At 71.9% G+C, this 56275-nt stretch carries 54 protein-coding genes, 1 pseudogene and 1 riboswitch (2 of these 56 only partly in view); of the genes and pseudogenes, 25 read left to right on the top strand and 30 right to left on the bottom strand.

The window, feature by feature from the left end; genetic code table 11:
- Together ACZ4N5_RS34880 and serB are read left to right on the top strand one after the other, a co-directional pair.
- Positions 1-925: the 3' portion of a streptophobe family protein gene (locus tag ACZ4N5_RS34880; RefSeq protein ID WP_467761037.1), read on the top strand. The gene continues 839 nt to the left of window position 1, outside the view; 925 of the gene's 1764 nt are visible here — the last part of the coding sequence; the start codon falls outside the window, past its left edge; its stop codon occupies positions 923-925.
- A 354-nt stretch (positions 926-1279) separates the two neighbouring features.
- Positions 1280-2497, top strand: coding sequence for a phosphoserine phosphatase SerB (gene serB, locus ACZ4N5_RS34875; RefSeq protein WP_356782493.1), 1218 nt, complete (start codon positions 1280-1282; stop codon positions 2495-2497).
- Between the two features lie 72 nt (positions 2498-2569).
- Here the strand turns inward: serB and ACZ4N5_RS34870 are convergent, their stop codons facing one another.
- The 4 genes from ACZ4N5_RS34870 to ACZ4N5_RS34855 form a co-directional block, all read right to left on the bottom strand.
- Positions 2570-3088 (bottom strand): SixA phosphatase family protein, encoded by a 519-nt coding sequence (locus tag ACZ4N5_RS34870; RefSeq protein WP_467761036.1) that lies wholly within the window; start codon positions 3086-3088, stop codon positions 2570-2572.
- Between the two features lie 429 nt (positions 3089-3517).
- A complete protein-coding gene (locus ACZ4N5_RS34865; protein ID WP_467761035.1) occupies positions 3518-3733 on the bottom strand; it encodes a hypothetical protein in 216 nt (71 codons plus the stop codon).
- Positions 3734-3999: 266 nt separating this feature from the next.
- Positions 4000-4116 (bottom strand): SGM_5486 family transporter-associated protein, encoded by a 117-nt coding sequence (locus ACZ4N5_RS34860; RefSeq protein ID WP_467761034.1) that lies wholly within the window; start codon positions 4114-4116, stop codon positions 4000-4002.
- A gap of 62 nt (positions 4117-4178) precedes the next feature.
- Entirely contained in the window at positions 4179-5588 is a 1410-nt protein-coding gene (locus ACZ4N5_RS34855; protein WP_467761033.1) for a CynX/NimT family MFS transporter, read from the bottom strand.
- A 112-nt stretch (positions 5589-5700) separates the two neighbouring features.
- Between ACZ4N5_RS34855 and ACZ4N5_RS34850 the strand changes: the two genes are divergently transcribed.
- Positions 5701-6432, top strand: a complete 732-nt coding sequence (locus ACZ4N5_RS34850) for a FadR/GntR family transcriptional regulator (RefSeq protein WP_467761032.1) — start codon at positions 5701-5703, stop codon at positions 6430-6432.
- A gap of 223 nt (positions 6433-6655) precedes the next feature.
- Here the strand turns inward: ACZ4N5_RS34850 and ACZ4N5_RS34845 are convergent, their stop codons facing one another.
- From ACZ4N5_RS34845 to fabG, 3 genes are all read right to left on the bottom strand, one after another.
- Positions 6656-7015, bottom strand: coding sequence for a hypothetical protein (locus ACZ4N5_RS34845; RefSeq protein ID WP_467761031.1), 360 nt, complete (start codon positions 7013-7015; stop codon positions 6656-6658).
- A gap of 155 nt (positions 7016-7170) precedes the next feature.
- Entirely contained in the window at positions 7171-7938 is a 768-nt protein-coding gene (gene fabI / locus ACZ4N5_RS34840) for an enoyl-ACP reductase FabI (RefSeq protein WP_467761030.1), read from the bottom strand.
- A 5-nt stretch (positions 7939-7943) separates the two neighbouring features.
- Complete coding sequence (gene fabG, locus ACZ4N5_RS34835; RefSeq protein WP_467761029.1) at positions 7944-8648, bottom strand: 3-oxoacyl-[acyl-carrier-protein] reductase; 705 nt, start codon at positions 8646-8648, stop codon at positions 7944-7946.
- A 269-nt stretch (positions 8649-8917) separates the two neighbouring features.
- On the opposite strand from fabG, the gene ACZ4N5_RS34830 reads away from it, so the two are divergent.
- From ACZ4N5_RS34830 to tyrS, 3 genes are read left to right on the top strand one after another with little or no spacing between them, the layout of a single operon-like run.
- The gene (locus tag ACZ4N5_RS34830) at positions 8918-10441 is read left to right on the top strand and encodes a TldD/PmbA family protein (protein ID WP_467761028.1); all 1524 of its coding nucleotides are present in this window, start codon (positions 8918-8920) and stop codon (positions 10439-10441) included.
- Positions 10438-11832 (top strand): metallopeptidase TldD-related protein, encoded by a 1395-nt coding sequence (locus ACZ4N5_RS34825; protein WP_467761027.1) that lies wholly within the window; start codon positions 10438-10440, stop codon positions 11830-11832. The genes ACZ4N5_RS34830 and ACZ4N5_RS34825 overlap by 4 nt, the downstream gene beginning before the upstream one ends.
- A gap of 44 nt (positions 11833-11876) precedes the next feature.
- Entirely contained in the window at positions 11877-13145 is a 1269-nt protein-coding gene (tyrS, locus tag ACZ4N5_RS34820; RefSeq protein ID WP_467761026.1) for a tyrosine--tRNA ligase, read from the top strand.
- 107 nt (positions 13146-13252) lie between these two features.
- Here the strand turns inward: tyrS and ACZ4N5_RS34815 are convergent, their stop codons facing one another.
- The gene (locus ACZ4N5_RS34815) at positions 13253-13528 is read right to left on the bottom strand and encodes a GlsB/YeaQ/YmgE family stress response membrane protein (protein ID WP_467761025.1); all 276 of its coding nucleotides are present in this window, start codon (positions 13526-13528) and stop codon (positions 13253-13255) included.
- 243 nt (positions 13529-13771) lie between these two features.
- Here ACZ4N5_RS34815 and ACZ4N5_RS34810 point away from each other — a divergent pair, with 243 nt between their 5' ends.
- Positions 13772-14158 (top strand): DUF3099 domain-containing protein, encoded by a 387-nt coding sequence (locus ACZ4N5_RS34810; protein WP_467761062.1) that lies wholly within the window; start codon positions 13772-13774, stop codon positions 14156-14158.
- 337 nt (positions 14159-14495) lie between these two features.
- Positions 14496-14750 carry a hypothetical protein gene (locus ACZ4N5_RS34805; protein WP_467761024.1) on the top strand — a complete coding sequence of 85 codons (255 nt, stop codon included), beginning with the start codon at positions 14496-14498 and terminating at the stop codon, positions 14748-14750.
- Positions 14751-14763: 13 nt separating this feature from the next.
- Here ACZ4N5_RS34805 and moaA read toward each other — a convergent pair whose 3' ends face one another.
- The 3 genes from moaA to ACZ4N5_RS34790 form a co-directional block, all read right to left on the bottom strand.
- Entirely contained in the window at positions 14764-15753 is a 990-nt protein-coding gene (moaA, locus tag ACZ4N5_RS34800; RefSeq protein WP_467761023.1) for a GTP 3',8-cyclase MoaA, read from the bottom strand.
- A 171-nt stretch (positions 15754-15924) separates the two neighbouring features.
- On the bottom strand, positions 15925-17562 hold the full coding sequence (locus tag ACZ4N5_RS34795) for a solute symporter family protein (protein ID WP_467761022.1): 1638 nt from the start codon (positions 17560-17562) through the stop codon (positions 15925-15927).
- A complete protein-coding gene (locus tag ACZ4N5_RS34790; protein WP_467761021.1) occupies positions 17559-17915 on the bottom strand; it encodes a DUF485 domain-containing protein in 357 nt (118 codons plus the stop codon). Before ACZ4N5_RS34790 ends, ACZ4N5_RS34795 begins: the two co-directional genes overlap by 4 nt.
- A gap of 375 nt (positions 17916-18290) precedes the next feature.
- On the opposite strand from ACZ4N5_RS34790, the gene ACZ4N5_RS34785 reads away from it, so the two are divergent.
- The 3 genes from ACZ4N5_RS34785 (at position 18291) to ACZ4N5_RS34775 (ending at position 22457) form a co-directional block, all read left to right on the top strand.
- Positions 18291-19817, top strand: a complete 1527-nt coding sequence (locus ACZ4N5_RS34785) for a S8 family serine peptidase (protein ID WP_467761020.1) — start codon at positions 18291-18293, stop codon at positions 19815-19817.
- Positions 19818-19924: 107 nt separating this feature from the next.
- Positions 19925-21346, top strand: coding sequence for a CoA transferase (locus tag ACZ4N5_RS34780; RefSeq protein WP_467761019.1), 1422 nt, complete (start codon positions 19925-19927; stop codon positions 21344-21346).
- Between the two features lie 79 nt (positions 21347-21425).
- Positions 21426-22457, top strand: coding sequence for a CopD family protein (locus ACZ4N5_RS34775; protein ID WP_467761018.1), 1032 nt, complete (start codon positions 21426-21428; stop codon positions 22455-22457).
- A gap of 52 nt (positions 22458-22509) precedes the next feature.
- On the opposite strand, the gene ACZ4N5_RS34770 is transcribed toward ACZ4N5_RS34775, so the two are convergent.
- The 8 genes and pseudogenes from ACZ4N5_RS34770 to ACZ4N5_RS34735 form a co-directional block, all read right to left on the bottom strand.
- On the bottom strand, positions 22510-23553 hold the full coding sequence (locus ACZ4N5_RS34770) for a zinc-dependent alcohol dehydrogenase family protein (RefSeq protein ID WP_467761017.1): 1044 nt from the start codon (positions 23551-23553) through the stop codon (positions 22510-22512).
- A 40-nt stretch (positions 23554-23593) separates the two neighbouring features.
- Positions 23594-24265 (bottom strand): lysoplasmalogenase, encoded by a 672-nt coding sequence (locus tag ACZ4N5_RS34765; protein ID WP_467761016.1) that lies wholly within the window; start codon positions 24263-24265, stop codon positions 23594-23596.
- The gene (locus tag ACZ4N5_RS34760) at positions 24262-25194 is read right to left on the bottom strand and encodes a sterol desaturase family protein (protein ID WP_467761015.1); all 933 of its coding nucleotides are present in this window, start codon (positions 25192-25194) and stop codon (positions 24262-24264) included. The genes ACZ4N5_RS34765 and ACZ4N5_RS34760 overlap by 4 nt, the downstream gene beginning before the upstream one ends.
- 122 nt (positions 25195-25316) lie before the next feature.
- Complete coding sequence (locus tag ACZ4N5_RS34755; RefSeq protein ID WP_467761061.1) at positions 25317-26027, bottom strand: VIT1/CCC1 transporter family protein; 711 nt, start codon at positions 26025-26027, stop codon at positions 25317-25319.
- A 131-nt stretch (positions 26028-26158) separates the two neighbouring features.
- On the bottom strand, positions 26159-27391 hold the full coding sequence (locus ACZ4N5_RS34750) for an amidohydrolase family protein (RefSeq protein WP_467761014.1): 1233 nt from the start codon (positions 27389-27391) through the stop codon (positions 26159-26161).
- Positions 27388-28671 carry an amidohydrolase family protein gene (locus ACZ4N5_RS34745; RefSeq protein ID WP_467761060.1) on the bottom strand — a complete coding sequence of 428 codons (1284 nt, stop codon included), beginning with the start codon at positions 28669-28671 and terminating at the stop codon, positions 27388-27390. Before ACZ4N5_RS34745 ends, ACZ4N5_RS34750 begins: the two co-directional genes overlap by 4 nt.
- Positions 28672-28683: 12 nt before the next feature.
- Positions 28684-29565 (bottom strand): annotated as a pseudogene (locus ACZ4N5_RS34740) (SDR family NAD(P)-dependent oxidoreductase); the annotation flags it as partial.
- Positions 29565-30362: an acetoacetate decarboxylase family protein gene (locus ACZ4N5_RS34735; protein ID WP_467761013.1), complete on the bottom strand. Its 798-nt coding sequence runs from the start codon at positions 30360-30362 to the stop codon at positions 29565-29567. The pseudogene ACZ4N5_RS34740 and the gene ACZ4N5_RS34735, both read right to left, overlap by 1 nt.
- Positions 30363-30659: 297 nt before the next feature.
- On the opposite strand from ACZ4N5_RS34735, the gene ACZ4N5_RS34730 reads away from it, so the two are divergent.
- The 6 genes from ACZ4N5_RS34730 to ACZ4N5_RS34705 all read left to right on the top strand — a co-directional run bounded on the left by ACZ4N5_RS34730 (position 30660) and on the right by ACZ4N5_RS34705 (position 38258).
- Complete coding sequence (locus tag ACZ4N5_RS34730) at positions 30660-33239, top strand: MXAN_6230/SCO0854 family RING domain-containing protein (RefSeq protein ID WP_467761012.1); 2580 nt, start codon at positions 30660-30662, stop codon at positions 33237-33239.
- Between the two features lie 134 nt (positions 33240-33373).
- Positions 33374-34372 (top strand): DEDDh family exonuclease, encoded by a 999-nt coding sequence (locus ACZ4N5_RS34725; RefSeq protein WP_467761011.1) that lies wholly within the window; start codon positions 33374-33376, stop codon positions 34370-34372.
- 78 nt (positions 34373-34450) lie between these two features.
- Complete coding sequence (locus ACZ4N5_RS34720) at positions 34451-34684, top strand: hypothetical protein (RefSeq protein WP_467761010.1); 234 nt, start codon at positions 34451-34453, stop codon at positions 34682-34684.
- An 84-nt stretch (positions 34685-34768) separates the two neighbouring features.
- Entirely contained in the window at positions 34769-35560 is a 792-nt protein-coding gene (locus ACZ4N5_RS34715; RefSeq protein ID WP_467761059.1) for an SURF1 family cytochrome oxidase biogenesis protein, read from the top strand.
- Positions 35561-35673: 113 nt separating this feature from the next.
- Positions 35674-37488 (top strand): glycoside hydrolase family 15 protein, encoded by a 1815-nt coding sequence (locus tag ACZ4N5_RS34710; RefSeq protein ID WP_467761009.1) that lies wholly within the window; start codon positions 35674-35676, stop codon positions 37486-37488.
- A gap of 14 nt (positions 37489-37502) precedes the next feature.
- The gene (locus ACZ4N5_RS34705) at positions 37503-38258 is read left to right on the top strand and encodes an SDR family oxidoreductase (protein ID WP_467761008.1); all 756 of its coding nucleotides are present in this window, start codon (positions 37503-37505) and stop codon (positions 38256-38258) included.
- A gap of 802 nt (positions 38259-39060) precedes the next feature.
- Here the strand turns inward: ACZ4N5_RS34705 and amaP are convergent.
- The 5 genes from amaP to ACZ4N5_RS34680 all read right to left on the bottom strand — a co-directional run bounded on the left by amaP (position 39061) and on the right by ACZ4N5_RS34680 (position 41503).
- Positions 39061-39639: an alkaline shock response membrane anchor protein AmaP gene (gene amaP, locus ACZ4N5_RS34700; RefSeq protein ID WP_467761007.1), complete on the bottom strand. Its 579-nt coding sequence runs from the start codon at positions 39637-39639 to the stop codon at positions 39061-39063.
- 5 nt (positions 39640-39644) lie between these two features.
- Complete coding sequence (locus tag ACZ4N5_RS34695) at positions 39645-40331, bottom strand: DUF6286 domain-containing protein (protein WP_467761006.1); 687 nt, start codon at positions 40329-40331, stop codon at positions 39645-39647.
- Positions 40328-40747, bottom strand: coding sequence for an Asp23/Gls24 family envelope stress response protein (locus ACZ4N5_RS34690; protein ID WP_467761005.1), 420 nt, complete (start codon positions 40745-40747; stop codon positions 40328-40330). The genes ACZ4N5_RS34695 and ACZ4N5_RS34690 overlap by 4 nt, the downstream gene beginning before the upstream one ends.
- A gap of 3 nt (positions 40748-40750) precedes the next feature.
- Positions 40751-40936: a hypothetical protein gene (locus tag ACZ4N5_RS34685; RefSeq protein ID WP_266757222.1), complete on the bottom strand. Its 186-nt coding sequence runs from the start codon at positions 40934-40936 to the stop codon at positions 40751-40753.
- Positions 40937-41020: 84 nt separating this feature from the next.
- Positions 41021-41503 carry an Asp23/Gls24 family envelope stress response protein gene (locus ACZ4N5_RS34680; protein WP_467761004.1) on the bottom strand — a complete coding sequence of 161 codons (483 nt, stop codon included), beginning with the start codon at positions 41501-41503 and terminating at the stop codon, positions 41021-41023.
- 87 nt (positions 41504-41590) lie between these two features.
- Here ACZ4N5_RS34680 and ACZ4N5_RS34675 point away from each other — a divergent pair, with 87 nt between their 5' ends.
- Positions 41591-42586, top strand: coding sequence for a nucleopolyhedrovirus P10 family protein (locus tag ACZ4N5_RS34675; RefSeq protein WP_467761003.1), 996 nt, complete (start codon positions 41591-41593; stop codon positions 42584-42586).
- Positions 42587-42647: 61 nt separating this feature from the next.
- Here the strand turns inward: ACZ4N5_RS34675 and ACZ4N5_RS34670 are convergent, their stop codons facing one another.
- From ACZ4N5_RS34670 to ACZ4N5_RS34660, 3 genes are all read right to left on the bottom strand, one after another.
- Positions 42648-43451: an enoyl-CoA hydratase/isomerase family protein gene (locus ACZ4N5_RS34670; protein ID WP_467761002.1), complete on the bottom strand. Its 804-nt coding sequence runs from the start codon at positions 43449-43451 to the stop codon at positions 42648-42650.
- A gap of 144 nt (positions 43452-43595) precedes the next feature.
- Positions 43596-43817, bottom strand: coding sequence for a helix-turn-helix domain-containing protein (locus ACZ4N5_RS34665; protein WP_006123601.1), 222 nt, complete (start codon positions 43815-43817; stop codon positions 43596-43598).
- Between the two features lie 373 nt (positions 43818-44190).
- A complete protein-coding gene (locus tag ACZ4N5_RS34660) occupies positions 44191-45789 on the bottom strand; it encodes an ABC-F family ATP-binding cassette domain-containing protein (protein ID WP_467761001.1) in 1599 nt (532 codons plus the stop codon).
- Between the two features lie 448 nt (positions 45790-46237).
- On the opposite strand from ACZ4N5_RS34660, the gene ypfJ reads away from it, so the two are divergent.
- The gene (ypfJ, locus tag ACZ4N5_RS34655; protein ID WP_467761000.1) at positions 46238-47128 is read left to right on the top strand and encodes a KPN_02809 family neutral zinc metallopeptidase; all 891 of its coding nucleotides are present in this window, start codon (positions 46238-46240) and stop codon (positions 47126-47128) included.
- Between the two features lie 157 nt (positions 47129-47285).
- Positions 47286-47699 carry a VOC family protein gene (locus ACZ4N5_RS34650; RefSeq protein WP_355843733.1) on the top strand — a complete coding sequence of 138 codons (414 nt, stop codon included), beginning with the start codon at positions 47286-47288 and terminating at the stop codon, positions 47697-47699.
- A 61-nt stretch (positions 47700-47760) separates the two neighbouring features.
- Here the strand turns inward: ACZ4N5_RS34650 and ACZ4N5_RS34645 are convergent, their stop codons facing one another.
- The 3 genes from ACZ4N5_RS34645 to ACZ4N5_RS34635 form a co-directional block, all read right to left on the bottom strand.
- A complete protein-coding gene (locus tag ACZ4N5_RS34645; protein ID WP_467760999.1) occupies positions 47761-49164 on the bottom strand; it encodes a hypothetical protein in 1404 nt (467 codons plus the stop codon).
- Between the two features lie 474 nt (positions 49165-49638).
- Positions 49639-50766 carry an alpha/beta hydrolase family protein gene (locus tag ACZ4N5_RS34640; protein ID WP_467760998.1) on the bottom strand — a complete coding sequence of 376 codons (1128 nt, stop codon included), beginning with the start codon at positions 50764-50766 and terminating at the stop codon, positions 49639-49641.
- 254 nt (positions 50767-51020) lie between these two features.
- A complete protein-coding gene (locus ACZ4N5_RS34635) occupies positions 51021-51761 on the bottom strand; it encodes a class II aldolase/adducin family protein (RefSeq protein WP_467760997.1) in 741 nt (246 codons plus the stop codon).
- Positions 51762-51956: 195 nt separating this feature from the next.
- Between ACZ4N5_RS34635 and ACZ4N5_RS34630 the strand changes: the two genes are divergently transcribed.
- From ACZ4N5_RS34630 to ACZ4N5_RS34610, 5 genes are all read left to right on the top strand, one after another.
- Entirely contained in the window at positions 51957-52703 is a 747-nt protein-coding gene (locus tag ACZ4N5_RS34630; RefSeq protein ID WP_467760996.1) for a lysozyme, read from the top strand.
- A gap of 177 nt (positions 52704-52880) precedes the next feature.
- A complete protein-coding gene (locus tag ACZ4N5_RS34625; protein WP_467760995.1) occupies positions 52881-54122 on the top strand; it encodes an inorganic phosphate transporter in 1242 nt (413 codons plus the stop codon).
- 20 nt (positions 54123-54142) lie between these two features.
- Entirely contained in the window at positions 54143-54361 is a 219-nt protein-coding gene (locus ACZ4N5_RS34620) for a hypothetical protein (RefSeq protein ID WP_328556277.1), read from the top strand.
- Between the two features lie 137 nt (positions 54362-54498).
- A riboswitch (cobalamin riboswitch) is annotated at positions 54499-54639 on the top strand.
- Between the two features lie 107 nt (positions 54640-54746).
- Positions 54747-55706 carry a cobalamin biosynthesis protein gene (locus ACZ4N5_RS34615; protein ID WP_467760994.1) on the top strand — a complete coding sequence of 320 codons (960 nt, stop codon included), beginning with the start codon at positions 54747-54749 and terminating at the stop codon, positions 55704-55706.
- On the top strand, positions 55703-56275 hold the 5' end (the start) of the coding sequence (locus ACZ4N5_RS34610; protein ID WP_467760993.1) for a cobyric acid synthase. Its footprint extends 1023 nt past the window's final position; the window shows 573 of its 1596 coding nt (coding positions 1-573); the start codon lies at positions 55703-55705; the stop codon falls past the right edge of the window. Before ACZ4N5_RS34615 ends, ACZ4N5_RS34610 begins: the two co-directional genes overlap by 4 nt.

Below are 56275 nucleotides of genomic sequence, written 5' to 3'. Positions count from 1 at the left end.
ACTGCTCGGCGCGCCCAACGGTGTGTGGCTCGGCATCCCCCTCGGGCTCTTCGTCCCCTGGGACGGCAAGGCCACCGGCGAACTCGCCAAACTGCTCCCCGACCCCCTCGACAGGCTGCTGACCGTCGATGCGTCCCGGCCCGTCACACTCGGACGGCTGGCCGAACTCGAGGGACGCGTATGGCTGTTGGGGGTGGCTGCCGCCCTGATGATGCTGTACGCGGGCGTCCTGACGGCTGCGCGTACGCCATTTGTACGGGCCGGGAGTGCCACTGCTGCGGGAGCACCGGGTGCCTCACATGTACGGGGCGACAGCGCTGTGCGGTTCGCAGGACGCTGCGCACTTCGGCTCGGCGTAGTGACGGCGCTGACCCTGCCGCTGCTCGCGTGGCTGACGGAGGTGTCGGTGGACGCCTCCCTGTCCGTACTCGGGTTCGACGCGTTCGGGGCGGGGATCGAGTTGCACGGCCGGCTGGGGGTGGCGTTGGTGCTGGGTGCCGTCTGGGGGGCGGGCGCCGGTGCTGTGGGGGCGTTGCTGGCCTGTGCGAGTGGGGCTGCGGGGTTGGCACGGGGTGACTTGACGGGTGGGGGGTCCGGTACGGGTGTGGGTGCCGAGGCAGGTGTGGGTGACGGCGGGAGTGCTGGGCCGTACCGGCCTCGGGGGTCGTACCGAGCGCCCAACCCTGACACCAATCCCTATCTGAAGGTGCCGGACGAGCTGCGGGAGCCGGAGGACCGGGGGCGGGCGCCGAGGGGTTCTCGGGCGCCGGGTGACGTGTACGGGGCGCCTACCGTGGTGGGGCCGATCGGGCCCCGGCCGAGGCGGAGGCAGGACGGGCCGCCGCCGCTGCCTCCTCCGCCGCCGTCTGTTCCGCCCTCGCCGGACGAGGGGCCGCCACCCCCTCCGCGCAGGCCTCGGCGTTGAGGAGCGCGGGTGCGTGGGGGGGCGGCGGGGGCGTGCACGGCCGGGTGCGGGCGCGCGGGTGCGTGGGGCGTCGCCCGTTCCGTGCGTTCTTCGGCCGCGGGGCCAGGATTCAGCCCTTCCGGCGTTGAGGAGCGGGGTCTGGGGCGGAGCCCCAGGTTGCGGGGCCCGCGGGACCCTGGGTGAGGGGAAAACGACGGGTTCGGCGAGTTGTCGTGGGATGTGGCGGACGCCCCCTCGCAGCGGGGGTGGTCCGTTGGTCACCTGTGTGCCGTTCGGCTGTCACCCAGTGTTCCGTGTCCGCTAGGCGGACCGGGCGGGCGCGAGGCACTGGGTGCCGGATACGGTGGGACCACCATGAGCGCTTCGCAGACCTCTGATGTGCCCACTCTTCTTGTCAAGATCTTCGGCAAGGACCGTCCGGGCATCACCGCCGGACTCTTCGACACCCTCGCCGCCTGGTCCGTCGACGTGGTCGACATCGAGCAGGTCGTCACCCGGGGCCGGATCGTGCTGTGCGCGCTCGTGACCGAGCCGCCCGCCGGCCTCGAAGGTGACCTGCGTGCCACCGTCCACAGCTGGGCGGAATCGATGAAGATGCAGGCGGAGATCATCTCCGGCCTCGGTGACAACCGCCCGCGCGGATCCGGACGTTCGCTGGTCACGGTGCTCGGGCATCCCCTCACCGCGGAGTCGACGGCCGCCATCGCCGCGCGGATCACGAAGACCGGCGGCAACATCGACCGTATCTTCCGGCTGGCCAAGTACCCGGTGACCGCGGTCGAGTTCGCCGTGTCCGGTACGGAGACCGAGGCGCTGCGCACCGCGCTGGTGACCGAGGCGTCGGCACTCGGTGTGGACATCGCGGTGGTGGCCGCGGGCCTGCACCGGCGGGCCCAGCGGCTTGTCGTGATGGACGTGGACTCCACGCTCATCCAGGACGAGGTGATCGAGCTCTTCGCCGCGCACGCCGGGTGCGAGGACGAGGTCGCCGGAGTCACGGCCGCCGCGATGCGGGGCGAGCTGGACTTCGAGCAGTCCCTGCACGCGCGCGTGGCGCTGCTCGAAGGGCTGGACGCGTCGGTGGTGCAGAAGGTGCGTGAGGAAGTGCGGCTGACGCCGGGCGCGCGCACCCTGATTCGTACGCTGAAGCGACTCGGCTTCCAAGTCGGTGTCGTCTCCGGCGGATTCACTCAGGTGACCGACGACCTGAAGGAGCGGCTCGGGCTCGACTTCGCCCAGGCCAACACGCTGGAGATCGTCGACGGGAAGCTGACCGGCCGGGTCACCGGGGAAATCGTGGACCGGGCGGGCAAGGCACGGCTGCTGCGCCGGTTCGCCGCCGAGGCCGGGGTTCCGCTGGCCCAGACCGTGGCGATCGGCGACGGCGCCAACGACCTCGACATGCTCAACGCCGCCGGCCTCGGGGTCGCGTTCAACGCCAAGCCGGTCGTACGCCAGGCCGCGCACACCGCGGTGAACTTCCCGTTCCTCGACACGGTCCTCTATCTGCTGGGCGTCACCCGTGAAGAGGTCGAGGCCGCCGACATGCATGAGGACGACAACGCTCACTGAGTGACGTCGCTACGACGGACGGGGGCCCGGCACCGTGGCGGTGCCGGGCCCCCGTCCGTCGTAGGGGTGGGCTCACTCCGTCGGAGCCCAGTAGTCGGTCAGGGCACCCGATCCGGGCTCCAGGGACTTCCAGGGACCGTCGAAAGACAGCACCGCGAAGGCGGCGGTGTGGAAGCCATGGGCGTTCATACGCGTGCGGGTGTCACCCTCGGCCTGGCCCGCCAGGACCTCGGCGAGGCCTTGTACACCCGGGTTGTGACCGATCAGGATCACGTTGTGCGCGTCGTCCGGGGTTTCGTTGAGCACGGCGATCAGCTCGCCCGGCGAGGCTTCGTAGAGCCGCTCCTCATAGACCGTTTTCGGCCGGTGCGGGAGCTCCTGGACGGCGTGCTTCCACGTCTCGCGGGTCCGGATCGCGGTGGAGCAAAGGGCCAGGTCCAGAGGGATGCCGGTGTCGGCCAGCCTGCGTCCGGCGACGGCGGCGTCCATGCGGCCCCGGTCGGCGAGCGGCCGCTCATGGTCGGACATCTGCGGCCAGTCGGCTTTCGCATGCCGGAAGAGGACAATCCTGCGGGGTTCTGCGACGCTCATGCGTCCCAGCTTCGCACGAAACATGCCATGGGGCGCAGGGAGTTGATGCGGTCCCCCGGCGGGGGTGATGCCCTGCCCCGTCAGGGGTGATGCCCTACCCCTTGGAGGGTCAAACGGCCTCCCCGGGTTGCGGGTGGCGTCCGTCCGTGTGACATGCGTGATGCGGGATGGCTCGATCGGGGCGGGTGGGGTGGGGCGATCCGCCCTGTTGCGAGAGCAGGGTGGCGAGGGCTGGGGTGGCGAGGGTGGTGGCTGTGGCCGGGGCCGTCGCGGGGCACTGTCTGCCGGCGTGGCATGAATTGCCGGGGTGCGACCGTTGGGACCGATCGCCGGTGGTCGCCGATTGGGTCGAGCGGTGGGGTCGAGCGGCGGGTCGAGCGGCGGGGTCCGGGACCCTGGGTGTGCGGCGGTGGGCGAGGCCTCCGCGGCTCACGGAGTGTTGTTCAGGACCGTCTGCTGGACGCGCTCGAACATGTGAGTGATCGCCGGGTCGCTGCCCGCGGCATGCGCGTCCGCCGGATTGAGGATCATGAGCAGCAGGGTGATGAAGGCGAGCGTGGGCAGGGCGAGGGCCCACCAGGGCAGTCGGATGTCCACGCGGCCCGTGGTCACCGGGTGGGGCCGGGTGTGTGTATGGGCCGACATGCCGCCTCCGTGAGTCTTCGAGTGGTCCCTGGGCCGCGTCTCGCGGTCACAACTCGAAGTTACGGACTCAGCGGCCCTCAACCCATCCGGTGATCCACCCACTTGACCCTGACACTCGCCCCCTAGGGGATGGGGGGTTAGCCCTACCCCCGGGCCCGCAGGCGGTTCGGCCTCGGCGACGGCGAGTCCTGGAGGGGCGAGAGGGGTGCTACGGCGCCGGTGCGGCGGCGGTCAGCGTGAGGCTGTCGGCCGGGGGGATCCGCCGTTCACGGGGACGCGACGGACGCGATGATGCCGATGATCACCGTGATGGCCAGCATCGTGCCGAGCACGAGCAGCAGCTTCTTCTGGCCGTTCTGGGGGTTCGGGTCGAGCACAGGCATGCCGCCAGTCTCGCACCCTTCGTCGGCCGTGCCGCCGCCGGGGCCCGTTTCCCGGAACCCGGTCATCCGGCAGCCTCGTCCTCCACCGTGCGGTTGCGGCCCGCCAGGATGCCGACGCCGATCTGCGGCACCATCAGCCCGGCCATCATCGCGAGCGGCAGGCCCCAGCCGCCGCTGTGCTGGTAGAGCACACCCACGAGCAGCGGGCCCGGGATCGAGAGCAGATAACCGGTGCTCTGGGCGAACGCCGACAGCTTGGCGACACCGGCACCGGTCCGGGCCCGCATGCCGACCATGGTGAGGGCCAGCGGAAAGGCGCAGTTGGAGATGCCGAGCAGCAGGGCCCAGGCCCAGGCGCCCGCCGCCGGGGCCAGATAGAGGCCCGCGTACCCGCCGAGTCCGCAGAGGCCGAGGGCGACCACGATGGGCCCCTGGTGGGGCAGGCGGGTGGCGAGGCGCGGGATGACGAAGGCCAGCGGCACGCCCATCACCATGGTGACGGCGAGGAGCAGTCCGGCGGTGCCCGCGGCGACGCCCGCGTCGCGGAAGATCTGTGCCATCCAGCCCATCGTGATGTAGGCGGCGGTGGCCTGGAGGCCGAAGAAGACGGCGAGCGCCCAGGCCGTACGGCTGCGGGTGATGCGCAGTCCGTCGGGCTCGTGCCGGCCGGCGACGGCACCGGCGGGGCCGATGTCACCGGTGCGGGCGGCAGCGGCAGGCTTGCGGTCACCGGTAGGGCCCGTGTCGGCCGCGGCGGGCCCACGGCCACCGGTAGGGGTTGCCACGGCAGTGGCGGGCCCACCGTCACCGGTGCGGGAATCGGTGCCCCGCGCGCGTACCAGCAGAACCCACGGGAGGACGGCTGCCGCCGCGAGCCCCGCCCACACCACGAGACCGGACTGCCAGCTGCCTCCGAGGGCGTCGGTCATGGGGACGGTCACCGCGGCGGCGGCCGAGGTGCCGAGCGCGAGGGCCATCGAGTACAGGCCCGTCATGGAGCCGACCTTGTCGGGGAACCAGCGCTTGACGATCACCGGCATCAGGACGTTGCTGACGGCGATGCCCATGAGCGCGAGCGCGCTGGCGGTCAGGAAGCCGGCCGTGCCGCCGAGGTACGGGCGCACGGCCAGGCCCGTCGTGATGGCGACCATGCCCGCGCAGACGACCGCGGCGGGCCCGAAGCGGCGGGCCAGCCGCGGTGCCATCACGCCGAAGACGGCGAAGCACAGAGGCGGTACCGAGGTGAGCAGTCCGGCGACGCTGCCGCTCATGCCGAGGCCGTCGCGCACCTCTTCGAGGAGGGCGCCGAGGCTGGTGATGGCCGGGCGCAGGTTGAGTGCGGCGAGGACGATGCCGACGACCACCAGTCGCGTCGTCCACGCGCGCGTGGCGGGCGTTTCCGGTGCCGTGCTCTCGGTGGTGGGGCGTATCGCTGGGGACGTCATCGTCGTCCGGGTCTCCTCGGTGGCCATGCCACCCATCATAGAATCATGGGATGATTGGCTGTCCAATCCCGCTGCGTTAATCTCCGGAGCCTCCGGCCCCGCGCGAACGATCACACCCGGGCCCGTACGAAGGACCGTCATGCCGCTGAGCCATCCCCGCCGTTCGGCCCTGTCCGAGCAGGTCATCGCCGAGCTGCGGAACCAGATCACCTCGGGCGAGTGGCCGGTGGGCTCCCGTATCCCCACCGAGCCGGAGCTCGTCGACCAGCTCGGCGTCGCCCGCAACACCGTGCGCGAGGCCGTCCGGGCGCTCGCCCACAACGGGCTGCTGGACATCCGTCAGGGTTCAGGAACGTATGTCGTGGCGACCAGCGAGCTGGCGGGAGTGATGCACCGCCGGTTCGCGGACGCCGACCCGCGGCACATCGCCGAACTGCGTTCCACGCTGGAGTCGAGCGCCGCCAGGCTGGCCGCCGAGCGGCGCACCGAGCGCGATCTCAAGCAGCTGGACGCACTCCTCGTACGCCGGGAGGAGGCCTGGGAGTCGGGCGACGCCGAGGCCTTCGTGGCCGCCGACGCGACTTTCCATCTGGCGGTGGTGGCCGCGTCGCACAACGACGTGATGACGGCGATGTACGCGGATCTGGGCGAGGTGCTGCGCGACTGGCTGCGCGAGGACGTCGGCAAGGAGCTGACTCCGGAGACGTACATGGACCACGCCCGGCTCGTCGACGCGATCAGGACGGGCGACGCGGAGGCGGCGGCCGCGGAGGCCGCGAGCTATCCGTTCCAGTGCCGACCCGGCCGGCCGGGTCGGCAAGGCGTAGGCGCGGGGCAACGGCCGGGGCCGACCGGACGTCACGGGCCGTAAGGCCGTCATGACCCGGCCGTCACGCGCCGGGACGGCCGGGCATCCGGACCGGAGGACCGCCACAGGCCGGGACGGTCGGGCAACACGAACCGTAGGACCGTCACAGGCCGCGACGGCCGGGCGCCACAGACCGGAGATCCGTCACAGGCCGCGACGGCCCGGTGTCACAGACCTGGGACGGGGCGGCCGGACGTCACTTGCCGTGGGCTGGGGCCGCCGGACGTCAGTTGCCGTGGGTGATCCAGACCGTGCGGACCTCCTTCCAGCAGCGGCCTGTCAGCCTGACCGTCATCGCGGGTCCCACGTCGACGGGAGCGCTGTCGCTGTCGATGTCCCACCAGCGGGCGCACTCCACGTGCAGACGGACGCGGTCGGTGCCCACATAGGGGTTGTGGCAGTACGCGACGACATGGGAGCCGGCGACGGTGGTCCGGCACTCGGCGCCGAACGGCTGGGGTGCGTCGGGCCCCCGGGACCCCTCGTTCACGCCCTCCGAGCGCGGGTGGGGCATCGCGTCGTGCGGCACGGCCATCACCAGAGCGACAGCGGCGAACACCGGGGCAAAGCGGCGGGACAGGCGCACAAGGGGACCTCCTCGGCCGTACGGCTGCGGGGCGGTGCGTTCTCCCAGCGTGCGGGTCACGGGGTCCGGGCCGCCCGGTCGAATGGGCCGAACGGGCGACGCCCCGCTCCCCGCGCGCTGCGGGAAACGGGGCGTCAATACCCGTGCGTAAGCGTTTACGCGCCGATGGCGTGCAGACCGCCGTCCACGTGGATGATCTCGCCCGTGGTCTTCGGGAACCAGTCGCTCAGGAGAGCGACGACACCGCGGCCGGCCGGCTCGGGGTCCTTGAGGTCCCACTCCAGGGGCGCGCGGGAGTCCCACACGGAGGCGAGCTCGCCGAAGCCCGGGATGGACTTGGCGGCCATGGAGCCGATCGGGCCCGCCGAGATGAGGTTGGAGCGCACGTTCTGCTTGCCCAGGTCACGGGCGAGGTAGCGGTTCACGGACTCCAGGGCGGCCTTGGCCGGACCCATCCAGTCGTACTGCGGCCAGGCGTACTGCGCGTCGAAGGTGAGGCCGACGACGGAGCCGCCGTTCTGCATCAGCGGCAGGCAGGCCATGGTCAGCGACTTCAGGGAGAACGCCGAGACGTGCATGGCCGTGGCGACCGACTCGAACGGCGTGTTGAGGAAGTTGCCGCCGAGGGCGTCCTGCGGAGCGAAGCCGATGGAGTGCACGACGCCGTCGAGGCCGCCCAGCTCCTCGCCGACGATGTCGGCGAGACGCGCCAGGTGCTCTTCGTTGGTGACGTCGAGCTCGATGACCTTGGTGGGCTTCGGCAGCTTCCTGGCGATGCGCTCGGTCAGCGTGGGCCGCGGGAACGCGGTCAGGATGATCTCGGCACCCTGCTCCTGGGCCAGCTTGGCGGTGTGGAAGGCGATGGAGGACTCCATCAGCACACCGGTGATCAGGACGCGCTTGCCCTCAAGAATTCCGCTCATGGTGATCAGTGACCCATTCCCAGTCCGCCGTCAACCGGGATGACGGCTCCAGTGATGTACGAGGCGTCGTCCGAGGCGAGGAACCGCACCGTCGCGGCGATCTCCTCGGGCTGCGCGTAGCGGCCCAGCGGTACCTGCGACACGATGTTCGCGCGCTGCTCTTCGGTGAGCGACTGCGTCATGTCGGTGTCGACGAAGCCGGGCGCGACGACGTTGAAGGTGAGGTTGCGCGAGCCGAGCTCCCGGGCGAGCGAACGCGCGAAGCCGACCAGGGCGGCCTTGGACGCGGCGTAGTTCGCCTGTCCCGCCGAGCCGAGCAGCCCGACGACCGACGAGATCAGCACGACGCGGCCCTTCTTGGCCCGCAGCATGCCACGGTTGGCGCGCTTGACCACGCGGAAGGTGCCGGTGAGGTTCGTGTCGATGACCGAGGTGAAGTCCTCCTCGGACATCCGCATGAGCAGCTGGTCCTTGGTGACGCCGGCGTTGGCGATCAGGACCTCGACCGGGCCGTGCTCGGCCTCGATCTCCTTGTAGGCCTGCTCCACCTGCTCGGTGTCGGTGATGTCGCACTTGACCGCGAGGAAGCCGGCCGGCGGCTCACCGGACCGGTATGTGATCGCGACCTTGTCGCCTGCGTCGGCGAATGCGCGGGCGATGGCGAGGCCGATGCCCCGGTTGCCTCCGGTGACGAGAACCGAGCGGCTCAACGGATCACCCTTTCGTTAGCGGACTGAAACCCCTGCAATACAGGCGCCTTCCTCGAAAACCTATCGGTCCACCCGGCCTCCCAGAGAATCGGGCACCAACAGTGGGTTCGGGTGAGTGCTGTCGGATCCCTACAGAAATCCGAGGCGGTACGGCCGGAAAGCCGAGGGCCCGGCCGAAAGACGCGCCCGGTCACGGCAAAGGCGTGGCCGCCGGACCCGCCGGCGCGACATGATCGGACCCGACGGGCCACGACAACAGGGAGACCTCGGTGCCTCATTCCATCGACGAAGCCTTCACGGCGCTACCGCTGCGCGCACTCGCCGACGCCGCGCTCGCGCGGGCGCGGGCGCTGGGCGCCGATCACGCGGACTTCCGGTTCGAACGGGTGCGCAGCGCGTCCTGGCGGTTGCGCGACGCCAAGCCGGCCGGGTCGTCGGACACCACCGACCTGGGGTACGCGGTGCGGGTCGTGCACGGCGGCACCTGGGGGTTCGCGTCGGGCGTGGATCTGACGATGGACGCGGCCGCGAAGGTCGCCTCGCAGGCCGTGGCGATGGCGAAGCTGTCGGCCCAGGTGATCAAGGCGGCCGGTTCCGACGAGCGGGTGGAGCTGGCGCAGGAGCCGGTGCACGCCGAGAAGACGTGGATCTCCTCGTACGAGATCGATCCCTTCTCCGTGCCGGACGAGGAGAAGGCGGGGCTGCTCGCGGACTGGAGCGCGCGGCTGCTGGCGGCCGACGGCGTCAACCATGTCGACGCGTCGCTGCTGACCGTGCATGAGAACAAGTTCTACGCCGACACCGCCGGGACCGTGACCACGCAGCAGCGGGTGCGGCTGCATCCGCAGCTCACCGCGGTGGCCGTCGACGAGTCCAGCGGCGAGTTCGACTCGATGCGGACGATCGCGCCGCCCGTCGGGCGCGGCTGGGAGTACCTGCGGGGCACCGGCTGGGACTGGGACTCCGAGCTGGAGCGGATTCCCGGACTGCTCGCGGAGAAGATGCGGGCGCCGAGCGTCGAGGCGGGGATGTACGACCTCGTCGTCGACCCGTCCAACCTGTGGCTGACCATCCACGAGTCCATCGGGCACGCCACCGAGCTGGACCGCGCGCTCGGCTACGAGGCCGCGTACGCCGGTACCTCCTTCGCCACCTTCGACCAGCTCGGCAAGCTCAGGTACGGCTCCGATCTGATGAACGTGACGGGTGACCGCACCGCCGAGCACGGGCTCGCGACCATCGGGTACGACGACGAGGGCGTCGAGGGCCAGTCGTGGGACCTCGTGAAGGAGGGCACGCTCGTCGGCTACCAGCTGGACCGGCGGATCGCGCGGCTGACCGGCTTCGAGCGGTCCAACGGCTGCGCGTACGCCGACTCCCCCCGGCATGTGCCGGTGCAGCGGATGGCGAACGTGTCGCTCCAGCCGGACCCCGGCGGGCTGTCCACCGAGGATCTGATCGGGGGCGTCGACCGCGGGATCTACGTGGTCGGGGACCGGTCCTGGTCCATCGACATGCAGCGCTACAACTTCCAGTTCACCGGTCAGCGCTTCTTCAAGATCGAGAACGGCCGGATCGCGGGTCAGCTGCGTGATGTGGCGTACCAGGCCACGACCACCGACTTCTGGGGTTCGATGGCCGCGGTGGGCGGCCCGCAGACGTATGTCCTGGGTGGTGCCTTCAACTGCGGCAAGGCCCAGCCGGGCCAGGTCGCCGCGGTGTCGCACGGCTGCCCGTCCGCCCTCTTCAAGGGTGTCAACATCCTCAACACGACGTCGGAGGCCGGTCGATGAGCGCCCGTACGAGCAAGCCGCATGAGGTCGTCGAGCGCGCCCTCGAACTGTCCCGGGCCGACGGCTGTGTGGTGATCGCCGACGAGCAGTCCACCGCCAACCTTCGCTGGGCGGGCAACGCGCTCACCACGAACGGGGTCACACGCGGGCGCACGCTCACCGTGATCGCCACCGTCGACGGCCGCGAGGGCACCTCGTCCGGTGTGGTCTCGCGCTCGGCCGTGACCGCCGACGAGCTGGAGCCCCTGGTGCGGGCGGCCGAGGCCGCGGCGCGGGGCGCCGGTCCGGCCGAGGACGGCCGACCGCTGGTGACGGGCGTACCGGAGTCCCCGGACTTCACGGACGCGCCCGCCGAGACCTCCTCCACCGTCTTCGCCGACTTCGCGCCGGCGCTCGGCGAATCGTTCGCACGCGCGCGTGCGGGCGGCCGTGAGCTGTACGGCTTCGCCAACCACGAGCTCGTCTCCAGCTACCTCGGTACGTCGACGGGGCTGCGGCTGCGGCACGACCAGCCGAACGGCACGCTGGAGCTGAACGCCAAGTCCCCGGACCGTACGCGTTCGGCGTGGGCGGGACGCTCGACGCGGGACTTCAAGGACGTCGACCCGGCGGCGCTGGACGCGGAACTGGCCGTACGGCTGGGCTGGGCGCAGCGGCGCGTCGACCTGCCCGCCGGGCGCTACGAGACGCTGCTGCCGCCGACCGCCGTCGCGGACCTGCTGATCTACCAGATGTGGTCGGCCGCCGCCCGGGACGCGGCCGAGGGCCGGACCGTCTTCAGCAAGCCCGGCGGCGGCACCCGGATCGGCGAGCGGCTCACCGAGCTGCCGCTGACGCTCCGCAGCGACCCGAACGAGCCGGGCCTGGAGTCCGCTCCCTTCGTCCTCACGCACTCCTCGGGCGACGACGCCTCCGTGTTCGACAACGGGTTGCCGCTCAAGGCCACCGACTGGATCCACGAGGGCGAGCTGCGGCATCTGTCGACCACCCGGCACAGCGCCGAGCTGACCGGGCTGCCGGTGACACCGACCATCGGCAACCTCGTCCTCGACGGCGGCGAGGACCACTCTCTGGAGGAGATGGTCGCCGCGACCGAGCGCGGTCTGCTGCTGACCTGTCTCTGGTACATCCGCGAGGTCGACCCGGCGACACTGCTGCTGACCGGGCTCACCCGGGACGGCGTCTACCTCGTCGAGAACGGCGAGGTCGTGGGCGAGGTGAACAACTTCCGGTTCAACGAGTCGCCGGTGGGTCTGCTGGGGCGGGCCACGGAGGCGGGACGGACGGAGAAGACGCTGCCCCGTGAGTGGAGCGACTGGTTCACCAGGGCCGCGATGCCCGCCCTGCGGGTGCCGGACTTCAATATGAGCTCTGTCAGCCAGGGCGTATAACCTCGTACCTGATTCGCGAGACCACTGAAGGAGATACGAGAACCGTGACGGACATCGTCGACGAGCTGAAGTGGCGGGGACTGTTCTCCCTGTCCACTGACGAAGATGCTTTGCGCAAGGCGCTCGCGGACGGTCCCGTCACGTTCTATTGCGGCTTCGACCCGACCGCGCCCAGTCTGCACGTCGGTCATCTGGTGCAGGTGCTCACCATGCGCCGGCTCCAGCAGGCGGGACTGCGGCCGCTGCCCCTGGTGGGCGGGGCGACGGGTCAGATCGGTGACCCGCGCCCGACGGCCGAGCGCACGCTGAACGACCCGGAGACGGTCGCGAACTGGGTGACGCGGCTGCGTTCGCAGATCGAGCCGTTCCTGTCCTTCGAGGGCGAGAACGCCGCGGTCATGGTGAACAACCTCGACTGGACGGCCGGACTGTCGGCGATCGAGTTCCTGCGGGACATCGGCAAGCACTTCCGCGTCAACAAGATGCTGACCAAGGACTCGGTGGCCCGGCGCCTGGAGTCCGAGGAGGGCATCAGCTACACGGAGTTCAGCTACCAGCTGCTGCAGGGCATGGACTTCCTGGAGCTGTACCGACGCTACGGCTGCACGTTGCAGCAGGGCGGCAGCGACCAGTGGGGCAACCTCACGGCGGGCCTGGATCTGATCCACCGCCTGGAGCCCGGCGCCCATGTGCACGCGCTGGCGACGCCGCTGATGGTCAAGGCGGACGGCACCAAGTTCGGCAAGACCGAGGGCGGTGCCGTCTGGCTCGACCCCGAGATGACGACGCCGTACGCGTTCTACCAGTTCTGGCTGAACGTTGACGACCGGGACATCTCGACGTACATGCGCATTCTGTCCTTCAGGTCGCCCGAGGAGCTGGAGGAGCTGGAGAAGCAGACCGAGGAGCGTCCGCAGGCCCGTGCCGCCCAGCGCGCGCTGGCCGAGGAGCTGACGACGCTGGTGCACGGCGCCGATCAGACGGCCGCCGTGATCGCCGCGTCCAAGGCTCTCTTCGGGCAGGGCGAACTGGCCGGACTCGACGAGCGGACGCTGAGCGCGGCCCTGTCCGAGGTGCCGCACATCCAGGTCGCCGAGGCGGGTCTCGTCGTGGACCTCTTCGCGGAGGTCGGCCTGGTGGCCAGCAAGTCCGCCGCGCGCCGCACGGTCAAGGAGGGCGGGGCGTACGTGAACAACGTGAAGGTCGCCGCCGAGGACGCGATCCCGGTCAAGGAGGACCTGCTGCACGGGCGCTGGCTCGTGCTGCGCCGGGGCAAGAAGAGCCTGGCCGCGGTCGAGGTCACGGGCGGCTGAGGCCTCCCGCGCCCCCGTCCCGCGCGGACGAAGGGGCGGCTCCCTGACGGAGCCGCCCCTTCGTCGTACCGCCGTTTCCCGGGAAGGCCGGGAGGTCGGCCCTGGTCTCAGGTCTTCACCTTGTCGCCCCGTATGGCCATGTAGAGCATGTCGCCGAGGAAGACGATGACGATCGCGGCGGCCAGCTGCAGCGCGTGCCGGCCCCAGTCGATGCCTTTGGTCTCGGCGATGCCGATGCCCCGGGCGATCGCGTTGCCGACGGTCGCTCCGAGGATGCCGAAGATGGTGGTCAGCCAGAGCGGGCTGTGCTGCTTCCCGGGAATGATCGCCTTGGCGATCAGGCCCAGCACGAACCCGACGATGATCGCCCACAACCAGCCCATGTCCGCCTCCTCGTACCACTCCCCGTGAGCAGTACCGTCAGTCTCTTGCCGTCCTCCATACGGCGCATGTCGGGCGGAGCCATACGCGCTACGACGCACCATGTCCACCCAGTCCGGACATCCCCCGGTCTCGAAGGCGGCGCAGACGCGGCGTAACGTGGAAGAAGTCCGGACCTGCTTCCTCGACGGGTTCGTACGAGTACGGACCGGGGAGCGTCCGACGCAGGCGGGTGGTGGAGTGTGATCAGGAAGCAGAGCAACGTCCAGGTCTTCCGGATCACCGGAGCCAGGCAGAGCCTGGACGACGATGTGCGCGGCCGGCAGCGCCGTTATGTCATCTCGATGTCCGTGCGTACGGTGGCCGTGATCCTGGCGGCCACCCTGTGGAACGTCGAACGGCCCGTCGCTCTCGTCGCACTGGTCCTCGGGATTCTCCTCCCGTACGTCGCCGTGGTCATCGCCAACGCCGGACGCGAGAACACGCCGTCGCTCCCCTCGACGTTCGTCACCGCCCCGTTGCGTCCGATGATCACGCCGCCCCGGCAGGACGGCTCCGAGGAACCCTTCCTCAAGGACGCCGCGGCCGATCCCGGAGCTCCGTCGGGGGCCGAACCGCACGACCGGAGCTGAGTCCGGACCGGGGTCGAATCGAACCCGAACTCGCCGCGGGACAAAGCCGGTTCAGCCTTGGAACGGCGTCGGAGGATTCTCCGAAAACGGAATATCGCCGCGCAAACAAGCTCAAGAAAAGCTCAGATCAATCATGTTGTTCCGGTGCCGGGCGGCCGGTTACCCGTGACATACTTCGTACGCGCTCCGCATCCCCCGTCGGAGCGACGGACCGACGCCGGGCAGCTCCCCCCGTGGCTGCTCGGCGTCGCCTTTATGTGCCGTCGGAGCGCTACCGACGAACGGCCGGCCCACCGCGCGGAACATGTGACGCGAGGCCTCGGCTAGGGTCGGCAGGGTGATTCTGAACGCCCCCGGCTCCGATACCGCCTCCCCCGTCTGCTCGGCCAAGGCCTGCCGCGCGGCTGCCGTCTGGGTGCTCGCCTGGAACAACCCGAAGCTGCACACGCCCGAGCGCCGCAAGACCTGGCTCGCGTGCGACGAGCACCGCGAGCACCTGTCGAAGTTCCTCGGTGTGCGCGGGTTCCTGAAGGACGTCGTGACGCTCGACGAGTGGGAGGCTTCCCGGCCGGCCGAGCACGGCGAGGAATAGCGGGCGGACCGCGTCAGCCGCCGATCGCCGACATCGGGCGGTCGGGCTGTACGAAGGACGGGTCGTCCAGACCCGCCCCCGCCTTCTTGCCCCACATCGCGACGCGCCATATGCGGGCGATCTCCTCGTCGGGCGCGCCCGAGCGCAGTGCGGCCCGAAGATCGGTCTCCTCCGTGGCGAAGAGACAGGTGCGCACCTGGCCGTCGGCGGTGAGACGGGTGCGGTCGCAGGCCGAGCAGAACGGGCGGGTGACCGAGGCGATCACACCGACGCGATGCGGGCCGCCGTCGACGATCCAGCGCTCGGCGGGTGCGGAACCCCGCTCGTCGGCGCCTTCCTCGGTGAGCTCGAAACGGGTGCGCAGCGAGGCCAGGATGTCGCCGGCGGTGACCATGCCGTCGCGCTTCCAGCCGTGCTGGGCGTCCAGGGGCATCTGCTCGATGAAGCGGAGTTCGTAGTCGTGCTCCACGGCCCAGGCCAGCAGGTCCGGGGCTTCGTCGGCGTTCAGGCCCGGCATCAGGACCGAGTTGATCTTGACGGGGGTCAGGCCGGCGTCGCGGGCGGCTTCGAGGCCCTCGATGACGTCCTTGTGGCGGTCACGGCGGGTGAGCGTCTTGAAGACGTCGGGGCGCAGGGTGTCGAGCGAGACGTTCACCCGGTCCAGGCCCGCGGCCTTCAGGGCACTCGCGGTGCGCTTGAGGCCGATGCCGTTGGTCGTGAGGGACATCTGGGGGCGGGGGGCGAGAGCCGCGACCCGCTCGACCATGCCGACCAGGCCCGGGCGCAGCAGGGGTTCGCCGCCGGTGAAGCGGACCTCCTCGATGCCGAGGCGGGTGACCGCGATCTCTATCAGGCGGACGATCTCGTCGTCCGTGAGCAGATCGGGCTTGGCGAGCCACTGCAGGCCCTCTTCGGGCATGCAGTACGTGCAGCGCAGGTTGCACCGGTCGGTCAATGAGACACGCAGGTCGGTGGCGACCCGGCCGTAGGTGTCGATGAGCACGCGGGGCCCCTCCCTCGATGCCGATCTCGTTTTCCGGACACCTGTGAGCCTACGTGACGGGACCGACAAGAACACCGGCCCGATCCCACGAGACGCGGCGCGGGCCCGTCGTAGGGACCTACTAGTGGTGATCCACCAGCGGCCTACGACGGGCCCGCGAGATGCCGGTGTCTAGTGCGCTCCGGTGCCCGTGAGGGAGCGGACCTCCAGTTCGGCGTACTTGCCGGCGTCCGGCTCCTCCTTGGACACGACGGTGCCCAGCCAGCCGAGCAGGAAGCCGACCGGGATGGAGATGAGGCCCGGGTTCTCCAGCGGGAACCAGTGGAAGTCGACGTCCGGGAACATCGAGGTGGGCTTGCCCGAGACCACCGGGGAGAAGAGCACCAGGCCGACCGCGGTGGCCAGACCGCCGTAGATCGACCAGAGGGCGCCCGGGGTGGTGAACCTCTTCCAGAACAGGCTGTAGAGGATCGTCGGCAGGTTGGCGGAGGCGGCGACCGCGAAGGCGAGCGCGACCAGACCGGCGACGTTCAGGTCGCGGGAGAGAGCGCCCAGCAGGATGGACACGGCTCCGATGCCGACCGTGGCGTACCGGGCCGCCGCCATCTCCTGTTTCTCCGATGCCTGCCCCTTCTTGATGACGTTCGCGTAGATGTCGTGCGCGAAGGAGGAGGACGAGGCGAGCGTCAGTCCCGCGACGACCGCGAGGATCGTGGCGAAGGCGACGGCGGAGATCGTGGCGAGCAGGATCGCGCCCCAGGTGGAGTCGACGCCGCCGAGGTGCAGGGCGAGCAGGGGTGCCGCCGTGTTGCCCGCCTTGTTGGAGGCGATGATCTCGTCCGGTTTGATCAGAGCGGCGGCGCCGAAGCCGAGGGCGAGGGTCATCAGGTAGAAGGTGCCGATGAGGCCGATCGCCCAGTTGACCGACTTCCGCGCGGTCTTGGCGGTGGGCACGGTGTAGAAGCGGATCAGGATGTGCGGCAGGCCCGCGGTGCCGAGGACCAGCGCCATGCCGAGGGAGATGAAGTCCAGCTTGGTGGTGGACGTGGCGCCGTACTTGAGGCCGGGTTCCAGGAAGGGGGAGCCCTTGCCGCTGTTCTCGGCCGCCTTGCCCAGCAGGTCGGAGATGTTGAAGTGGAACTTCAGCAGCACCAGGAAGGTCAGCAGCAGGGCGCCGGCGATCAGCAGGACCGCCTTGACCATCTGCACCCAGGTGGTGCCCTTCATCCCGCCGATGGTGACGTACACGATCATCAGGACGCCGACGAGCGCGACGATGCCGATCTTGCCGCCGTCGCTGGTGATGCCGAGGAGCAGCGAGACGAGGACGCCCGCGCCCGCCATCTGGGCCAGCAGGTAGAAGATCGACACGACGATGGTGGAGGTGCCCGCGGCGGTACGGACCGGGCGCTGGCGCATGCGGTAGGCGAGGACGTCGCCCATCGTGTACCGGCCGGAGTTGCGCAGCGGTTCGGCGACCAGGAGCAGGGCCACCAGCCAGGCAACCAGGAAGCCGATGGAGTAGAGGAAGCCGTCGTAACCGAAGAGGGCGATCGCGCCGGCGATGCCGAGGAAGGACGCGGCGGACATGTAGTCGCCGGAGACGGCGAGTCCGTTCTGGAAGCCGGTGAACTGGCGGCCGCCCGCGTAGAAGTCGGCGGCGTCCTTGGTCTGGCGGCCGGCCCAGACGGTGATGACCAGGGTCGCGGCGACGAACACCGCGAACAGGGTGATGATCAGCGGCCGGTGCTGGCTCGCCTCGCCCGCGGCCAGCATCGTGGTGTGCGCGGTCGTCCGTACGGAGCTCATGCGCCGCCCTCCATCCGGGACTTGATGGCGTCGGCCTTGGGGTCGAGCCGGGTGGCCGCGTGCCGCGAGTACCACCAGGCGATGAGGAACGTGGTGAGGAACTGGGCGAGACCGAGCACCAGGGCGACGTTGACGTTGCCGAACAGCTTGGTGCCCATGAAGTCGCCCGCGTAGTTCGAGAGCAGCACGTACAGCAGGTACCAGAGGATGAATCCGACGGTCAGCGGAAAGGCGAAGGAGCGGTGGGAGCTGCGGAGTTCACCGAACTCGGCGCTCTCCTGCATCTCGACGAACTCCTCGGTGGACGGGAGTGGGGCTCCGGTTTTCGCGGGTGGTGGTGCGTCGGTGGCCACGGTGTCTCCTCGCGTTGCGGGTGCGGTTACGACGGTGGACGGGGGCAGGTCGGGGCCCGCGGACGGGGGCGGTTCGGGTACGGACATGGGACTTCGACCTCACAGCGACGTGGACCTCGTGACAGATTGTGATGATGTGGATCCGTTACGTGATCGGAGCGGGGGGCTCGATCGTCCACGGGCTCCCTGTCCAAGGTCACGGCGCCACGCGTGGACCGGTTCAACTCCCACGGCTTCTTTCGGAAGTGGTGGCCGCAAGTCATTGCTGGCCGGGTCGACGGGAGGATAGCTTCGGCCTGCACCATTCCGTCATGTACCTGCCCGAGCACCATCCGTGTTCGGGCAGCTCCGTTTTCCGGATGATGTGGAGATCCCATGGCTCATCTGCGTTCCAGACGCCGTCTCGCGCTCGCCGTGCCGGTCGTTCTGTCGCTCACCGCCTCGCTCGGCTTCCTGCCGGGCGCCGCCTCGGCCTCACCTCTGACCGCGCCCGCCGCGACGACCGCGGACGGCCCGAACCTCTCGTACGTGGTCAACACGACAACGGACCACCGCACGATCGAGTCGGTGAAGAAGGCGATCGGCGCGGCCGGCGGCAGCGTCGTCATCGCGTACGAGCAGATCGGCGTGATCGTCGTCCACTCCGCGAACCCGGACTTCGGACGGCAGATCCGGACGGTACGCGGAGTGCAGTCGGCCGGTGCCACGCGCACCTCGGCACTGACCGCCGCGGGGACGACGGACGAGGGCGCGGCACAGGTGCTGACGGCAGCCGAGGCCGCCAAGGTCGCGAAGACCGCCGGCGCGGGCGAGGAGCCCCTCGAGGCCGACCAGTGGGACCTGCGCGCGATAGGCGCCGACAAGGCGGCCGCGATCAATCCGGGCAGCAAGAAGGTCACCGTCGCCGTGATCGACGTCGGCGTCGACGACACGCACCCGGACATCGCGCCGAACTTCTCGGCCTCGCAGTCCGCGAACTGTGTGGGCGGCAAGCCGGACACGACGTACGGAGCCTGGCGCCCGGTGGACGCCGACCACTACCACGGCACCCATGTCGCGGGTGAGATAGCGGCGGCCCGCAACGGCATCGGCGTCGCCGGGGTCGCGCCGGGCGTGAAGGTCGCGGGCATCACGGTGGCCGAGCCCGACTCCACCCAGTTGTTCTACCCGGAGAGCGTCGTGTGCGCCTTCGTGTTCGCCGCCGACCACGGCGTCGAGATCACCAACAACAGCTACTACGTGGACCCGTGGCTGTACAACTGCGTCGACGACCCCGATCAGAAGGCCATCGTCGACGCCGTCAACCGGGCCCAGCTGTACGCGCAGGGGAAGGGCACGCTGAATGTCGCCGCGGCGGGCAACTCCAACGACGACCTCGACTCGAACGCGCTGACCGACGCGTCCAGCCCCGACGACTCGACCGCCACGACGCGCACGGTCGACCCGCACAAGTGCTTCGACATACCGACCCAGTTGCCCGGTGTCGTCACGGTCGCCTCGACCGGCTTCAAGGGCGCCAAGTCCTACTTCTCCAGTTACGGCGACGGCGTCATCGACGTCGCGGCGCCCGGCGGCGACCGGTATCAGATCCCGGACACGCCGTCGCAGAACGGCCGCATCCTCTCCACGCTGCCGAACAACCAGTACGGCTACCTGCAGGGCACCTCGATGGCGACGCCGCACGTCGCCGGCGTGGCCGCGCTGCTGAAGTCCAAGTACCCCTGGGCGACGCCGGCTCAGCTCCAGATCCTCCTCAAGGCCCAGGCGGACAACCCGGGTTGCCCGACGGACCCGTACGACGGGAACGGCGACGGCGTCGTCGACGCGACCTGCGTGGGCGGCAAGCAGGTGAACGGCTTCTACGGATTCGGGATCGTCAACGCGCTGCGGGCGGTCAAGTAGCGCCTGCCGAACGCCCCGTGGCCCCGGTCGTCCTGTGCGGCGACCGGGGCCGCGCCGTCGCCGGGGCGCCTCCCATGTTGATCGCGTCCACGCTGCATAGTGCCGGTATGACCCATTCACCGATGGCCGTTGTGTGGGAGGAGCTGGGCGGCGACCCGGCGCTGCTCCCCGGGGTTTCGACCGTGAAGCGCGCGGGTGCGCTGGAAGCCCGGCTGCCCGTACGCGAGTTGGCACGCACCTGCGTGGGCGCCTGCGCGCTGGCGGCCGCCGAACTCGGGGCCCGGCGGGCCGGGCTCGCGCGGGTGCCGCGGGTGAACGTGGACGACGGCGCCGTCGCCACGGCCTTCGTCAGCGAACGGCATCTGCGGATCGACGGGCGCGCACCGGTCAACTTCGCGCCGTTGTCCCGGTTCTGGCGGACCGCTGACGGCTGGGTGCGGACGCACGCGAACTATCCGCATCACCGGGCGCGACTGCTGGACGCGTTGGGGGCGGCGGACGACGCGACCGTCGAGGACGTGGCCGGGGTGCTCGCCGGACGGTCCGCGCGGGAGATCGAGGAGACGGTGTACGCCGCCGGTGGGCTCGCCGTCGCGCTGCGCACGGCGAAGGAGTGGGCCGCGCACGAGCAGGGTCTCGCCCTGGCGGAGCGGTCGTTGATCGAGCGGGACAGCCCTGCCGGGCGGGGTGAGCCGGCCGGCGCGGGTGCGCGGGCCCTCGCCCCGCTGCTCGACGGGGGCCCGCTGCTGCCCGCCGCCGGGGTGCGCGTCCTGGACCTGACCCGGGTCATCGCGGGCCCGGTCGCCACCCGCACGCTCGCCCTGCTGGGCGCCGACGTGCTGCGCGTGGACGGGCCGCGCCTGCCCGAGGACCCGGACGCGCACGCGGACACGGGTTTCGGGAAGCGCTCGACGGTGCTGGACCTGGTGGCCGACCGGCGCGCCTTCGACGAGCTGCTGGCGGCGGCGGACGTCGTCGTCACCGGGTACCGGCCCGGCGCCCTGGACCGCTTCGGGCTCTCCCCCGAGGCGCTGGCCGAGCGCCGTCCGGGCCTCGTCGTGGCGCAGGTGTCGGCGTGGGGGACGTACGGGCCCTGGGGCGGGCGGCGGGGCTTCGACAGTCTGGTGCAGGTGGCCACCGGGATCGCCGGGACGGAGGGATCGCCGGAGCGGCCCGGCGCGCTGCCCGCGCAGGCTCTCGACCACGGCACCGGGTATCTGCTGGCGGCGGCCGTCCTGCGCGCGCTGACGGAGCGGGAGGAGCACGGCCGCGGGTGCGTCGTACGGCTGGCGCTGGCGCGCACGGCGATGTGGCTGACGGACGGGATCGGGCGGGAGGAGACGCCCGGCGCGGCGCCGGACCCCGCGGCGGGAGGACCGTACGACCGCCCCGACGCCTGGCTGTCCGAGCGGGACAGCCCCCTCGGCCGCCTCGGCCACGCCCTGTCCCCGATCTCCTTCGCGGGCGGACCCACCGACTGGTCGCGCCCGCCGGGGCGTTGGGGGACGGACCCGGCGCGGTGGGCGTGAGCCTCGCGCCCTCGTCCTCGAACTCCGCACGGGTTACGGTGACTTGCCCGGATCTGCGACCGCCGGCGAGGATCGTGGGGTGGCGTTGATACGACCGACGGCCGGGGCGGCGGACGCGGGCGGAGCGGCGCGGCGCCGGGCCACCCGCCGGGCCGTCGCCGTCCTCGCCCTGGTGGCCGTCGCGGCCCTGATCCCGTTGCTCGGCCCGCGCACCGCGCTCACCGGCACGGGAGAGGCCGCGGCGCCCGGCGTCGCCGGCATCGCCCTGCTGCGGACGGTGCTGTTCGCGGCGCTCTGCGTCCCCGTGGGGGAACTGTTCGCGGCCCGGCTGGCGCGCCGGGTGCCCGGTGCGTTGCCGATGCGGGCGCCGCGCAGCTGGTCGGCGTACGCGGCCGCCGCCGGGTTCGTCGTCGCGCTGGGCCTGGCCTGCGTCGTGGCGACGGGCAATCTGCTGCCGCGTCACCTCTCCGACCTGGACGTCGGGGGCCTGTACCGGACGCGGGAGGGCAGGCTGGCGCTCGTGGAGGTCAACGCGTTCGCGGTGGCCTGGCTCTGCGCCCGCTCGCGCCGGCCGGCCGCCCAGGTGGGGCCGTTGGCCGTGGTGCTCCTGGCGGAGGCGCTGCGCGCGCATCCCGCGTCGGAGCACGACACTCTGGTCGGCTCCGGTCTGACCCTCGTTCATCTGACGTGCGCGGCCCTGTGGGCGGGTGGTCTGCTGCACGTCCTGCGACTGCTGCGCGGCCGGCGCGCCGCGGAAGGCGCACCCGCCGCGGGTGGGGCAGGGGCCGCCCTGCTCGGCATCTACGCGCGCGCGGCGGCCGTTCTGTTCGCGGTGATCACCGCGACGGGTACCTGGAGCGCGCTGCGCCGGATGCCGCCCGGCACCGTCCTGGAGCAGCTGACGTCGACGGCGTACGGGCGCACCCTGCTCGCGAAGGTGCTCCTCGTGGCCACCGTCGCCGGACTGGCCCTCTGGGCGCGGCTGCGGCTGCGCCGCGCGAAGGACCCGCTCAGCGCCTGTTCCCCCGCGCGCGCGGAGATCGTGGCGCTGGGCCTGGTCGTCGCGGTGTCGGGCCTGCTGACGGCGCTGCCGCTGCCCATCCGGTGGTGAGCCGCCGGACGGGCAGCGACCATTGCTGAGCCCGTGAGTGCCGCCCCCGGCGTCAGTTGGTGACGAGGACCTTCAGCGCGGTCCGCTCGTCCATCGCCTTGTAGCCGTCGGGCACGCTCTCCAGGCCGATGGTCATGTCGAAGACCGGCGACGGGTCGATGGTTCCGTCGAGGACGTCGGGCAGCAGCTCGGGGATGTAAGCGCGGACCGGGGCGACCCCGCCGCGCAGGGCGATGTTCCGGTCGAACATGACGCCCAGGTCGAGGCCCGTACCGCTGCCGTGGGGCACTCCGACGAAGCCGATGGCGCCGCCGTCGCGGGTGATGTTCACGGCCGTCCGCATGGACTGCTCCGTGCCGACCGCCTCGACGACGCAGTGCGCGCCCTGGCCCCCGGTCAGCTCGCGCACGGCCTCGACGGCCGCTTCGCCGCGCTCGGCGACGACGTCCGTGGCGCCGAAGCGGCGCGCGATGTCGGTGCGCACCTGGTGGCGGCCGAGCGCGATGATCCGCTCGGCGCCGAGCCGCTGGGCGGCGAGCACCGCGCACAGGCCGACGGCCCCGTCCCCGACGACGGCGACGGTCGAGCCCTTGCGGACGCCGGCGCCGAGGGCCGCGTGGTGGCCGGTGCCGAGGACGTCGGAGAGCGTGAGCAGCGCGGACAGCAGGTGGTCGTCGGAGGCCGCCTCCTTGGGCAGCTGTACGAGGGTGCCGTCGGCGAAGGGAACGCGTACGGCCTCGCCCTGGCCGCCGTCGTAGCCGACGGCACCCCAGAAGCCGCCGTGCCGGCACGACGTGGTGAGTCCGTCACGGCAGTAGTCGCACACGCCGTCGGACCACATGAAGGGCGCCACGACCAGGTCGCCGCGCCGGACGCCGGTCACCGCGGAGCCCGTCTCCTCGACGATGCCGAGGAACTCGTGCCCGATCCGCTGGCCCGGCTGCCGGGCCGCCTCGCCGCGGTACGCCCACAGGTCGCTGCCGCAGATGCAGGAGCGCAGCACCCGCACGATCGCGTCGGTGGGCAGCTGCACCATGGGCTCGGGCACGTCCTCCACGCGCATGTCGTACGGGGCGTGGATGGTGGTGGCGCGCATGGCGAGGGTCCCTCTCGTGCGGAGCGTGGGTGAGATGCGCTCAGGGGGTGGTTGAGCGCATCTCACCGTACGCCGCCGCGGGCGCGCGTCGCGCGGCGAGGGGGCCCAGCACGCCTCGGACCAGCAGGAACTGGGCCACGACGTACGTGAGCATGATCCAGAAGTCCGCCTTCGGCGGCTGTGGCCAGTCGGCGACGCCGGTGGCGATGAGCGTGTCCGAGAGCATGAAGAGGGCGCCGCCGAGCGCCGCGACGGGCCCGAGCCGCGTGGCCCCGTACGCCATCGCGGTCAGCAGCAGGCTGTAGCCCGCGACGGGGACGCGCAGGCCGGCCGGCAGACCGGGCCACAGGAGGACGACGAGGGCGACGAGGACGGTCGCGTACGCGCCGAGGAGCCGTGCGCTGCGCACGCGTGCGGTTCTGCGGAAGAGCACGAGGTAGCACACGTGCCCCGCCGCGAACGAGGCCATGCCGAGGAGGAAGGCGGGGTCGGCGTCGGACATGAGCGCCAGGTCGCCGCACCAGCCGAGGAGCAGGGCCGCCACGAGGAGCCGGGGTCCGCCGCGTACACCCGCGTACGCGGCGAGCAGCGGCATCAGGAGCGGCTTGGCGACCTGGTGCCCGAGGTCTGATCCGGCGAGCAGGGAGAGGAGGTCCACGGCCGCCGTCAGCGCGAAGCAGACGAGCAGGACGCGCGCGGGACGCGGGGTCACGCGGCGGGCTCCGTGACCGGGGTCCGGGCGAGGGGCGCCGTGACCGAGGTCTGCCCGGCGGGCTCCGTGGCCGGACCCTGCGCCGCGGCGGCGGCCGGCGGCGCGGGCTGCCAGCCGGGCCCGCCGAGGATCCGCCCGGCGCGCTCGCGCCAGTTCGCCGCCGCCCGCACGTCCTTGGCGATGGCGGTGTACTCGTGGGTGGCCACGCGCAGCGGGTTGTACGTGGTGATGTTCTTGGTGAGCCCGTAGACGGGGCGTTCGGTCTCCGCGACCCAGGATCCGAAGAGCCGGTCCCAGACGATGAGGACGCCGCCGAAGTTGCGGTCCAGGTAGCCGCCCTGGGAGGCGTGGTGGACGCGGTGGTGGGAGGGCGTGTTGAGGGCGAACTCGAACCAGCGCGGCATCTTGTCGATGCGCTCGGTGTGGATCCAGAACTGGTAGACGAGGCTCACCGACGAGCAGAACGCGAGCGCGGCCGGGTGCACCCCGAGGGCGACCATCGGGAGGTAGAAGGGCCAGGACGTGAGGCCCGTCCAGGGCTGGCGCAACGCGGTGGTGAGATTGAACTTCCTGCTGGAGTGGTGCACGACGTGACAGGCCCACAGGACGCGGATCACGTGGTGGCCGCGGTGGGACCAGTAGTAGAAGAAGTCCTGCGCGAGCAGCATCAGCGGGATCGTCCACCACAGGACGGGCACCCGCAGCGGCGTCAGTTCGTAAACCGCCATGTAGATCGCGACGATCGGGGCCTTCCACAGGAAGTCGAAGAAGAGGCTGCCGAGTCCCATGCCGAGACTGGTCGCGGCGTCCTTCGTCTCATATCCCGCGGCATCGTCGTCCGGATGGATCCGGACGCTCACCATCTCGATGACGGCGAGGAGTATGAAGGCGGGTATCGACAAGAGCACGACATCGGGCAGGTTCGGCATGGGTGAACCGTAGATGCGCTGGTCGGCCGCGTACAGAGGCTGTTACCGATAAGTATTACCGTCGGTACGCGCTTGCTTCTCGGTGATCTCCGCCAAGGGCCGTCCCGCACCCGGCCGTACGCTCATACGCCCGCCGCTCCGAGCAGCGCTCCGGCCGCGTACGTCACCGCCATGGCAAGCGCTCCCCCGGCCGTGTTCCGCAGCACCGCGCGCCGCGGGTCCGCCGAGCCCAGCCGTGCGCTGCTCCAGCCGGTGAGGGCGAGCGCGGCCAGCACCGAGACCACGGTGACGCCGAGCCGCCAGGAGGCCGGCGGCAGCACGATCGCCAGCAGGGGCAGCAGCGCTCCCGCGGTGAACGCGAAGAAGCTCGCCCATGCGGCGTGCCACGGGTTGGTCAGGTCGTCGGGGTTGATACCGAGTTCCTCGGACGCGTGGGCCCGCAGGGCGTCCCGCTCGGTGAGCTGTTCGGCCGCCTCGCGGGCCACTTCCCTCGACAGGCCGCGCTGTTCCAGGAGCCCGGTCAGCTCCTCCAGTTCGGCCTCCGGCTCCTCCTTGAGCTCCCGCTTCTCCATGGCCAGGGCCGCCAGCTCCGAGTCCCGCTGGGTGGAGACGGAGACGTACTCGCCCGCCGCCATGGACATCGACCCGGCGAGCAGTCCCGCGAGGCCCGCGGTGAGCAGCGCCGCGCGGTCGCTGGTGGCCCCGGCCACGCCGACGACGAGGCCCGCCGTGGAGACGATGCCGTCGTTGGCGCCCAGGACGGCGGCCCGCAGCCAGTTGAGCCGCGAGCCGAGGGTGCCGCCGTGGGCCTCGTCGTGGGCCTCGTCGCGCATCGGTTCCGTCACACGGGGAGGATCGCACCCGAGGCGCGGCCGACGCAGCACCGACGCAGCACCGACCCGGCGGTCCGCACACCGCCCGGAAGCCGCCGAACCGCGCTCCCCCGGCGCGACCGCTTCGGCGCTCACCACACGCGGACCGAGCCTCCTCTCGCGAACGCCGGGCTCGTCGCGTCGGCGGGCGGGGTGTCCAGCGGTTCGGCGAGCTCGGCCACGGTGGGGCCGACCTTCGCGGCGATCTCGTCGAGGTACGCCAGGTCGAAGCCGTAGACGCGGGCCGCGTTGCCGCCGACCATCGCGGCGATCTCGGCGCGGGGCAGGCCCGCGTAGGCGATGCGCAGGCCCTCGCGGGTGTAGGGGTGGGTGCCTTCGTCGTGCGGGTAGTCGCTGCCCCACATGATCTTGTCGATGCCGATACGGTCGCGCAGCGGCACCTCGTGGGGGCGCATGAAGCTGGCGCCGACGAAGCAGTTGTCGCGCCAGACCTCGGAGGGACGCTCGCCCATCGTCGCGGCCAGCCCCGCGCCGAACTTCGACTCTGCCGTCGACGCCCTGCCCGCCGCCGCGACCAGCCGCCCGTGGTAGTAGTCCAGCATGTCGAGCACCCCGGGGATCCAGCCCGAGCCCTGCTCGGTGAGCACCAGTCTCAGGCCGGGGTTGCGGCGGAACGCGCCGCCGAACACCAGGTGCCACAGCGCCCGGTGCGAGAACCAGGTCGTCTCCACCATGTAGACCGCGCGGGCCGCCGGTTCGTCCCCGAGGGGCGGCGAGGCGGAGCCCGCGTGGTGGTTCACCGGGACACCCAGTTCGGCGCAGGCCGCCCAGATCGGGTCGTACGCCGACGAGTACAGCTCGGGCAGGCCCGAGCCGGGGGGTGTGCCGGGCAGCAGCAGTCCGCCCCTGAGGCCGGCGCCAGCCGACCGGTGGATCTCCTCGACCGCCGCGTCGACGTCGTTCAGGAGGATCTGGAAGACGCCCGCGCGCCGGCCGGGTGCCGCCGCGCAGAAGTCGGCGAGCCAGCGGTTGTGGGCCCGCAGACCCGCCCAGCGCAGTTCGAGCTCCTGCGCCGTCGGGGCCGGTGCCATCAGGGAGCCCGACGGGAAGAACGGCGGGATGGTGTTCGGGAAGACCACCTCCGCGACGATGCCGTCCTCCTCCAGCTCCGCGACGCGCCGCCCGGAGTTCCAGTTCCGGTCGGCGGTGTCGGCGAGCAGGTCCTCGTACGGGTTGACGTAGCCGGCCGCCCAGGCGTCGAAGTCCTCGTGGTGCCGACGCTCCAAGTACGGCTTGTAGTCGAGGAGATCGGCGCCCGCGTGGCAGTCGGCGGAGATGACGGTGTAGCGGTCCTCTGCGGTCATGGGTTCACTCCCAGCACGGGGAAGTCGTGGTCCGTCAGCCAGTGGCGGCCCACCTCGCGCGAGCGCGCCCAGGACGCCTCGACCGCCGACTGGTCCTCCTGCTGGCCCAGTTCGGCCGGTGTTGGGCCGATCCGCCGGGCGAGCGGGGCCAGTTGGCCGACGTCGAATCCGAACACCTCGGCCGCCGCGAGCCCGAGCATGCGGCGGGTCTCCGCCACCGGGATGTCGTGGAAGGTCTTCGCCAGCCACGCCCGGGTGTCGGGCCAGGTGCCCTCGGGGTGCGGGAAGTCGCTGCCCCAGAGGATGTTGTCGACGCCGATCTCGTAGCGCTGGGCGAGTTCGCGGCGTTTGGTGTTGGTCGCGCAGATGAAGACCTGCCGGTCCAGGTACTCGTGCGGGGGCCGCTTCAGCTCCGCGAAGGGCGACAGCTTCTTGCCGCCGTGGGCGCCGAGATAGAGACGGTCCATGAACCACAGCAGGTTGGGCAGCCACCAGCAGCCCGACTCGGCGACGCCGAACCGGAGTCCGGGGTGCCGCTCGAAGACCCCCGACCAGAGCAGGAACCAGAGGGGGCGCGCGGGCCACCAGGTGACTTCGGAGACGTAGATCCCCAGGTGGTCGCCGTACTCCTGGCGCGGTGCCGCGCCGGAGTGGGTGAGCACGGGCATCGCGCACTCGGCGGCCGCCGCCCACACGGGGTCGTAACGGCGGTCGTGGTAGGGCTCCTTGTCGACCCACATGGAGGGAATCATCAGGGCGCCGAGGCCGGACTCCTTGGCCCGGTACACCTCGGCGACGACCCGCCCGGTCTCGCCGGTCACCGGCAACAGGGCGACCCCGCAGTGCCGTTCGGGATGCTCGGAGACGAAGTCGGCGAGCCAGCGGTTGTGGGCCTGCGCACCCGCCATGCCGAGTTCCGGGTCCTGGTCGCCGGAGAGGCCGAGGCCCACGCCGAACGGCGCGGCCGTCCGGCTGTCCACGGCGTCCGCGTCGGGGAAGACGACCTCGGCCGCCACCCCGTCGCCGTCCAGCTCCTTGAGGCGCTGCCCGCTGTCCCAACCGCCGCGCAGCCCTTCCTCGTTGTCGTGGAACCACTTGTCCGCGAACGCCTCGTTGCGGATGCCGAGACGCGTCATCTCCTCGCGGCGCCGGTCACGGCCCGCGAGGAACTCGTCGAAGTCACGGTGGAAACGGGAGTCCAGATAGGGCCGGTACTCCTCGGTGGGGAGTCCGGCGTGGCAGTCGGAGGAGATGATCAGATACGGGTCCTGTTCGGTCACCGCGCCCCCTCCGTCGAGGATGAAACTTTCCAGGTACGACGGATCGGCCCGGTCGAGCATCGACTGCGACCGCGCCCGGATCTGCCGGTCGCTGTGCTCGCTCTCGGGCAGCAGCCAGAAGCGGTCCTCGCGGATCCCCTCGGCGACCAGGTCGGCGACCTGTTCGACCGGCGTGAACCGCACGTCGTGGCCCGCCTCCTTCATCGCGGCCTCCCACTGACCGAGGCTGCGGTACGGGGTCCTGCGGGGCCGCTCCTTCGCATACCGCGCGGGCCGGTTGCGGTGCGACTCCCACAGGCCCGTGCGGAGCATGTGGGGTCCGGGGAACAGCACGGAGGCGCCCACGCGCGCGTGCTCCGCCTTCAGATGCGCGTACAGCGACTCGGTCATCGTCACCACGGCCGCCTTGGTGACGGCGTACACGGAGGCGGTGGGCAGCGGGACGATCCCGCCGTCGCCGGACGAGGTGTTGACGACGTGGCCCGGTTCGCCCCCGGCGATCATCCGGGGCACGAACGCCTGGATGCCGTGGAAGACGCCCCACACGTTGACGGCGAAGGCCCACTTCCAGTCGTTCGGGTCGTGCTCCCACATCCGGCCCTCGGCGCCGGAGCCGACACCTGCGTTGTTGCACAGCACGTGCACCGCGCCGTACGTGGCGTACACGTCGTCGGCGAGCGCGACGACCTCGGAGCGCTCCCCGACGTCCACCACGCGCGCGTGGACGTCGGCGCCGTCCTCGCGCAGTTCCCCGGCGGCCTTCTCCAGGGCGCCCTCCTCGACGTCGGCGAGGACCACCTTCAGACCGTCCGCCGCGAACCGCCGTGCCATCGCCAGCCCGATACCGCTCGCCGCGCCGGTGACGACGGCGACCCGCCCTGCGCGGAGCTCCATCAGACGCTCCCCTCGGGCGGCCCGTCGAGGATCTGGCCCGGGTCGTCGTAGCGCTGGTGGATGTACGGCAACAGGGCCCGGCCGCTGACGCGTTCGGCGACCCTGCCCTTCTGGTCGGTGGTCTTCTCAGCGATGGTGATCTCCACCAGCCGGCGTACGGGCAGATCGGCGACCGGGTCGTACATCGACTCGCGCAGGACGACGTCCCCGGTGACGCGCTCCAGCTTGCGGACCTTCTCGTTGCGCACGCAGTGCACGAGGACCGGATCGGCGTCGAAGCCCGAACCGTCCACCGCGGGAAGGAACTTGAAGTAGAAGTCGGTCTTCTGCGCGGGTTCGGGCAGCGGCAGGGCCCCGCTCACCGCGCCGCGCACCTCGACGAAGGCGATGCCGTGCCGGGCGAGCACACCGCGCACGACGAGCCCGTCGCGCTCGACCGTCACCTCGCCGAGCTTCTTGGGCTCCCCGAAGACCTCGCGGCCGCCGATCAGGGCCCGCTCATGGGTCATCGGCATGACGAGCGGATACCAGCCCTCGACGTTCTCGTGCGCGGCGGCGACGGCGAACGAGCCCGCGCCCAGCGGGTATCCGGGCAGATCGACCTTGCTGATGTTGACCCGCACCAGAGGCCGTGCGGTGGGTTTCAGCGGGGGCGGCAGGACCGCCGCGACCGCGTCCGGGTCGCTCTCCCAGACGGCCACCACGCCGGTGGACCAGATGTCGGGGAGCTTGGAGCTCGCGGCGCGCGCGGCGGTGATCTCCGCCTCGGTCCGTGCGCCGTACCTCACTCGTGCCATGTCCGTACCGCCCTTCGTAGGCGCTACCTGCTGGGGCGCGCAGCACGCTTGCACCGCACGGGCGAAAGGTCCATAGCCATGCGCCTGCCGGACGCCCGCGTCCGGCGCCGGACCGGACCGACCGGCTTCCCCGGCCCCAGAAATATTCGGTGGCCCCTGGGGCCGACGCCTCCCTAGACTCGGCGATCGCGGGGGCGGCTCCGCAAGCGTGCTTCCTTCTCTCTCTTTCTATGACACCCGTAGCGCGCTCACTCTCCGCCCCGCCTCACACATTTCCGGATCCCGGGGGATTTCCGCTTGTCCGTACTGTCGTCCGTGCTGCTCCGCCGCCTGCGAACCGTCTACGTCGACCAGGCCGGGCCACGCCCGGGGGACCCGGCGACGACCGAGGGACTCGTCGCCCTGGAGGCCGAACTGCTCGACCGGGGATTCGCCCCGGCGACACCGCTGCGCGCCGCACTCGCCTGGCTCGGCCCCAAGGGGCTCGCGGACGCGGGCGACACCCTGATCCGGCAGATCGACGTGGAACTGGGCGCCGACCGCACCCATATGCCGCTGTTCCGCAGCTTCCCGGCCTCAGTGCCCGACGACACCTTCCAGCTGTACGTCGACCGGGTCTTCACCCTGCTGCTGCAGTGGCCCGCCCAGCCGTGCGTGCTGTGCGCGGCGGTCGGCAGCGTGCATCCGGTGTCGCCCTGCGCCCACCTGGTGTGCCGCGCCTGCTGGGACGGCGCCGACTACGCCGGCTGCCCCCTGTGTCACCGCCGGATCGACCGCGCCGACCCGTTCCTGAAGCCCGCCGCGCCCCGGCTTCGGCGCGAACTGCCCATCGGACCACTGAAGTTGCTGGCGCTCGGCACCGACCAGCGGGCGGACTCCGCGAAGGCGCTGCTCCAGCTGCTGGCCCGGCGGACGCCACTGCCCCCGCAGGACCGGGACGATGTGAAGCTGCTGCTGGCGCACGCGCCCGCCACGTTGGAATGGCTCCCCGCGGACATCCCCGTCCGCGAGACGAAGGCCCTGGTGCTCGGCAGCCTCCTGCTGGACCGGCGCACGCGCGACGCCGTGCGCCCGCTGCTCGCCGCGCACCTCACCACGGCGACCGACGTGCTGAGGCTGCTGCACGTCTGGTCGGGCGGCGAGGCCGATCTCGTCGAACTGCGCCGCTTCCGTTCCCTGCCCCGCCCGCTGCGCCGCGAACTCCTCGCCGTACTCGACGGATTCGAGGCGTCGTCGCTGGTCGAGGACGTGCTGCGACATCCGGTCGGATGGAAGCGCGCCGCCGAGATCCTGCACCCGTACGAGCGGCACGACCGGCATCCGAAGGCGGCCCTCGCCTTCGCCGTGCTGCGCGCCACCGACACCTCCGCCGCACCCATCGGCGAGGCCCTGCTGCGCACCGCGGCCGCGCACCCGGAGGCGGTTCGGATCGACGGCGCGCGCATCAAGCCCGACTCCTGGGGTGCGCACACCGAACAGGCCCTGCGCGACAAGGACTTGCCCCGCGCTCTCGACCTGCTCGCCCGGCGGCCGGGCGAACTGCTGCGCAGGCTCGACCACTTGCTGCGTCTGCACGACCTGGAGGAGTTGCCCGACGGGTTCGCCGACACCATGCGGCGGGTCCTGCCCAAGGCCGGTCCCGGTCCGCTGCTCGCGGCGCTCGGACGGCTGCGCGTCCGTCATCTCCCCGGCGAGCGGCGGGTGTTCTTCCCTCGCGGCCAGGTCACCCACTCCTTCACCCTTGACGACACCCGGGCTCCGCTGGCCGAGGCGGTCACCGAGGGCGTCTGCGCGCTCCTGGAGGCCGAGGCCGTACGCCGGCTGGCGTCCGCCCCTCGTTTCGATCTCGCCGTGCTCGACGCGGGCCTCGCGGGCCTGGCCGTCCCCTCCGCCGAGCGCGCGTCCGCGAAGGCGCTGGTCTCGGTGCCGCGCGGCAGCAGCCAGCCGCTCCCCGAGGGGGAGGTCCTGCGCCTCTTCCTGCACTGGACGCAACCCGCGAAGATCCGCGTGGACCTCGACCTGTCGGTCGCGCTGTACGACGAGGACTGGACGTTCGTGGGCGTGTGCGACTACACGAACCTGGTCCACGGGGAGCGGGCCGCCGTCCACTCCGGGGACCTGACCTCGGCCCCGGCGCCCGACGGCGCCACCGAGTACGTGGACCTGGACCTCGCGGCGCTCGCCGACGGCCCGGTGCGGTTCGCCGTGCCCATCGTCTTCAGCTTCAACAACATCGCCTTCGAGCATCTCCTCGACGCCTTCGCCGGCTTCATGGCGCTGCCCTCGAAGGACGGACGGGACGCCGCGTACGACCCCCGCACCGTGCGTCAGCGCTACGACCTGGAGGGCGATTCGCGCATCCACGTCCCCCTGCTGGTCGACCTGGAGCGCCGCACGTTCCTGTGGACCGACCTGCATCTGCCGTCGTCCGACGGCTTCCACAGCGTGTACCGGCACAGCGCCGACCTCGGCCGCGTCGGCAAGGACCTGTTCCAGTACTTCACCACCGGCCGTACGACGCTGTGGGACCTGGCGGTGTGGCACGCGGCGGCCCGTACGGACGAGGTCGCGGTGGTCCGGCGGGCGCCGTCGGGCGACGAGCTGTGGCACTACACGCGCGGGGAGGGCGAGACGGACCTGGCCCTCGCAGCCCGCGTACGCGCTCTGGAGTCCCCGGAGCGTCGGCGCCCGACCGAGGACCCGGACGGGCTCGCCGCCGAGGCTGCCGCGAAGAGGCACGTGCTGCTCGCCCTGGTGCACGGTGGCGTCGCCCCGCAGGGCGCGAGCGGATCCGTGTACCGGCTGCTGCCCGGCCCGGTCGACGGCTGCGGCCTGGCCGCCCTGACGGCGGGGGACCTGGTGGCGGCGCTGGGCTGAGCGCGTCAACGCCGGGCCCGCCGGACCCTGTTGCCCGGCTCGCGCGCGGGTGGCCCGGTGGCGGGCCTTCGAGGGTGCCGGATCGGGGAAGGCGGGGGCCGGACTGTCAGTCACGGCCCGTATCCTCATTGACCATGCTCGAAGACCTCACGACCGCAGCGTCCCCAGCCTCCTGGCCGGCCGCGTATCCGCAGGGATACGCGGTCGTTGACGTGGAGACCACAGGACTGGCCCGCGACGACCGGATAATCTCCGCCGCCGTCTACCGGCTGGACGCGCGCGGCGAGGTCGAGGACCACTGGTACACGATGGTCAACCCGGAGCGGGACCCGGGGCCGGTGTGGATCCACGGCCTGACGAGCGACATGCTCGAAGGGGCACCGCTCTTCCAGGACGTCGCCGAGGAGTTCGCCGCCCGGCTCGACGGCCGTGTACTGGTCGCCCACAACGCGGTCTTCGACTGGTCGATGATCGCGCGGGAGTACGCGCGCGCGGAGCGCGAGGCGCCGGTGCGCCAGCGCCTGTGCACCATCGCGCTCTCCAAGGAGCTGGGCCTGCCGCTGCCCAACCACAAGCTGGAGTCGCTGGCCGCGCACTTCGGTGTCGTACAGCAGCGGGCGCACCACGCGCTGGACGACGCGCGCGTGCTGGCCGAGGCGTTCCGGCCGAGCCTGCGGGCCGCCGCGCGCGACGGGGTGCGTCTGCCGCTCCTCGAGTGCCTGCCGCTCAAGGAGTGGTCCGACAGCGCGGCGGCACCGCGCATCGGACGGCAGTCCGGGGGCTACGCGTCCGGCGGTTACCCGTCCGGGAGTTGGCGTCCCTCCCGTAAGCGCCCTGCATGCCCCCATCCCAACCCAGGACGGTACGAGTCGGACAAACCGCTCAAACAGGGCATGCGGGTCGCGTTCTCCGGGGACACCTCCGTCGATCGCGAACTGCTGGAGGACCGGGCCGTCGAGGCCGGCCTGCATGTCGCGACAAGCTTGTCCCGGCTCACCAGCCTGCTGGTGACGAACGACCCGGACTCCAGCACATCAAAAGTGGTCAAGGCCAAGCAGTTCGGGACACCGGTGATCGACGAGGCGGCGTTCGGACAACTGCTGCGGGACGTCGAACCCGCGTCGGAAGGGTGACGGACGTACGGGTGATTGACGGGCGACTCGCCCGGCGCCCGCTCGCCCGCACCGCCCCGGCACCCCACCCTGTGGCGCATGGCGAGATGCGAAGTATGCGGCAATGACTACGGAATGACCTTCGAGGTGCACGCGCAGGGCGCGGTGCACGTCTTCGACTGCTTCTCCTGCGCGATCCACCGGATGGCCCCGATCTGCGAGCACTGTCGCGTCCAGGTCATCGGCCAGGGTGTCGAGGTCGAGGGCCACTGGTACTGCGGCGCGCACTGCGCCCGCGCGGAGGGGAATGCGGGGATCGTCGACAGGGTCTGAGTCCCGGCCCGGGACAGGGCATCGCACGGCCCTCGGCGGGACCCTCCCGTCGAGGGCCGAATCATGCCGAGTACCGTCAATGGGGTGTACCGCTTCCTGTTGTCCCGGCAGTGGGTGATCCTCACCCTCGTGGCCCTCGCGCTCATCCCGACGATGATCAAGCTGGGCTTCTGGCAGCTTCACCGGCATGAGCACAAGGTCGCCCTGAACACGGTGATCTCCGACTCGCTCGCCGCGAAGCCGGTGCCCGCGGAGACGGTCACCGCGCCGGGACAGCGGATCCGGAACGACGACCTGTTCCGCCGGGTGACCGCGAAGGGACACTTCGACACCGCGCACGAAGAGGTCGTCCGCCGCCGCACCAACTCCGACGGCGAGGTCGGCTACCACGTCCTGACCCCGTTCGTCCTGACCGACGGCCGCGTCCTCATGGTCAACCGGGGCTGGGTCCCGGCGGACGGCGCGCAGACCGCCTTCCCGAAGATCCCGGCCCCGGCCCAGGGCGAGATCACCGTCACCGGCCGGCTGATGGCCGACCAGACGACCGCCGACAGCGGCATCAAGAACGTCCGGGGCCTGCCCGACCGCCAGGTCATGCTGATCAGCAGCGGGCAGGAGGCACAGCGGCTCGGCAAGCAGGTCCTCGGCGGCTACATCGAGCAGACCGCGCCGGAGCCCAGGGGCGACTCCCCCGAGCTGATCCCGGACCCCGAGCACAGCGACATCGGCCCGCACATGGCGTACGCGATCCAGTGGTGGCTCTTCTCCGCGGGCGTCCCCGTCGGCTGGGTGATCCTGGTCCGCCGCGAGCGCCGCGACCGGGCGGAGGCCGCCGCCGCGCAGACTGCGCCGGAAGCGGAACCGGCGGGGGTGTAGCTCAGGGGCGGAGCCCGGGTCTCCCCCGTTCCGTCCCGTCCCGCCTCGCCGCGGGCGCGCACGCCACTCCGGCGGCCCGATTGACGTTCGCCCCGGTCGGGAACCCGTCCAGCGTGGACCGACGCATCGAGGACTACGCGCTCATCGGGGACGAACAGACCGCCGCTCTGGTGGGCCGCGACGGCTCCGTCGACTGGCTGTGTCTGCCCCGCTTCGACTCGGCAGCCTGTTTCGCGGCCCTGCTGGGCGACGAGAACAACGGACACTGGCGGATCGCGCCCGAGGGTGCGGACGCGTGCACCCGGCGCGCGTACCGCCCCGACACGTTGGTGCTCGACACCGAGTGGGACACCGCCGAGGGCTCGGTCCGGGTGACCGACCTGATGCCGCAGCGCGAGCACGCCCCCGATGTCGTACGCATCATCGAAGGTCTCAGCGGCCGGGTCCGGATGCGCGGTCTGCTCCAGTTGCGCTTCGACTACGGCTCGGTCGTGCCGTGGATGCGCCGCGCGGACGGCCACCGGGTGGCGGTCGCGGGGCCGGACTCGGTGTGGCTGCGCAGCGAACCGCCTGTGCACACCTGGGGCAAGGAGTTCCGCACGCACTCCGAGTTCACCGTGGCGGAGGGCGAGAAGGTCGCCTTCGTCCTGACCTGGCACCCCTCGCACCGCCCCCGGCCGCCCCTCTGTGATCCCTTCGAGGCGCTGGAGACCAGCGTCCAGGACTGGCGGGCGTGGGCGGCCCGCTGCCGTTACGACGGTCCGCACCGGGATGCCGTCGTCCGCTCCCTGATCACCCTCAAGGCCCTCACCTACGCGCCGACCGGCGGCATCGTGGCCGCCCCCACCACCTCGCTGCCCGAGGAACTCGGCGGCGTCCGCAACTGGGACTACCGCTACTGCTGGCTGCGCGACTCCACGCTCACCCTCGGCGCGCTCCTCGCGGCCGGCTACCACGAGGAGGCCGAGGCCTGGCGCGACTGGCTGCTGCGCGCGGTCGCGGGCGACCCGGCCGACCTGCAGATCATGTACGGCCTCTCGGGAGAGCGCCGACTGCAGGAGTACGAGATTCCGTGGCTGTCCGGCTTCGCCGGCTCCGCGCCCGTCCGGGTCGGCAACAGCGCAGTGGAGCAGTTGCAGCTCGACGTGTACGGCGAGGTCATCGACTCGCTGTCGCTCGCCCGGCGTTCGGGCCTGCCGTCGAGACCCCACATGTGGCGGGTGCAGTGCGCCATGATGGAGTTCCTGCGGGTCGCCTGGCGGCAGCCGGACGAGGGGATCTGGGAGGTGCGCGGCCCACGTCGGCACTTCGTGTACTCGAAGGTGATGGCCTGGGTGGCCGCCGACCGCGCCGTGCGCACCCTGGAGGACGACCCGACGCTCGAGGGCGACCTGGAGGGCTGGCGGGCGATGCGCGACGACGTGCACCGGGAGGTGTGCGAGCGCGGTTTCGACGCCGAGCGGAACACCTTCACGCAGTCCTACGGTTCGCCCGAGCTGGACGCCTCCCTGCTGCTCATCCCGCGGGTCGGTTTCCTGCCCCCCGACGATCCACGGGTGGTCGGCACGATCGAGGCGGTCCGCGCGGAACTCGCCCCCGACGGCTTCCTGGTGCGCCGCTACAGCGCCGCGAAGACCGGCGTCGACGGGCTCCCGGGCGGCGAGGGCACCTTCATCGTCTGCTCGTTCTGGCTCGCGGACGCACTGCACATGACGGGCCGTACGCGTGAGGCGCGCGAGCTGTTCGAGCGGCTGACCGGCCTCACCAACGACGTGGGACTGCTGTCCGAGGAGTACGACCCCGTCGCGGGCCGCCAACTCGGCAACTTCCCGCAGGCCTTCAGCCACATCGGTCTGGTGGTGTCCGCCCTCAGCCTGTTCGGCGTCGAGAAGGCGGGGGAAGCGGAAGAGGTCACGCCACCGGGATAGGGGAGGATGGGGCCATGGATCTTGGACTGAAGGATCGTGTGTACGTCGTCACGGGAGCCACCCGGGGCCTGGGCAACGCCGCCGCGCGTGAACTCGTCGCCGACGGCGCCAAGGTGGTCGTCACCGGGCGCGACGCGAAGAGCGCGGCCGACGCCGCCTCCGCGCTCGGCGCGAACGCGGTCGGGGTCGCGGCCGACAACGGCTCCGCCGAGACCCCGGCCCGGCTGATCGCGGCCGCCCGTGACCACTTCGGCGGCTTCGACGGCATCCTGATCAGCGTCGGGGGACCGCCGCCCGGCTTCGTCGCGGACAACACCGACGAGCAGTGGACGACGGCGTTCGAGTCGGTCTTCCTGGGTGCGGTACGGCTGGCCCGCGCGGCCGCCGCGGAGCTCGGTGAGGGCGGTGTCGTCGGCTTCGTGCTCTCCGGCTCGGTGTACGAGCCGATCCCTGGGCTGACCATCTCGAACGGTCTGCGTCCGGGCCTCGCGGGCTTCGCCAAGTCCCTCGCGGACGAGCTGGGCCCGCGCGGCGTCCGCGTCGTCGGACTGCTGCCGTCCCGCATCGACACGGACCGCGTCCGCGAACTGGACGGGCTGTCCGCCGACCCCGAGGCCACCCGCGCGGCCAACGAGTCCCGCATCCCGCTGCGCCGCTACGGCACCCCGGAGGAGTTCGGCCGGACGGCCGCGTTCCTGCTCTCCCCGGCGGCGTCGTACCTCACGGGCATCATGGTGCCGGTGGACGGCGGGATGCGAAGCGGTTTCTAGACCCGGCCACCGGGCCCGCCCGTGGAAGCGGCTGAGCCCACCCGGGCCGCCGCGGAAACGGACGGCCCGGCAGTGCGCCCGCCCCGAGACCGGTCGACCCAGCAGGGCGCCCGCCCGGAAGCGTCCCTGAAGCGGGCGCCTCGCAGGTCCCGGGCTCAGCACGGTGTCCGACCCCGCGCAGCCGCACCTCCACCCGGAGCCCGGCGAGGCCGCGAAAACGGGCGGGCCCGGCAGGCCGCGCCAGGCCTGCCAGGGCCTGCGCGGAAGCCGGTGGGCCCGGCAGGGCGTCCCGCCGAAACCTCGCGCCGCTCACCTCACGCACCCCGCGCGGCACTTGACCCTGCGCGGCCGGACCTCCACGGGCAAAGCACGGCGAGACCGCTGCGGCGAGAGAGAACGACTGGGCGTCCTACCGGAAACGGGCGGGCCCGGCGCGTGCCCTCGCGCCGGTGGGCCCCGCGGCGCGACCTCCCGGAAGCCGGTGGGCCCGGGGGGCGTCCCGCCGAAAATTCGCGCCGCTCACCTCACGCACCCCGCGCGGCACTTGACCCTGCGCGGCCGGACCTCCACGCGGAGCGCGGCGAGGCCGCTGAGACCGGCGGGACCGGCAGGCCGCGCCAGGGCCTGCCCGGCAGCGCGCGCCGACTCAGGTCACGCGCCCCGCGCGGCACTTGACCCCGCGCAGCCGCACCTCCACGCGGAGCCCGGCGAGGCCGCTGAGGCGCGTACGCCCGGCAGGGCGGGCCCTCCCCGGAACAGGTGAATCCGTCACCGAAAGGGCCGTCCCGGAAGCGCGTGCCGCTCAGGTCACGCGCTCCGCGCGGTGCTTGACGCCGCGCAGGCGGACCTCGGCGGGGAGCGCGGCGAGGCCGGCCGAGTCCCGTGCGTGCGCGAGTGCCTCCACGGTGAGCAGATGCAGCGCGTGCCCGGGGTCCACATGCGGTTCCAGCAGGAGCCGCACGCGCGCCTCGGGCAGACTGCGCCGGCCGGTCAGATGGACGTGCGCCTGGTCGACGCCGCCCAGCCGGGCCGACTCGGCGGCCAGCACGCCCTCCAGGGCCCGGCCGCGCAGCAGCGCGCCCGCGCCGTCGCCGGTGTCGACGAGCACGTCGGCAAGACGCCGGCGCCGCACGACGGCGACCAGCCACCACAGGGCGAGCAGCAGGAGTACCGCGAGCGCGGCGATGACGGCGGGCCACCACCAGCCCTGGTCCCGCCACTTGGTCCGTTCGGCCCTACTGAGCAGCACGTCGTGCCGCCCGTCGTGGATCCACCACGACGGCGGCCGTACGCCGAGCCCGACGGCGAACACGGAGCCGCCGAGGACGAGCAGCACGAGCCCGATGAAGCCGATCAGTACGCGGTTGACGATCCGGAGCACGGACCTCACCCCTTCCGTCCGGGGCGCGCGACATGCACCGACAGGGCGGGCGAGCGGGCCAGTCCCAGCCCCTTGATGCCGTCGGCGAGTGTGGTGTCGAGGTCGGCGCGCACGTCGTCGAGTTCCCGGAAGTGCGACACCGCGCGGACGTCGACCTTCCGGCGCTTCACGCGCACGCGCACCGACTGCACACCGGCGACCTCCATGGCCCGGTCGCGGAGCGCCATCGCGGCGGCACCTCGGTACAGTCCGGCCCGGACATCGGCGTGGGTGCGCCGCATCGGCAGCACGTCCCGCAGTCCGGGCGTGGCCGCGAGGACGATCAGCCAGAGTCCCACAGCGGCGGCGATTCCGGCGCCGACGAGGACCGCGGTGTCGTCGAGCGGCCGTTCGGCGAGCTGCTGGGCCACCCACGTGCGCCAGCGCAGGGCGGACCGCCCCGCGCGCACGGCCGCGACGTCGTACAGGAAGGCGCCCGCGGCGACGAGGAGCAGGAAGGCGAGGATGCCGGCCGGGATGCGGCGCGCGGACCAGAACCGGCCCTGGCGGCCGTCCTCGTCGTCGACGGTGTTCAGCGGTTCGTAGGCGGCCGCGGAGGCGGACTGCCCGAGCGCGCCCGTGTCCTCCCCCTTCTCCGGCTTCTCCAGTACGGGCATCTTCCGGGTGTTCTCGGAGCCCTGGGGCTCGCTCATTGCGTCCTCCCCTGTGCTGCGCCCGGCCCGTGCGCCAGGTGCAGCCGCTCCACCTGGACAGCCACGTCCGGCACGTCCATTCCCGCCAACGCCCTTACCCGCTCAGCGACATGACGACGCACCTCGCCGCACTGGGCGCCGATGTCGGAGGGATAGCCGAGTTCGAGACTGACCCGGACCTGGGCGCTGTGCGTCGGCGTTCCGTCCGCTCCGCCGCCGGCCGACTGCCGCCGCACGACGACCGTCGCGTGCGGGCGCACGGCGTCGGCGGGCAGCGGGGGCAGCGCCTCGCGCGCCGCCTGCGACGCGATCTTCGCGACGACCCGGTCGGCGATCCGGGTGGCGCCGCGCTCGGGGGCCGCGACGGTCGCGAGGCTTTGCCGTGCCTCACCGAGCCGGTCGACATGACCTGGCACGCGTCACCGCCGCCGGTCGTCACGGGCGCGGAAGAAGTCGCCGATGTCCAGGTCCCCCTCCAGGAGCCGTCCGACGACGAACCCGACGGCCCCCAGGGCGGCCACCAGGAGGAAGGCGCCGAAGCCGCCGAAGTACCCGGCGAAGCCCAGCGCCATTCCGGCGATCATGCCGATCACGGCCAAGCTCATGATGCGCTCCTCAGCAGTCGGTGGCCGCGTGATCACTCGTGGTGCGGTGTCCGGAGCGTCCGGGGCGTTCCGGTGGCCCGAGGGTCACTGGAGTCGCGTCTCCGGCTCCTCGTCTTCTTCCTCGGGAAGCTTCACATCACTCACCGCGATGTTGACTTCCACCACTTCGAGGCCTGTCATGCGCTCGACCGCCGCGACGACGTTCTCGCGTACGTCACGGGCCACGTCGGCGATCGACACGCCGTAGTCGACGACGATCTCCAGGTCGAGCGCCGTCTGCAGCTCGCCGACCTCGGCCTTCACACCCCGTGACACGGCCTTGGAACCGCCCGGCACCCGGTCGCGTACCGCTCCGAAGGTCCGGCTCAGCCCGCTGCCCATCGTGTGGACACCGACCACGTCACGGGCGGCGAGCCCGGCGATCTTCTCCACGACTCCGTCGGCGATCGTGGTCCGTCCCCGCGTGGCGGGATCTCCACCGCCGCGCCTGGTGGGCTTACGGGTCTGCTGGCTCTCCTTCTCGATGTCGGGGCTGTCCGTCCGGTTCCGCTCGGTCATGTCGGTCATTGCCGTACGTCCCTTTCGGTCGTCCTCCTCTGCTCACAGTAGGTCGGGTCGCGCGGTCGCGCGCCGTGGATGGGGCAGGCTGGAGTGATGACGGCGGACCGGTGGACGCAAGTGGTACGGCATCAGCTCGGGCTCGGCAGACTCCTGCCGCTGGGCCTTCCGCGCGACGGCGCGTGGATCACGGAAGAGGCGGCCGAGTCGGTGCTGCGGCGTGCGGCGGCCGGTGTGGCCGGTGTGCGGCTCGGCGCGCTCCGGATCGCACTCGCCGATCCGGACCGGACCGGCACGCCCGCGGTGCCGCCCCCGCCCAGTGCGCTGCCGCCCGGCCCGCTGCGCGTCACCGCGGAGTTCCTGGCCTCGGCGGATCCCACGTCCCCGGGCGTCGAACCCCTCCCGACCACCGCGGCCCGGCTGCGCCTGACCCTGGCCACCGCGGCGACACAGCGGCTCGGTCTCGACGTCACCGAGGTGGACCTGCAGGTGACGGACCTGCTGGAGGAGGACGAGACACTCACCGCCCTCCCGACGGAGGAGAAGCGCGAGGCGCCCGCGGCCGTTCCGGCAGACGGCGTACCGGAGACGCAGGCCACTGCCGCCGACGTACGGGGGACACGGACCGCCGTCCCGGCCGCCGACGTACAGGAGAGGCCCACCGCCGTCCCAACAGGCGACGTACAGGAGAGGCCCACCGCCGTCTCGGCAGACGACGTACAGGAGCCGCAGGCCGACGCCGTTCCGGCCGACGGCCCACCGGAGGCGTCCAACGCCGGGCGGGCCGACGACGTGCGGAAGGCGGTCGTGCCGAAGGACCCCGAGCAGTCGCGGATCGCGGCGGCCGCGCTGGCCGTCCCGGGCGTGACCCGTCTGACGGGCGCGCTGGGTCGACCGGTCCACGTCGAGACCACGCCCGCCACGGAACCAGCCCTGCCGCGCCGCCACATCCGGGTCGAACTGGCGGTCTCCCCGGACGAGCGGGCGGTGGATGTGGCACGGGCGGTCAGGACGGCGATCACGGAGGCCGCACGGGACGCCCCGTCCGTGGCGGTACTGGTGACCGCCGTGAGCCAGGACGCTCGTCCTTAGGGAGTCAGGAGTCCGTCTCGGGGGTGTCCAGCCTCAGGGCCTCAGCGCCCTCAGGGGGTGTCTAGTCCCCCACGCCCGCGAGGTCGCGGAGCCGGCGCGCCTGGGAGGCTCGCTCGGCGGTGCGCTGCTCCTCGTACGACCGCTCCTGTGCCCCGCGCAGCAGGGCCTTCGTCTCGATCACGGCGTCCCGCGGCGCGGCCAGCAGTGCCGCGGCCAGGTCGCGGGCCGCGGCGTCGAGCTGCTCGCCGGGCACGGCGAGGTTGGCGAGCCCGGTGCGCTCGGCCTCCTCGGCCAGGACGAAGCGGCCCGTGGCGCAGATCTCGAGCGCGCGGGCGTATCCCACGAGGCTGACCAGCGGGTGCGTCCCCGTGAGGTCGGGCACCAGACCGAGGCTGGTCTCGCGCATGGCGAACTGCACGTCGTCGGCGACGACACGCAGGTCACAGCCGAGCGCGAGCTGGAACCCCGCACCGATGGCATGCCCCTGGACGGCGGCGATGGAGACGATGTCGCTGCGCCGCCACCAGGTGAATGCCTCCTGGTACTCGGCGATGGTCGCGTCGAGCTCGGCGTCGGAGCCGCGCGCGAGGTCGATGAACGACGGTTCCCCGTCGAAGCCCTCGGGCGTGAACGCCTGCCGGTCGAGCCCCGCGGAGAAGGACTGGCCCTCGGCGCGCAGGACGACCACCCGGACGGAGCCCGGCAATGACCGCCCGGCCTGCGTCAAGGCCCGCCAGAGAGCAGGACTCTGGGCGTTGCGCTTGGCCGGATTGGTCAGCGTCACCGTGGCGATCGCGCCGTCGACGATGAGCCGTACGCCGTCCTTGTCGAGTACCGGGTCGAGATCCTTGTCGAACGAAGCCATGGGGTGCCTCCGATGGGTGCGGTCGGATCAGACGCGCACCCCGCGAAGACACGAGGAACGCACCTAAGTGACTGCACAGTAACCACCCGGTCGGTCACCCGACCGACCGGGTGGTCACCACCGAAGCCGATGGGACGCCCGGCCTCAGGCCGAGGCGGCCTTCTTGCCCCGCGTCGCTCCGCCACGCCCTCGGAGCGTGACACCCGACTCGCTGAGCATCCGGTGCACGAAGCCATACGAGCGGCCGGTCTCTTCGGCCAGCGCTCGGATGCTCGCACCGGAGTCGTACTTCTTCTTCAGGTCTGCCGCGAGCTTGTCGCGCGCGGCGCCGGTAACCCGGCTGCCCTTCTTCAGAGTCTCGGCCACCCGGTCCTCCTCATGGGAAGTGCGCTCTGGACTCTCATGATCACCCCTTCCGGGCGTCATGGCCACCCATTCGGCAAGGTCCGTAAGACAAGGTTTTGACGACAGGAGCCCGTCCCCACGAGTGGAATCTGTGATTCCGGCCGGTGCCGTCCGTACACCCGAACGGGTTCCTCCGCGAAGTGCCTGGTCAGCGACGCAGAACGGCCGAGTCCTTGGGAACAAAGGACTCGGCCGTGAAATCGATGTACGACACACCTCGGTACGAGGAGATCTCACACAGATGATGGATCACGGATCGGCCGAATGATCCATACGCAGTGGATCAGTCATTCGATCACGCGGCGCGGACCCCTCCCGGAGGCCGCGCACGGGCTCAGGCGAGGGCCACCAGGTCGGCGTAGTCGGAGCCCCACAGGTCCTCGACGCCGTCCGGCAGGAGGATGATCCGCTCCGGCTGGAGCGCCTCGACGGCGCCCTCGTCGTGGGTGACGAGGACGACGGCGCCCTTGTAGGTGCGCAGCGCGCCGAGGATCTCCTCGCGGCTGGCCGGGTCGAGGTTGTTCGTCGGCTCGTCGAGCAGCAGGACGTTCGCGGACGAGACGACGAGGGTCGCGAGCGCGAGCCGGGTCTTCTCGCCGCCGGAGAGCACGCCGGCCGGCTTGTCGACGTCGTCGCCGGAGAACAGGAACGAGCCGAGCGTCTTGCGGACCTCGACCAGGTCCAGGTCGGGGGCGGCGGAGCGCATGTTCTCCAGGACCGTGCGCTCGGGGTCGAGGGTCTCGTGCTCCTGCGCGTAGTAGCCGAGCTTGAGGCCGTGGCCCTCGATGACCTCTCCGGTGTCGGGCTTCTCGGCGCCACCGAGCAGACGCAGGAGGGTCGTCTTGCCGGCGCCGTTCAGGCCGAGGATGACGACGCGGGAGCCCTTGTCGATGGCCAGGTCGACGTCGGTGAAGATCTCCAGGGAGCCGTACGACTTCGACAGGCCCTCCGCCATGAGCGGGGTCTTGCCGCAGGGCGAGGGCTCGGGGAAGCGCAGCTTGGCGACCTTGTCGGAGACACGGACGGCGTCCAGGCCGGCGAGCAGTCGGTCGGCGCGCTTGGCCATGTTCTGGGCGGCGACCGTCTTGGTGGCCTTGGCGCGCATCTTGTCGGCCTGCGCGTTCAGTGCCGCGGCCTTCTTCTCGGCGTTCTGGCGCTCGCGCTTGCGGCGCTTCTCGTCGGCCTCGCGCTGCTGCTGGTAGAGCTTCCAGCCCATGTTGTAGACGTCGATCTGGGCGCGGTTGGCGTCCAGGTAGAACACCTTGTTGACGACCGTCTCGACGAGGTCGACATCGTGGGAGATCACGATGAAGCCGCCGCGGTAGCTCTTCAGGTAGTCGCGCAGCCAGACGATCGAGTCGGCGTCGAGGTGGTTCGTCGGCTCGTCGAGCAGCAGGGTGTCGGCGTCCGAGAAGAGGATGCGGGCCAGCTCGATACGGCGGCGCTGACCACCGGAGAGCGTGTGCAGGGGCTGGCCGAGCACCCGGTCGGGCAGGTTGAGCGCGGCGGCGATGGTGGCGGCCTCGGCCTCGGCGGAGTACCCGCCCTTGGTGAGGAACTCCGTCTCTTGGCGCTCGTACTGCCGCATGGCCTTCTCGCGGGTGGCGCCCGAGCCGTTGGCGATGCGCTGTTCGTTCTCGCGCATCTTGCGGATCAGGACGTCCAGGCCGCGGGCCGACAGGACGCGGTCGCGGGCGAGGACGTCGAGGTCGCCGGTGCGCGGGTCCTGCGGCAGGTAGCCGACCTCGCCGGAGCGGGCAACGGCGCCCGCGGCGGGCTGGCCTTCGCCCGCGAGGACCTTGGTGAGGGTCGTCTTGCCCGCGCCGTTACGGCCGACCAGGCCGATGCGGTCGCCCTTCGTGATGCGGAAGGTGGCGGACTCGATGAGGATGCGGGCGCCGGCGCGCAGCTCGATACCGGAGGCGGAAATCACGGACAGACTCCAGGGCAGGGTCGTTGGCGGGGTGGACGGCTGAGGACGTTCCCGCCGTCTAATGCGCGAGGAGAATGGCCATGGGCCAAGTCTAACGGGGCGGTGCAAGCACTTTTCCGGTGTGCGGGCGTCGCGCACTGTGACACTCGCCCCGCCGCACGGCGCCGGCTCGGTACCTGTCCGGCGCCTGCTCGATGCCCAGGGGCGCGGCGCGGGGTGATCCGGTCACGGTCGTCCACGGCGATGATCTCGCCGGTCCCGCTGTGATGATTCTCGCCGGTCCGGCCGGCGCAGGCGGCGTGGGCCGCACGACCGGGCGGGCGGATCCGCTCGGGACGCGGCGGCCCGGTGCGGGCGTCGCCCGTTCGGACCTCGGGCCGGAGCCGCGGGTCCGGGAGCGTATGAGGATGGCGCCACGGAGCGACGTACGGCGGGAAGTGGTGTGCCCATGCAGTTCGACGACGACGCCGATCTGGACACCTCCGAGGTGCGGGATGTGCGCGGCAGTCGAATCCCCGGCGGCAGGGCGGCCATCGGCGGCGGCCTCGCCGGCCTGATCGCCCTGGTCGTCGGACTGCTCGTCGGGGTGGGCCCCGACCAGCTCGGGCTCTCCTCGGGCAGCGAACAGCCCGGGACGACCGCCGCCTCCCTCGCGCAGATGCAGCAGACCTGCCGGACGGGGCGGGACGCGAACGCCCAGGAGGACTGCCGGACCGTGGCCGTGGTCGACAGCGTCCAGGCCTACTGGACCCGGGAGTTCGCGCGCAGGGGCGGCACCTACACCCGCGCCCCCACGGTGTTCTTCGGCGGCCGGGTCGACACCGCGTGCGGCACCGCGTCGTCGTCCGTCGGGCCCTTCTACTGTCCCGGCGACCGCAAGGTCTATCTGGACCTCGGCTTCTTCGACGATCTTCGTACGACGCTCGGCGCCGGCGGCGGACCGTTCGCGCAGGCGTATGTGGTGGCGCACGAGTACGGGCATCACGTGCAGAACCTGATGGGCACGCTCGCCCGGTCGCAGGACGGCGTGACCGGCGCGAACAGCAACTCGGTGAAGGTGGAGCTCCAGGCCGACTGCTACGCGGGGGTGTGGGCGCGGCACGCGACCACCACGCCCTCCTCGTCGACGGGCAAGCCGTTGCTGACCACGCTGACGGACGCCGACATCCGCGACGGCCTGGACGCGGCGGCGGCCGTCGGCGACGACCGGATCCAGTCGAGGTACCAGGGCCGGGTGACCCCGGAGACCTGGACGCACGGTTCCGCCCGGCAGCGGCAGCAGTGGTTCTACCACGGCTTCACCAGCGGCGACATGGCGCAGTGCAACACGTTCCGGTGAGCGGAGCCGTGCCGGACGCCCGGCCGGGGTACCGCGGTGGCGGGCCCGGTCCCGCGGCGGTGGCCGGATTCCGGGCCGCGGGGCGTTGTCAGTGGCCGGTGCCAGACTGGGCAGCGGATCGGAATCCGGCAGTGTGTGACGAGACGGAGTGATCGGTATGGCTGGCATGAACGGCGGGCGCCCGAGCATCTATCCCTCGATGTTGTACACCGACGCGAAGGCGGCGATCAGGCAGCTCACGGAGGCGTTCGGTTTCACCGAGCTGTCCGTCTACGAGGGCGAGGACGGCTCGGTCATGCACGCCGAGCTGGTGCAGGGCAACGGCGCGGTGATGCTCGGTTCCAAGGGCCGCGGCGGCCGCTTCGACGAGGCGATGAAGAGCGCGGGCCCGTGCGGGGTGTACATCGTCGTGGACGATGTCGACGCACACCACCAGCGGGCCGTGGACCACGGCGCGGAGATCCTGATGGCCCCGACCGACCAGGACTACGGCTCGCGGGACTACATGGCCCGCGACATCGAGGGCAACATCTGGAGCTTCGGCACCTACGCGCCGGAGATAGGCGCGTAGAACCCGGCCGGGCGGCGGCCCCTGCCTGGCCCCGGCAGGCTCCCCCGGCCGGCTCCCCCGCTCAGCTCCCCCCGGTGTGCACCTGGAAGGCGGCCCGGCGTACGGCCTTGGCGAGGGCCGGGTCCGGGTGGGCTGCGGCGAGCGCGACCAGCACCTGCACGGTTCGCGGGTGCCCGACCGCGCGCACCTCGTCGAGCAGCGCGGGCACGGTGGGCTGCACCGCGGACTCCAGATGACGGACGAGGAGCGGGGCCTCGCCGTGGTCGGCGACGGCGGCCGCGGTGTCGACCCACAGCCAGGTCGACTCGGCGCGGGTGAGGACCTCGTGGGCGTCCTCGGGGTCGTAGCCGTCGTGCTCGGCGAGCCACAGCAGGGCGTAGGGGCGCAGCGGGGTTTCTTCGACGACGGCGCGCACATCGGGCTCGGCGGGGGCGCCGACCACGCGCAGCGCCTCGAAGGCGAGGCCGCGGGTGAGGGCGTCCTCGCCGCGGGCGGCGTCGATGAGTTCGGTGACGGCGCCGCCGACCGGGCGGGCGGCGAGCCAGGCGCGGTACTCGGCGCGGGCGGCGTTGGGGCGGAGCTGGGCGCAGCCGCGGAGCATGTCCTCCGCGGACTGCTCGATGTTCCCGGCGGGGCTCTGCGCGGCGACGCAGATCTGCTCCAGCTTGACCCAGACCGCCCAGCTGCCGAGCGGGGTGAGGGTGGCCTGTCCTTCGCCGCATGTCAGCGCGCCGACGGAGGCGAGGGCGTGCAGGGCCCACTCGAGGAGGGGGGCGAGGGGGGCGTCCGGGACGTCGGCGGGCTGCGGGGCGGGCTCGGGCTCGGGGCCGTAGGGGATTTCGCAGCGCTCGGTGCGCAGTTCCGTGACGCGCTGCCCGAGGAGGTCGAGGAGCTGGTCCACGGGGACGGGCCCGGCGGAGAGCTGAAGGAAGGAGAGCACCTGGGGCATCGCGGAGACGACCTCGGCGACGGCCGCGGGCTCGCGGTCCATGGGCCCGGGGTACGCGAGGGACCAGGCGTCGAAGAGGGCGACCCAGCCGCGCAGGACCGCGCTGTCGTCGCGGCTCCAGGCGCGCAGCCGCCATCCCGGGCGGGCGGTGTCGCCGTGCACCTCGATGAGGCCGGCCAGGCGGGCGGTGTCCCAGTCGGCGCGGACCTGAACCGGGGTCAGTCCGAGATCCGCGGCGGCCCGTTCGGCGGTGGCGTCGGAGAGGGCGCCCTTGCCGCCGGGCTTCGCGCCGTCGCGCCCCGGGCGCAGGGCGGCGTCGGCCCAGCGCGCGACGCGCGCCGCGTCGGACAGGCCGGTGCGTGCCATGTGGGCGAGTTCCGCGGGCGGCGGTGTGCCTTCCGGCGGTCGCGGTGCGGGGCGGCGCGTGCGGCGCTGGGTCACCGCTCGGGGAGCGGCCGCGAGGGACCGCGGGCTGACGAGTCGGAGCCTGGAGTCGCGCGGGTTACGGGACGTCACGGGTGCAGTCTTGCGGTTGACAGTCCGAAAACCCAAACGGAATGCCGTCGCAGGCCACGGGGGCGGTGGGAGCGGGCCCTTCTCGGGGTGCCCGACACGCGGGAAAGAGGGCGGCGCGGAGTTGTTCGGGACCGAACCGGAAGTGCGCCTTCGCGTCGCCCGAGGCACCTCGCGCAGAGCCTCGGGGCCACCGGGCGGCCCGCCCACACCGGGAGCGCGCGCGGGCTTCACTCCGGGGATGTGCGGCGGTTTCGCTCCCGGGGCGCGCGACGTCTTCGCTCCGGCGCGCGATGGCTCGGCCGCGGGCGCGCGCCGGGGAAGGGCGCTGTTGAGGCGCGGGGGTTCGCGCCGGTCCGAATCGGCGGAATGCGGTGGCCGTCTCGGCGCAGTGCGGCGGCCGTCTCGGCGCAGTGCGATGACCGCCTCGGCGCAGTGCCGTGGCCTGGATCGGGGATGGCTCAGAAGGGGGACGGTTTACATCAGGGGGGTGAGGAAGCGGCGCAGGGCTTCTTCGTAGCTCGCCGGGTCGGCGTTCCACATGGCGCCGTGCGGGGCGTTCGGGACGGTGTAGAGGGTGACCAGGTCGGGGCGGCTCGCGGCGAGGCGGCGGGAGGGCCCCCAGGGCGCGATGGTGTCGTCCGGGCCGTGCACCAGCAGGGTCGGCACCTTGAGCTGGCCGGGATGCGCGGCGTGCGCGATGCGTTCTCCGCGTACACCGGTACGGCCCTGGGCGGCACGCACGGCGAGCGGCAGCAGGAAGCTCGGGGTGTGGCGGGCGCCGGCGAGGGCGCGCAGCGTGGTCTCCCAGTCGAGGACCGGCGAGTCCAGGACGAGCCCGGAGATCCGCTCGCGCAGCGCGGAGTGGGCGGCGGCGCGCAGCGCCATGGTGGCGCCGGTGGACCAGCCGTACAGGACGACCCGCTCGGCGCCGTACCGAACGGCGTACCGGATCGCCGCGTCGAGGTCGCGCCACTCGGTCTCGCCGAGGTGGTTCAGGCCGTCCGGGGGGCGGGGTGCCCCCAGGTCGCCCCGGTAGGCGAGGTCGAGCACGGGGAAGTGCCGGCTGTTCAGGAACTCCATCACGTTCATGGGGTGTTCCCGGGTGGCGCCCAGGCCGTGCACGGTGATGACCCAGGTGTCACGGACGGCGGGCACGAACCAGGCGGGCAGGGCGCCGAGTTCGCCGGGCACGTCGACGTCGGCGTGTTCGAGTCCGAGGGCGGACCCGGGGTCGCCGACGTACAGGTTCGGGGTGAGCCACACCTTGTCGCCGGGTTCCAGGGAGCCGTGCGTGACGCGTTCCAGTCGGCGTACGACGGTGTCGGCGGTGTGCGGGACGGAGTTCTGGAGGGGGCCGACGACCGCGTGGCAGCCGTCGCCCGCGAGGCCGTAGGTTCCCGGGCGCCGGGAGGCGAGGGCCCGGGTGAGGGTGATTCCGCCCGCCGTCGTGGCGTGCACGGTGAGCCGGGGCTCGGTGGGCAGGGGCTTGCCGGGCCTGGTCTTCAGCGCGGCGTCGCTGGCGAACCGGCCTGCCGCCACGGAGGCCGCGCCTGCGGCTATGGCTACGGTGACGGCCGCTGCCGTGGCTCTTAGGATGCGCACTCGACCAGTTTCCCGGGGGACTCGGCCATCGGCCAGCGGGAGAGCCTCCAAGGGTGACGGCCGGCGCTCACCGAACCCCGCCCACGGGGCGGATCCGGCGACCGGGGCACGGCGGACAGCGGGCGGGCCGTCCGCCTTGCCTCCTCCGCCTCTGCCTCTTCCGCCTCTACCTCTGCCTCTGCTCCTGCCTCTTCCGCCTCTACTTCTGCCTCTGCTCCTGCCTCTTCTGTCTCTCCCTCTGCCACTTTGCGGCCCTACCGCTTCTGGCCGTACCCCCGCAGCCGCTCCCCCGCTTCGTCGAGCTGCTCCCGTGAGAGCAGGGCGGGCGCGAGGCCGGGGACCGAGGAGGACAGGAGCCAGACGCGGCACATCCATTCCAGCTGGGCCGTGCGGTCGTACGCCTGGTCCAGCGATGCTCCGTAGGCCATGGTGCCGTGGTTCTGGAGGAGGCAGGCCGTGCGGTCGGCCAGGGCCCTGAGCATGTTCTCGGCCAACTCCGCCGTGCCGTACGTCGCGTAGGGGGCGACGCGGACCGGGCCGCCGAGGTCTGCGGCCATGTAGTGGATCAGCGGGAGCTCGGGGACGAGGACCGAGACGGCCGTCGCGTGCGCGGCATGGGTGTGGACGACGGCCCGCGCGTCGGTCACCCGGTACACCGCGAGGTGCATCGGCAGTTCGCTGGTCGGCCGCAGCGAACCGATCACCTGCCGGCCGTCGAGGCCTACACCGACGATGTCGTCGTGCGTCAGCCGGTCGTAGGGCACGCCCGTGGGCGTGACCAGGACGGTGTCGCCGACGCGGACGGAGACGTTGCCCGACGTACCGACGACCAGCCCGTCGGCGACCGTCCGGCGGGCCGTCGCGACCAGCGCGTCCCAGGCCGGTCGAAGGGCGTCCCGCGCGTCCCGCGCGGCCGACTCGTCCCGCTCGTCGCGCTCGTCCGCCATCCGCGGATCCTCCCGCCCGTCCCGTTCGTCCCGGTGCCGCTCCGTCATGACGCGATCCTGCCAGGCGCGGCGGCCGACGCACTCGGGCGGGCGCAGCTTAGAGCGGAAGCCGAGCCTCCGTAAGGGTACATATGGGCCCATACAGCCCCCGCCGACGAATGGCCGGGGACCGACGGGCGGCGCCGGATCTTCCCGTAGCCTCTGGGGGATTTGTCGCACACGTCGCCATTTCCGGGGGGAAATGTGGCCCGTGATCACCAATCGTTCCGTCGTCGTGCCCGCGTCGCCTCGACCGCCGTCGCGGCGGCGCTCACCCTGGGGGGCACCACCCTGACCGCGCTCCCGGCCGAGGCCGCGGGCAACACCAAGGGGCACGACGTCTCCTCTCACCAGAAGAACGTGGACTGGCGGAGCGCGAAAGCGAAGGGCGCGCGGTTCGTCTACGTGAAGGCGACCGAGTCCACCACCTACCGCAACCCCTACTTCGCCCGGCAGTACGACGGCGCACGCGACGCCGGCATCCTCCACGGCGCCTATCACTTCGCGGTGCCGGACAAGTCCTCCGGCGCCGCGCAGGCCGCGTACTTCGTACACAACGGCGGGGCGTGGCACGCGGACGGCTGGACGCTGCCGCCCGCGCTGGACATCGAGTACAACCCGTACGGCAAGCGCAAGTGCTACGGCCTGAGCAAGGCCGGGATGGCGAACTGGATCAAGGCCTTCAGCGACGAGATCCACCGGGAGACCGGCCGCCGGCCTGTGATTTACACCACAACGCGTTGGTGGAACACCTGCACCGGTTCCAGCCGGGCATTTGCCGCGGATCACACGCTGTGGCTGGCCCGCTACGGTTCGGCGGACACCGGAGCACTGCCCGCCGGATGGTCCGCGTGGACCTTCTGGCAGTACGACAACAGCGGCAGCCTGCCGGGTGACCAGAATCTCTTCAACGGATCCGTGACCCGACTCAAGCGACTCGCCCTGGGTTAGCAACCCAAGCGGAGCCCGAGATTCCGCATCCGTTCGAACTCATGGCGTCGCCCCTCGATGCAAGCGGAGGGGCGATTCGCCATTTGAGACACCACGATGCCCGACTCAGTTCACCTTCCGTTCATCCAGGTTGCCTACGGTCCACCTGCCACTGACGTCCAACAGAAGCCTGGGTAAATGGAACACATCACGCTCCTCCTCGGAATCGTGATCGTCACCGCTCTCGTGTTCGATTTCACGAACGGTTTCCACGACACCGCCAACGCGATGGCCACCACCATCTCGACTGGCGCTCTCAAGCCCAAGGTCGCGGTGGCCATGTCCGCCGCCCTCAACCTTGTCGGCGCCTTCCTCTCGGTGGAGGTCGCCAACACGATCTCCAAGGGCCTCGTCGATGAATCCGGCATCAAGCCAGAGGTGATCTTCGCCGCGCTCGTCGGCGCGATCCTCTGGAACCTGGTGACGTGGCTCGTCGGACTTCCGTCCAGCTCCTCGCACGCCCTCATGGGCGGCCTGGTCGGCGCCACCATCGCCTCCGCCGGTACCGGCGCGGTGCACGGGGACGTCCTGGTCGGCAAGGTGCTTCTGCCCGCCGTCGCTGCCCCGATCGTCGCCGGCCTGGCCGCGATGTTCGCCACGCGGCTGTCGTACAAGCTCAGTGGTGACGCCGACACCAAGGCCACCAAGAAGGGGTACCGCGCCGGCCAGATAGCCTCCGCGGGCCTGGTCTCGCTGGCCCACGGCACCAACGACGCGCAGAAGACGATGGGCATCATCACCCTGGCCCTGGTCGCCGGTGGCGCCGTCGCTCCCGACTCGGACCCGCCGGTCTGGGTCATCCTCTCCGCCGGTCTCGCCATCGCGCTCGGCACCTACCTGGGCGGCTGGCGCATCATCCGCACGATGGGCAAGGGCCTGACCGACCTCCAGCCGCAGCAGGGCTTCGCCGCCCAGACCAGCGCGGCCACGGTCATCCTGGCCTCTTCGCACATCGGCTTCTCGCTCTCCACCACGCACTCGGTCTCCGGCTCCGTGATGGGCGCGGGCCTCGGCCGCAAGGGCGGTGTGGTCCGCTGGTCCACCGCCAAGCGGATGGCCGTCGCCTGGGTCCTCACGCTGCCCGCCGCCGCCCTGGTCGGCGCGCTCGCCGAGTGGGTGACCGGTTTCGGTGCCTGGGGCACCGCCCTCGTCGCCGTCTTCCTGGTCGCTTCCAGCTTCGCGATCTGGCGCCGCTCGCGCCGCGAGGTCATCGACCACACCAACGTGAACGACGCCGAAGAGCCCGCCGGTGTGGTGACCACGGCCATCGCCGCCGTCACCCCGCCCCCGGCCGGCACCGTGGCCGAGAACCTCACGGCCACCATCCCGGCTCCCGCCGAACCCACGGCGAACCCGTCGGCGCCGTCCCCCGTGGCCTGAGAACCGAAGGAAGCAACAGCATGAACATCGACTGGTCAGCCCTCGGATCCGTCTTCGGGGTCAGCCTCGGAGTGACCGTGGCCCTCGTCGCCCTCTTCACCCTCGGCGTCGCCGGCCTCTCCAAGAAGGAGTCGGCCCAGGGCGGTTCCGCGGTCGCGGCGGCCACCGGCGCCTATGTCTGCTTCGCGGCCTGCGCCGCGGCGGTGGCCTACGGCATCTCCCTGATCATCACCAAGTAACCCGGCACAAGCGGCCCGGAACAGGGTCGCGCCGAGCAGTACCGCGCGTGGGGTGCGGGACGGATCACCGTCCCGCACCCCACGCGTATGTGGGCCTGAGCACACTGTCCCTCCGCAGGTCAACAGCCAGTTGACGGCCGTTCTCACCCCGTGGTGGACTGCCGGAGCCAAGTACGGCGGCATGAGAGGAAGCCGGTGCGAATCCGGCGCGGTCCCGCCACTGTCATCGGGGAAGAAACTCCCCGGGAGCCAGGAACTCTCACCGCCGGTCTCGTCGAACCAGGGCGTGGACACCCTGAGTGAGGACATATCGCCATGCGCGGCTGCCCGTTGCCCGTTCTGCTGAGTACGAGGGTTCCACTCCACCGCATCGCGGGCTGACCCCGTGCGTGCCGATCGCGTCTTCGCGTACGGCGCCGCCGCCGGCCTCCTCGGCGACCTGCTGCTCGGCGATCCCCGCCGGGGGCATCCGGTCGCCGCGTTCGGGCGGGCCGCCGCGGCCGTGGAGCGGACCCTGTGGCGTGACCACCGCGGGTGGGGCGCCCTGCACACCGCCGTCTGCGTGGGCGGTGCCACCGGACTCGCCGCGCTCGCCGGTCGTTCCGTACGCACCTCACGCACCGCTTCCGTCGCCCTGACCGCCGCCGCCACCTGGGCCGTCGTCGGAGGAACCTCCCTCGGCCGTGAGGCGCGGGCGGTCGGCGGCGCGCTCGCGGCCGGTGACATCGACACGGCCCGGGAGCGGCTGCCGCATCTGTGCGGGCGCGATCCGCAGGCGCTGGACGCCGACGGCGTCGCGCGGGCCGTCGTCGAGTCCGTCGCCGAGAACACCTCCGACGCCGTCGTGGGCGCTCTGGTCTGGGGCGCCGTCGCCGGGGTGCCCGGACTCGTCGCCTTCCGCGCCGTGAACACGCTCGACGCCATGGTCGGGCACAAGTCCCCCCGCTACCGGCGCTACGGCTGGGCCTCCGCCCGGCTCGACGACGTCGCCGGCTGGCCGGGAGCCCGGCTGACCGCCGTCCTCGCGGCCGCGGCCGGGTCCGACCCGCGCGGCGCCGTGCGCGCCTGGCGCGCGGACGCCCGCAAGCATCCGAGCCCCAACGCCGGGCCCGTGGAAGCCTCGTTCGCGGGCGCGCTGGGCGTACGGCTCGGCGGCACCCTCTCGTACGGGGGACGGGTCGAGCACCGGCCCGTGCTCAATGACGCGGGGCGCGCCGTCCACATCCACGACATCGAACGGGCCGTACGGCTCTCCCGGCGCGTCGGCTGGCTCGCGCTCGGCGTGAGCGCCGCCGGACGGGTGCTGCTCACGGTTCTGACCACCAGGAAGGAGCGCACCGCATGAGTGGCGGGCTGCTGATCGCCGGGACCACCTCCGACGCGGGCAAGAGCGTCGTGACCGCCGGGATCTGCCGGTGGCTGGTGCGCCAGGGCGTCAAGGTCGCACCCTTCAAGGCGCAGAACATGTCCCTCAACTCCTTCGTGACGCGCGAGGGCGCCGAGATCGGACGGGCCCAGGCCATGCAGGCCCAGGCCGCCCGCGTGGAGCCGACCGCGCTGATGAATCCCGTGCTGCTCAAGCCGGGCAGCGACCGCACCAGTCAGGTCGTCCTGATGGGCAGGCCGGTGGGCGAGATGAGCGCGCGCGGGTTCTTCGGGACGTCCGGGCCCGCGGCGGAGCCGTTGTCGGGCGCCGGGGCCCCCGGCGAACGGCTGCGTGGAGGGCGCCAGGAAGCACTCCTCGGGACCGTGCTCGACTGTCTCGCCCAGTTGCGGGGCACGTATGACGCGGTGATCTGTGAGGGGGCCGGCAGCCCGGCCGAGATCAATCTGCGGCGCACCGACATCGTGAACATGGGGGTGGCGCGCAACGCGGGGCTTCCCATGCTCGTCGTCGGCGACATCGACCGGGGC

This window comes from Streptomyces sp. NPDC026500 (assembly GCF_055567635.1).
Note: the sequence above shows the minus strand (reverse complement) of the source record. Positions and strands in the feature narration are given on the sequence as shown.

Bases quoted from the DNA above. Each gene is read 5' to 3' on its own strand.
- ACZ4N5_RS34755 (WP_467761061.1), bottom strand. From the start codon at position 26,027: ATGCGCGACGAGGCCCACGACGAGGCCCACGGCGGCACCCTCGGCTCG.
- ACZ4N5_RS34675 (WP_467761003.1), top strand. From the start codon at position 41,591: ATGACGGCGGACCGGTGGACGCAAGTGGTACGGCATCAGCTCGGGCTC.
- ACZ4N5_RS34870 (WP_467761036.1), bottom strand. From the start codon at position 3,088: ATGAGCGTCGCAGAACCCCGCAGGATTGTCCTCTTCCGGCATGCGAAA.
- ACZ4N5_RS34865 (WP_467761035.1), bottom strand. From the start codon at position 3,733: ATGTCGGCCCATACACACACCCGGCCCCACCCGGTGACCACGGGCCGC.
- ACZ4N5_RS34670 (WP_467761002.1), bottom strand. From the start codon at position 43,451: ATGGCTTCGTTCGACAAGGATCTCGACCCGGTACTCGACAAGGACGGC.
- serB (WP_356782493.1), top strand. From the start codon at position 1,280: ATGAGCGCTTCGCAGACCTCTGATGTGCCCACTCTTCTTGTCAAGATC.
- ACZ4N5_RS34635 (WP_467760997.1), bottom strand. From the start codon at position 51,761: ATGACGGAGCGGCACCGGGACGAACGGGACGGGCGGGAGGATCCGCGG.
- ACZ4N5_RS34735 (WP_467761013.1), bottom strand. From the start codon at position 30,362: ATGGCACGAGTGAGGTACGGCGCACGGACCGAGGCGGAGATCACCGCC.
- ACZ4N5_RS34705 (WP_467761008.1), top strand. From the start codon at position 37,503: ATGGATCTTGGACTGAAGGATCGTGTGTACGTCGTCACGGGAGCCACC.
- ACZ4N5_RS34855 (WP_467761033.1), bottom strand. From the start codon at position 5,588: ATGGCCACCGAGGAGACCCGGACGACGATGACGTCCCCAGCGATACGC.
- ACZ4N5_RS34685 (WP_266757222.1), bottom strand. From the start codon at position 40,936: ATGAGCTTGGCCGTGATCGGCATGATCGCCGGAATGGCGCTGGGCTTC.
- ACZ4N5_RS34620 (WP_328556277.1), top strand. From the start codon at position 54,143: ATGAACATCGACTGGTCAGCCCTCGGATCCGTCTTCGGGGTCAGCCTC.
- ACZ4N5_RS34860 (WP_467761034.1), bottom strand. From the start codon at position 4,116: ATGCCTGTGCTCGACCCGAACCCCCAGAACGGCCAGAAGAAGCTGCTG.
- ACZ4N5_RS34825 (WP_467761027.1), top strand. From the start codon at position 10,438: ATGAGCGCCCGTACGAGCAAGCCGCATGAGGTCGTCGAGCGCGCCCTC.
- ACZ4N5_RS34785 (WP_467761020.1), top strand. From the start codon at position 18,291: ATGGCTCATCTGCGTTCCAGACGCCGTCTCGCGCTCGCCGTGCCGGTC.
- fabI (WP_467761030.1), bottom strand. From the start codon at position 7,938: ATGAGCGGAATTCTTGAGGGCAAGCGCGTCCTGATCACCGGTGTGCTG.
- ACZ4N5_RS34750 (WP_467761014.1), bottom strand. From the start codon at position 27,391: ATGACCGCAGAGGACCGCTACACCGTCATCTCCGCCGACTGCCACGCG.
- ACZ4N5_RS34720 (WP_467761010.1), top strand. From the start codon at position 34,451: ATGGCGAGATGCGAAGTATGCGGCAATGACTACGGAATGACCTTCGAG.
- ACZ4N5_RS34780 (WP_467761019.1), top strand. From the start codon at position 19,925: ATGACCCATTCACCGATGGCCGTTGTGTGGGAGGAGCTGGGCGGCGAC.
- ACZ4N5_RS34725 (WP_467761011.1), top strand. From the start codon at position 33,374: ATGCTCGAAGACCTCACGACCGCAGCGTCCCCAGCCTCCTGGCCGGCC.
- ACZ4N5_RS34795 (WP_467761022.1), bottom strand. From the start codon at position 17,562: ATGAGCTCCGTACGGACGACCGCGCACACCACGATGCTGGCCGCGGGC.
- ACZ4N5_RS34770 (WP_467761017.1), bottom strand. From the start codon at position 23,553: ATGCGCGCCACCACCATCCACGCCCCGTACGACATGCGCGTGGAGGAC.
- ACZ4N5_RS34815 (WP_467761025.1), bottom strand. From the start codon at position 13,528: ATGGGCTGGTTGTGGGCGATCATCGTCGGGTTCGTGCTGGGCCTGATC.
- ACZ4N5_RS34650 (WP_355843733.1), top strand. From the start codon at position 47,286: ATGGCTGGCATGAACGGCGGGCGCCCGAGCATCTATCCCTCGATGTTG.
- ACZ4N5_RS34695 (WP_467761006.1), bottom strand. From the start codon at position 40,331: ATGAGCGAGCCCCAGGGCTCCGAGAACACCCGGAAGATGCCCGTACTG.
- ACZ4N5_RS34850 (WP_467761032.1), top strand. From the start codon at position 5,701: ATGCCGCTGAGCCATCCCCGCCGTTCGGCCCTGTCCGAGCAGGTCATC.
- ypfJ (WP_467761000.1), top strand. From the start codon at position 46,238: ATGCAGTTCGACGACGACGCCGATCTGGACACCTCCGAGGTGCGGGAT.
- ACZ4N5_RS34760 (WP_467761015.1), bottom strand. From the start codon at position 25,194: ATGCCGAACCTGCCCGATGTCGTGCTCTTGTCGATACCCGCCTTCATA.
- ACZ4N5_RS34625 (WP_467760995.1), top strand. From the start codon at position 52,881: ATGGAACACATCACGCTCCTCCTCGGAATCGTGATCGTCACCGCTCTC.
- ACZ4N5_RS34680 (WP_467761004.1), bottom strand. From the start codon at position 41,503: ATGACCGACATGACCGAGCGGAACCGGACGGACAGCCCCGACATCGAG.